49 protein-coding genes (2 of these 49 only partly in view) are annotated in these 55,693 nt (G+C 73.3%); 27 read left to right on the top strand and 22 right to left on the bottom strand.

Annotation, left to right across the window (positions count from 1 at the left end; translation table 11 throughout):
• The 3 genes from Q7L73_RS08510 to sigJ form a co-directional block, all read right to left on the bottom strand.
• Positions 1-118 carry the start of a hypothetical protein gene (locus Q7L73_RS08510; protein ID WP_304694090.1) on the bottom strand. It extends 299 nt beyond the left edge of the window, so only the first 118 of its 417 coding nucleotides appear in the window; its start codon is at positions 116-118; its stop codon lies off the left edge, out of view.
• Positions 118-741: a nucleotidyltransferase domain-containing protein gene (locus Q7L73_RS08505; RefSeq protein WP_304694088.1), complete on the bottom strand. Its 624-nt coding sequence runs from the start codon at positions 739-741 to the stop codon at positions 118-120. Before Q7L73_RS08505 ends, Q7L73_RS08510 begins: the two co-directional genes overlap by 1 nt.
• A 92-nt stretch (positions 742-833) precedes the next feature.
• Complete coding sequence (sigJ, locus tag Q7L73_RS08500) at positions 834-1,757, bottom strand: RNA polymerase sigma factor SigJ (protein WP_304694086.1); 924 nt, start codon at positions 1,755-1,757, stop codon at positions 834-836.
• Positions 1,758-1,851: 94 nt separating this feature from the next.
• Between sigJ and Q7L73_RS08495 the strand changes: the two genes are divergently transcribed.
• Positions 1,852-2,850 (top strand): NAD(P)-dependent oxidoreductase, encoded by a 999-nt coding sequence (locus Q7L73_RS08495; protein ID WP_304694084.1) that lies wholly within the window; start codon positions 1,852-1,854, stop codon positions 2,848-2,850.
• Here the strand turns inward: Q7L73_RS08495 and Q7L73_RS08490 are convergent.
• Genes Q7L73_RS08490 through Q7L73_RS08475 form a run of 4 tightly spaced genes read right to left on the bottom strand, consistent with a single transcriptional unit; the run spans position 2,795 to position 6,359 of the window.
• Entirely contained in the window at positions 2,795-3,568 is a 774-nt protein-coding gene (locus tag Q7L73_RS08490; RefSeq protein ID WP_304694082.1) for a MerR family transcriptional regulator, read from the bottom strand. The two genes, Q7L73_RS08495 and Q7L73_RS08490, sit on opposite strands and share 56 nt — an antisense overlap.
• Positions 3,569-3,614: 46 nt before the next feature.
• Positions 3,615-4,358: a type I methionyl aminopeptidase gene (gene map, locus Q7L73_RS08485; protein ID WP_304694080.1), complete on the bottom strand. Its 744-nt coding sequence runs from the start codon at positions 4,356-4,358 to the stop codon at positions 3,615-3,617.
• A 25-nt stretch (positions 4,359-4,383) separates the two neighbouring features.
• The gene (locus Q7L73_RS08480; protein WP_304715520.1) at positions 4,384-5,799 is read right to left on the bottom strand and encodes a hypothetical protein; all 1,416 of its coding nucleotides are present in this window, start codon (positions 5,797-5,799) and stop codon (positions 4,384-4,386) included.
• Positions 5,796-6,359 carry an RNA polymerase sigma factor gene (locus Q7L73_RS08475; protein WP_304696154.1) on the bottom strand — a complete coding sequence of 188 codons (564 nt, stop codon included), beginning with the start codon at positions 6,357-6,359 and terminating at the stop codon, positions 5,796-5,798. The genes Q7L73_RS08480 and Q7L73_RS08475 overlap by 4 nt, the downstream gene beginning before the upstream one ends.
• A gap of 120 nt (positions 6,360-6,479) precedes the next feature.
• Between Q7L73_RS08475 and Q7L73_RS08470 the strand changes: the two genes are divergently transcribed.
• Together Q7L73_RS08470 and Q7L73_RS08465 are read left to right on the top strand one after the other, a co-directional pair.
• On the top strand, positions 6,480-7,649 hold the full coding sequence (locus Q7L73_RS08470) for a sensor histidine kinase (RefSeq protein WP_304696155.1): 1,170 nt from the start codon (positions 6,480-6,482) through the stop codon (positions 7,647-7,649).
• Positions 7,646-8,251 (top strand): response regulator transcription factor, encoded by a 606-nt coding sequence (locus Q7L73_RS08465; protein WP_304696157.1) that lies wholly within the window; start codon positions 7,646-7,648, stop codon positions 8,249-8,251. Before Q7L73_RS08470 ends, Q7L73_RS08465 begins: the two co-directional genes overlap by 4 nt.
• Here Q7L73_RS08465 and Q7L73_RS08460 read toward each other — a convergent pair.
• Positions 8,248-10,596 carry a carboxypeptidase-like regulatory domain-containing protein gene (locus tag Q7L73_RS08460; RefSeq protein ID WP_304696159.1) on the bottom strand — a complete coding sequence of 783 codons (2,349 nt, stop codon included), beginning with the start codon at positions 10,594-10,596 and terminating at the stop codon, positions 8,248-8,250. The two genes, Q7L73_RS08465 and Q7L73_RS08460, sit on opposite strands and share 4 nt — an antisense overlap.
• 165 nt (positions 10,597-10,761) lie before the next feature.
• Here Q7L73_RS08460 and Q7L73_RS08455 point away from each other — a divergent pair, with 165 nt between their 5' ends.
• Positions 10,762-12,162 carry an FAD-binding oxidoreductase gene (locus tag Q7L73_RS08455; RefSeq protein WP_304696161.1) on the top strand — a complete coding sequence of 467 codons (1,401 nt, stop codon included), beginning with the start codon at positions 10,762-10,764 and terminating at the stop codon, positions 12,160-12,162.
• 46 nt (positions 12,163-12,208) lie between these two features.
• Positions 12,209-13,456 (top strand): acyl-CoA dehydrogenase family protein, encoded by a 1,248-nt coding sequence (locus Q7L73_RS08450; protein WP_304696163.1) that lies wholly within the window; start codon positions 12,209-12,211, stop codon positions 13,454-13,456.
• A gap of 43 nt (positions 13,457-13,499) precedes the next feature.
• On the opposite strand, the gene Q7L73_RS08445 is transcribed toward Q7L73_RS08450, so the two are convergent.
• The 8 genes from Q7L73_RS08445 to Q7L73_RS08410 form a co-directional block, all read right to left on the bottom strand.
• Entirely contained in the window at positions 13,500-14,291 is a 792-nt protein-coding gene (locus Q7L73_RS08445) for a M15 family metallopeptidase (protein ID WP_304715518.1), read from the bottom strand.
• A 68-nt stretch (positions 14,292-14,359) separates the two neighbouring features.
• Positions 14,360-15,127 carry a hypothetical protein gene (locus tag Q7L73_RS08440; RefSeq protein WP_304688450.1) on the bottom strand — a complete coding sequence of 256 codons (768 nt, stop codon included), beginning with the start codon at positions 15,125-15,127 and terminating at the stop codon, positions 14,360-14,362.
• Positions 15,127-19,680, bottom strand: a complete 4,554-nt coding sequence (locus Q7L73_RS08435; protein WP_304688449.1) for a hypothetical protein — start codon at positions 19,678-19,680, stop codon at positions 15,127-15,129. The genes Q7L73_RS08440 and Q7L73_RS08435 overlap by 1 nt, the downstream gene beginning before the upstream one ends.
• On the bottom strand, positions 19,677-21,341 hold the full coding sequence (locus Q7L73_RS08430; protein WP_304688448.1) for a hypothetical protein: 1,665 nt from the start codon (positions 21,339-21,341) through the stop codon (positions 19,677-19,679). The genes Q7L73_RS08435 and Q7L73_RS08430 overlap by 4 nt, the downstream gene beginning before the upstream one ends.
• A 14-nt stretch (positions 21,342-21,355) precedes the next feature.
• A complete protein-coding gene (gene ftsH / locus Q7L73_RS08425; RefSeq protein ID WP_304688447.1) occupies positions 21,356-23,419 on the bottom strand; it encodes an ATP-dependent zinc metalloprotease FtsH in 2,064 nt (687 codons plus the stop codon).
• A 94-nt stretch (positions 23,420-23,513) separates the two neighbouring features.
• On the bottom strand, positions 23,514-25,472 hold the full coding sequence (locus Q7L73_RS08420) for a hypothetical protein (RefSeq protein WP_304688446.1): 1,959 nt from the start codon (positions 25,470-25,472) through the stop codon (positions 23,514-23,516).
• A gap of 139 nt (positions 25,473-25,611) precedes the next feature.
• Complete coding sequence (locus Q7L73_RS08415) at positions 25,612-27,696, bottom strand: hypothetical protein (RefSeq protein ID WP_304688445.1); 2,085 nt, start codon at positions 27,694-27,696, stop codon at positions 25,612-25,614.
• A complete protein-coding gene (locus Q7L73_RS08410) occupies positions 27,693-29,645 on the bottom strand; it encodes a PKD domain-containing protein (RefSeq protein WP_304688444.1) in 1,953 nt (650 codons plus the stop codon). The genes Q7L73_RS08415 and Q7L73_RS08410 overlap by 4 nt, the downstream gene beginning before the upstream one ends.
• A gap of 151 nt (positions 29,646-29,796) precedes the next feature.
• Here Q7L73_RS08410 and Q7L73_RS08405 point away from each other — a divergent pair, with 151 nt between their 5' ends.
• From Q7L73_RS08405 to Q7L73_RS08345, 13 genes are all read left to right on the top strand, one after another.
• Positions 29,797-30,669, top strand: a complete 873-nt coding sequence (locus Q7L73_RS08405) for a phosphate ABC transporter substrate-binding protein (protein ID WP_310720728.1) — start codon at positions 29,797-29,799, stop codon at positions 30,667-30,669.
• On the top strand, positions 30,666-31,661 hold the full coding sequence (gene pstC, locus Q7L73_RS08400) for a phosphate ABC transporter permease subunit PstC (protein ID WP_304688442.1): 996 nt from the start codon (positions 30,666-30,668) through the stop codon (positions 31,659-31,661). Before Q7L73_RS08405 ends, pstC begins: the two co-directional genes overlap by 4 nt.
• On the top strand, positions 31,661-32,656 hold the full coding sequence (locus Q7L73_RS08395) for a PstA family ABC transporter permease (protein ID WP_304688441.1): 996 nt from the start codon (positions 31,661-31,663) through the stop codon (positions 32,654-32,656). Before pstC ends, Q7L73_RS08395 begins: the two co-directional genes overlap by 1 nt.
• Before the next feature lie 161 nt (positions 32,657-32,817).
• Positions 32,818-33,561 (top strand): phosphate ABC transporter ATP-binding protein, encoded by a 744-nt coding sequence (locus Q7L73_RS08390; RefSeq protein WP_370552370.1) that lies wholly within the window; start codon positions 32,818-32,820, stop codon positions 33,559-33,561.
• Between the two features lie 38 nt (positions 33,562-33,599).
• Positions 33,600-34,328: a hypothetical protein gene (locus Q7L73_RS08385; RefSeq protein ID WP_304688439.1), complete on the top strand. Its 729-nt coding sequence runs from the start codon at positions 33,600-33,602 to the stop codon at positions 34,326-34,328.
• A complete protein-coding gene (locus Q7L73_RS08380; RefSeq protein WP_304688438.1) occupies positions 34,328-35,020 on the top strand; it encodes a hypothetical protein in 693 nt (230 codons plus the stop codon). The genes Q7L73_RS08385 and Q7L73_RS08380 overlap by 1 nt, the downstream gene beginning before the upstream one ends.
• Positions 35,017-35,688 carry a hypothetical protein gene (locus Q7L73_RS08375; protein ID WP_304688437.1) on the top strand — a complete coding sequence of 224 codons (672 nt, stop codon included), beginning with the start codon at positions 35,017-35,019 and terminating at the stop codon, positions 35,686-35,688. Before Q7L73_RS08380 ends, Q7L73_RS08375 begins: the two co-directional genes overlap by 4 nt.
• Positions 35,685-37,559 (top strand): hypothetical protein, encoded by a 1,875-nt coding sequence (locus Q7L73_RS08370; protein WP_304688436.1) that lies wholly within the window; start codon positions 35,685-35,687, stop codon positions 37,557-37,559. Before Q7L73_RS08375 ends, Q7L73_RS08370 begins: the two co-directional genes overlap by 4 nt.
• 98 nt (positions 37,560-37,657) lie before the next feature.
• Positions 37,658-38,116: a phage holin family protein gene (locus Q7L73_RS08365; RefSeq protein WP_304688435.1), complete on the top strand. Its 459-nt coding sequence runs from the start codon at positions 37,658-37,660 to the stop codon at positions 38,114-38,116.
• Entirely contained in the window at positions 38,077-38,370 is a 294-nt protein-coding gene (locus Q7L73_RS08360; protein ID WP_304688434.1) for a DUF3618 domain-containing protein, read from the top strand. The genes Q7L73_RS08365 and Q7L73_RS08360 overlap by 40 nt, the downstream gene beginning before the upstream one ends.
• Before the next feature lie 4 nt (positions 38,371-38,374).
• The gene (locus Q7L73_RS08355) at positions 38,375-39,481 is read left to right on the top strand and encodes a YihY/virulence factor BrkB family protein (RefSeq protein WP_304688433.1); all 1,107 of its coding nucleotides are present in this window, start codon (positions 38,375-38,377) and stop codon (positions 39,479-39,481) included.
• Positions 39,482-39,706: 225 nt separating this feature from the next.
• On the top strand, positions 39,707-40,063 hold the full coding sequence (locus tag Q7L73_RS08350; RefSeq protein WP_304688432.1) for a hypothetical protein: 357 nt from the start codon (positions 39,707-39,709) through the stop codon (positions 40,061-40,063).
• Between the two features lie 93 nt (positions 40,064-40,156).
• Positions 40,157-40,900: a hypothetical protein gene (locus Q7L73_RS08345; protein ID WP_304688431.1), complete on the top strand. Its 744-nt coding sequence runs from the start codon at positions 40,157-40,159 to the stop codon at positions 40,898-40,900.
• A 67-nt stretch (positions 40,901-40,967) separates the two neighbouring features.
• Here the strand turns inward: Q7L73_RS08345 and Q7L73_RS08340 are convergent, their stop codons facing one another.
• Both Q7L73_RS08340 and Q7L73_RS08335 read right to left on the bottom strand, forming a co-directional pair.
• Complete coding sequence (locus Q7L73_RS08340; protein WP_304688430.1) at positions 40,968-41,639, bottom strand: DUF1707 domain-containing protein; 672 nt, start codon at positions 41,637-41,639, stop codon at positions 40,968-40,970.
• 406 nt (positions 41,640-42,045) lie between these two features.
• Positions 42,046-43,509 carry an MFS transporter gene (locus Q7L73_RS08335; protein ID WP_304688429.1) on the bottom strand — a complete coding sequence of 488 codons (1,464 nt, stop codon included), beginning with the start codon at positions 43,507-43,509 and terminating at the stop codon, positions 42,046-42,048.
• A gap of 60 nt (positions 43,510-43,569) precedes the next feature.
• On the opposite strand from Q7L73_RS08335, the gene Q7L73_RS08330 reads away from it, so the two are divergent.
• Positions 43,570-44,232: a TetR/AcrR family transcriptional regulator gene (locus Q7L73_RS08330; protein ID WP_370552366.1), complete on the top strand. Its 663-nt coding sequence runs from the start codon at positions 43,570-43,572 to the stop codon at positions 44,230-44,232.
• Here the strand turns inward: Q7L73_RS08330 and Q7L73_RS08325 are convergent.
• Positions 44,229-44,837 (bottom strand): TetR family transcriptional regulator, encoded by a 609-nt coding sequence (locus Q7L73_RS08325; RefSeq protein WP_304688425.1) that lies wholly within the window; start codon positions 44,835-44,837, stop codon positions 44,229-44,231. The genes Q7L73_RS08330 and Q7L73_RS08325 overlap by 4 nt on opposite strands.
• Positions 44,834-46,417 carry an MFS transporter gene (locus Q7L73_RS08320; protein ID WP_304688423.1) on the bottom strand — a complete coding sequence of 528 codons (1,584 nt, stop codon included), beginning with the start codon at positions 46,415-46,417 and terminating at the stop codon, positions 44,834-44,836. Before Q7L73_RS08320 ends, Q7L73_RS08325 begins: the two co-directional genes overlap by 4 nt.
• A gap of 61 nt (positions 46,418-46,478) precedes the next feature.
• On the opposite strand from Q7L73_RS08320, the gene Q7L73_RS08315 reads away from it, so the two are divergent.
• The 3 genes from Q7L73_RS08315 (at position 46,479) to Q7L73_RS08305 (ending at position 49,480) form a co-directional block, all read left to right on the top strand.
• Positions 46,479-48,008, top strand: a complete 1,530-nt coding sequence (locus Q7L73_RS08315; RefSeq protein WP_304688420.1) for an arylsulfotransferase family protein — start codon at positions 46,479-46,481, stop codon at positions 48,006-48,008.
• An 84-nt stretch (positions 48,009-48,092) separates the two neighbouring features.
• Positions 48,093-48,932 carry an LLM class flavin-dependent oxidoreductase gene (locus Q7L73_RS08310; protein ID WP_304688418.1) on the top strand — a complete coding sequence of 280 codons (840 nt, stop codon included), beginning with the start codon at positions 48,093-48,095 and terminating at the stop codon, positions 48,930-48,932.
• Positions 48,929-49,480 (top strand): DUF1697 domain-containing protein, encoded by a 552-nt coding sequence (locus Q7L73_RS08305; RefSeq protein WP_304688416.1) that lies wholly within the window; start codon positions 48,929-48,931, stop codon positions 49,478-49,480. Before Q7L73_RS08310 ends, Q7L73_RS08305 begins: the two co-directional genes overlap by 4 nt.
• On the opposite strand, the gene Q7L73_RS08300 is transcribed toward Q7L73_RS08305, so the two are convergent.
• Complete coding sequence (locus Q7L73_RS08300; RefSeq protein ID WP_304688414.1) at positions 49,477-49,866, bottom strand: Hpt domain-containing protein; 390 nt, start codon at positions 49,864-49,866, stop codon at positions 49,477-49,479. The genes Q7L73_RS08305 and Q7L73_RS08300 overlap by 4 nt on opposite strands.
• Before the next feature lie 95 nt (positions 49,867-49,961).
• Between Q7L73_RS08300 and Q7L73_RS08295 the strand changes: the two genes are divergently transcribed.
• From Q7L73_RS08295 to Q7L73_RS08275, 5 genes are all read left to right on the top strand, one after another.
• On the top strand, positions 49,962-51,017 hold the full coding sequence (locus Q7L73_RS08295; RefSeq protein ID WP_304688412.1) for a PIG-L family deacetylase: 1,056 nt from the start codon (positions 49,962-49,964) through the stop codon (positions 51,015-51,017).
• Positions 51,007-52,020, top strand: a complete 1,014-nt coding sequence (locus Q7L73_RS08290) for an ATP-grasp domain-containing protein (protein ID WP_304688410.1) — start codon at positions 51,007-51,009, stop codon at positions 52,018-52,020. The genes Q7L73_RS08295 and Q7L73_RS08290 overlap by 11 nt, the downstream gene beginning before the upstream one ends.
• Complete coding sequence (locus Q7L73_RS08285) at positions 52,017-52,742, top strand: PHP domain-containing protein (RefSeq protein WP_304688408.1); 726 nt, start codon at positions 52,017-52,019, stop codon at positions 52,740-52,742. Before Q7L73_RS08290 ends, Q7L73_RS08285 begins: the two co-directional genes overlap by 4 nt.
• Before the next feature lie 67 nt (positions 52,743-52,809).
• Positions 52,810-54,264: a glycosyltransferase family 2 protein gene (locus Q7L73_RS08280; RefSeq protein ID WP_304688406.1), complete on the top strand. Its 1,455-nt coding sequence runs from the start codon at positions 52,810-52,812 to the stop codon at positions 54,262-54,264.
• Entirely contained in the window at positions 54,261-54,401 is a 141-nt protein-coding gene (locus tag Q7L73_RS08275; protein WP_304688404.1) for a hypothetical protein, read from the top strand. The genes Q7L73_RS08280 and Q7L73_RS08275 overlap by 4 nt, the downstream gene beginning before the upstream one ends.
• Positions 54,402-54,405: 4 nt before the next feature.
• On the opposite strand, the gene Q7L73_RS08270 is transcribed toward Q7L73_RS08275, so the two are convergent.
• Positions 54,406-55,693, bottom strand: the 3' portion of a protein-coding gene (locus tag Q7L73_RS08270; RefSeq protein ID WP_304688402.1) for an aldehyde dehydrogenase family protein. 266 nt of this gene lie beyond the right edge of the window; the window shows 1,288 of its 1,554 coding nt (coding positions 267-1,554); its start codon lies off the right edge, out of view; it ends in the stop codon at positions 54,406-54,408.

The following is a 55,693-nucleotide window of genomic DNA, read 5'->3' as shown; positions in this document are numbered from 1 at the left end:
TGTCAGGCTCCTCGAGCGCCACCAGCTCCGCAACCTCCAGGAACTTCCGCGCGTGTTCCCGGCGGGCGCGTGCGTCGGCGGCTGTGCACAACTGGGTGCGGCCCGGCTTGCGCGCCATCATGCCTCCTCGCCGAGGATCGCGGTCACAGGCGGGCCATGGACGACGACCGCGTCGCGCAGCAACTCCGCGACGACCGGCGGGCGCTGCTTCCTGAGGCGCGGAAGCTCCTGTTCGGAAAGCTCTACGAGGCCCGCGTGGTTGCCCGACCAGCGGGCGATCGACTCGCTGAGCCCGTCGAGCTGAGCCTGCCAGCCCGGCTCGCCGGCCCTCGTGGCCCGTGAGCGGACAACGAGCAGGTCGATGTCGCTCTCGGTTCCGCCGTCGGCACGGGCAAACGAGCCGAACACCGCCGCGAAGCGCGGTGCGATCGCCCATCCACCGATCTCGTCGCGGATGCGCCGCAGCAGCTCCACGCGCAGCTCGGCAAGAGCCGCCACCGCGCCGGCGGCGACGTGATCTCGATTGAGCGTGAACAGCAATGCTCCGCCGGCCTCCTGCCGCCTCACCAGACCTTGCTCGACGAGGCGGTCGAGGACGGTCAGCACACCGCGTTGAGATCCGCGCCGGGCCCGTCTTGCGACCTCACGCCCCGAGAGCGGCTGCGACGTCCCAGCCAACGCCGCGAGCACGTCGCCGTCGAGGCTCGGGACGACGGCACTGTACGGGCGAGAGAGGTCCATCGGCTCCGCACCATAGCGCGCCAGCGAGCGTAATAATGCTCAGTTGAGCGGAATACTGCTCATATGTGGAGATCCGCTCTCTCCGTATTGGCTCACCCGCCGCGTCTCGCCGAGGGGCGCAGCGCGAGCGTGGAGCGGGTGCCGAGGCGGGCGAGCTTGTCGGGGTTGACGACGGAGTTGACGCGGGCGATGCGGCCGTCGGCGACGTCGAGGCCCATGACGGCGGCGAGCGCGCCGTCGGCGTCGTGGATCAGCAGGCCCGGCTGGCCGTTGACGGTCGCCGCGGTGAACGTGACGCGCTGCTCGACGCCGATGCGGACGAACGCGGCGAGCGCCTTGCCGACCGCCGCGACGCCGACGAACGGGCGCGGCAGGGCGCGCGCCTTGCCGCCGCCGTCGCCGACCAGCACGACGTCGTCGGCGAGCAGCGCGACGAGGCCGTCGAGGTCGCCGCCGCGGGCGGCGTCGAGGAAGCGGGCGGCGAGCGCGTCACGGCGCTCGGCGTCGGCGTCGAAGCGCGGCCGCTCGGCGTCGACGCGTCTGCGCGCGCGGCTCAGCAGCTGACGGCAGGCCGGCTCGCCCTTGTCGAGCACGGCGCCGATCTCGTCGTAGCCGTAGCCGAACGCCTCGCGCAGCACGAGCACCGCGCGCTCCTCCGGCGACAGCCGCTCCAGCAGCGCGAGGAAGGCGAGCGAGATCGTCTCGTCGGCCTCGACGCGCGCGGCGGGGTCGGGCGGCGAGGCGGCGGCGACGGCGGGCGCGGCGGCCAGCTCGACCAGCGGCTCCGGCAGCCACTCGCCGACGTACTGCTCGCGCCGCACGCGCGCGGAGCGCAGCACGTCGATCGACAGGCGCGTCGCGACCGTCGTCGCGAACGCCTCGTCGTTGTCGGCGGCCGCGGCCGAGTGAAGCCGCAGCAGCGTCTCCTGCGCGACGTCGTCGGCCTCGGCGGCGCTGCCGAGCATGCGGTAGCCGACCTCGAACGCGAGCCGGCGCAGTCGCTCGTTCGTCTCCATCGGGAGCAGCATCGCACGGGCGCTGGGGCAGCGGCGCGGGCGGGCGGATCGCGGGGAGCGGTCACAGACGCGCGCGCTCTCTCGTCGGAGGGGCATGAAGATCTTTCTCGCAGGAGCGACCGGGGCGATCGGCTCCGCGCTCATCCCACAGCTGACCGCCGCCGGCCACAGCGTCGTCGGCACCACCCGCAGCGGCGCGAAGGCGCAGCGGCTGCGCGAGCTCGGCGCCGAGCCGGCGATCGTCGACGCGCTCGACCGTGACGCCGTGCTCTCCGCCGTCGCGCAGGCGCGACCCGACGCGATCGTCCACGAGCTGACGGCGCTCTCGGCCGTCAACCCGCGCAAGGCCGCGCAGTCGTTCGAAACCACCAACCGGCTCCGCACCGAGGCGCTCGACCACCTGCTGGCAGCCGCCCGCGCGGGCGGCGTCGAGCGCGTCGTCGCGCAGTCGTTCACGAGCTGGCCGTACGCGCGCGTCGGCGGACCGGTGAAAAGCGAGTCCGACCCGCTCGACCCGAGCCCGCCGAAGCAGCTGCGCGCCGCGCTGGCGGCGATCGCGTACGCCGAGCGGCGCGTCACCAAGGCCGGCGGCGTCGCGCTGCGCTACGGCGGCTTCTACGGGCCCGGCACCGGGATCGCGCCCGGCGGCGAGCAGTGGGAGCAGGTCCACCGGCGCAAGTTCCCGATCGTCGGCGACGGCGGCGGGATCTGGTCGCTGGTCCAGATCGAGGACGCGGCGGCGGCGACCGTCGCCGCGCTCGAGCGCTGGACGCCGGGCGAGCTCTACAACGTCGTCGACGACGATCCCGCGCCGGTGCGCGAGTGGCTGCCGCTGCTGGCGCAGGCGATCGGGGCGCCGCCGCCGCGGACCGTCCCGCGCTGGGTCGGGCGGCTGCTCGGCGGCCACGTGATCGCGATGATGTGCGAGGCGCGCGGCGCCTCCAACGCGAAGGCGAAGGCGAAGCTCGACTGGCAGCCGCGCTGGCCGAGCTGGCGCGAGGGGTTCGTCGCGCTGGCGAGCGGCGGCGCGGGCGCCGTCAGCCCGCCAGCCGCTTCAGCACCTCGGGGCGCTTCATCACCTCAGGATGCTTGAGCACGCGCTGCAGCTGCTTCTCGACGACGCGCGACATCTCCTGCTGGAAGCCCGCCGCGACCGCCTCGGTCGCGAGCGGGCGCAGGCGCGCGAGCGCCTCGTTCAGCTCGGCCCACTCGCCGGCGTTGCGTCTCTCGGGGTCGATGTTGCCGCCGGCGAGGTCGACGATGAACAGCCTCGCGAACGCCTCCGCGATCGAGCGCGTGCTGCGCTGGATCTGCTCGGCGACGGCGAGCGCGTGCAGCGGCGGGACGCCCATCCGCACCAGCTCGGTGCCGGCCTTCAGCAGCGTCGGGCTCGGGACCTCGAACATGTCGTCGGAGATCGGCCTGACGACGCCCAGTCTCTGCGCCTTCTTCAGCGCCTTCGGGTCCGGGCCGCCCATGCGCGCCTCCAGCTCCAGCCGCGTCAGCAGCTCCGGCTCCTCGTCGCCGAACGCGGACAGGACCGCGCGGCCGAAGTCGAGCAGCTGCTCGCCCCCGCCCGGCGAGGCGGTCACGAGCCGCTCGATCGCCTTCAGGTTGAAGCCCTCGGCCTGCATGTCCTGTATGAGCCGCAGGCGCGCGACGTGCTCCGGCCCGTAGTAGCCGGTGCGGGCGCGCACGACCGGCGGCGGCAGCAGCCCGCGCGACTGGTGCGCGCGGATGTTGCGGACCGTCATCCCGGTCTCGCGCGCCAGCTCGTCGATCGTCAGCTCGTCAGCGGTCTGCTCGCTCATCGATCCCAATGCTACGGGGCGAGCGGCCGATCGACCGGCGTTTCGCTCATGCCGTCAGCACGAGCGGCGGCTGGTCGCGGCGGATCACCATCGTGTGCTCGAAGTGCGCCGAGCGCGAGCCGTCGGCGGTGACGAGCGTCCAGCCGTCCTCCAGCTCCTCCAGCTCGGTCGAGCCGGCGGAGATCATCGGCTCGATCGTGATCACGAGGCCGTCGGTCAGCGGCTCGTCGTCGAGCGGGTCGCACCAGTTGAGCACGTCGGGCTTCTCGTGCAGTCTTCTGCCGATCCCGTGGCCGGTCAGCTCGCGGATCACGTGGAAGCCGCGCTTCTGCACCTCGGTCTCGACCGCTCTGCCGATCGCGTTGCGCGGCGCGCCCGCGACGGCCGCCTCGATCCCCTTGCGCAGCGCGGCCTGCGAGGCGGCGGCGAGGCGGGCGCTGGCCGGCTTCGGTCTGCCGACGGGGACCGTGATGCAGGCGTCGGCGTAGTAGCCGTCCAGCTCCGCGGTGACGTCGATCTTGACGATGTCGCCGTCGCGCAGCCGGCGCGCTCTCGGCACGCCGTGGACGACCTCGTCGTTGACGGAGATGCAGATCGCGCCCGGGAAGCGGTAGGTCAGCCACGGCCCCGACTGCGCGCCGTGGCGCGCGAACGTGCGCGCCGCGACGGCGTCCAGCTCGGCGGTGGTGAGGCCGGGGCGGACGGCGCGCCGGCACTCTCTCAAGGTGGCTGCGACGACGGCGCCGGCCGCTCTGAGGCCAGCGAGGTCGGCGGGGGAGTCGATCGACATCGTTCGAGTATCGCAGGGGTCATCGTCAGCCGATCGGCGCGAGCGAGCCCGCGACGCGCTCCAGCTCGCCCTGGGTGAGGTCGCCGGCGACGGTCACGACGAGGCCGCCGGCGATCGCCCAGACGTGCGGGGTCGCGCGCGGGTCGACCATCAGCTCGCCGCAGCTGCCGGCCAGCGCGCCCGTTCTGAAGCACGCTCTCTGCGGTCTGACGAGGAAGCCCTCCGGCAGCGCGACCGGATCGCTCCACTTCATCCCGTCGACCTTGCGGGTCGACACGACCAGCGTGTCGAGGCCGCGGCGGTAGGCGGTCGAGACCGCGTCCCTGGTCGGCGGGTTGAGACCCTCGGCGCCGGTCGGCGACGGGGTCGTCGCGGCGATCGCCGTCTCGGCCCGTCTGAAGCCCTGCGGCAGCCAGCCCGGCGCCAGCGGCGCGTAGCCGAAGCGCGCGCTCGCCTGCTGCAGCGTCGCCTGCGCGAAGCCGCCGTCGAGCTCTGTCGCGGGACCGCTGAGCGACGGGTCGAACTGGCGCTCCGGGAGCGGCGCGTCGATCCGCAGCCGCTGCAGCCGCCGCTCGGCCACCAGTCTGCCTCGGTAGGTCTCGCGGATCCGCAGCGGCAGGCCGGTTCCCTGGTCGATCGTCAGCTCCAGCCGGTCGCCGGTGTCGCCCGCGAGCGCGTGGACGTCCTGCTCGGCTCTGACCGCGATCCGCCACGCCGGGCGGCCGCCGTCGGTCACCTCGCGCACGGGTGCGGCGCCGGCCGCGCGCAGCGCGCGTGCGACGCCGCCGAGCTGCTGCTGGGCGCGCAGGTCGCCGAGCGGGCGGTCGGGCGGACCGGGCGCGAGCCCGCTCGTGACGGTCGCCTGGTCGCCGTTGGAGGCGTCGGCGGCCTCGCGCTCGACGCCGCGGAAGGCGTCGTAGGCGCGGTCGAAGCCGCCGCCGATCTGCATCAGCCGCTCATCGCCCGCGTCGGTGCGCAGGAGGCGGTAGCGGGTCGTTCTCAGCGGCAGGTCGGGCGACGGCCGCTCGGTCACCACCAGCACCGCCTGCAGCGTCTCGATCCGCGCGAGCGCGTCGCCGACGCGGGCGCCCAGCTCGGCCGCCGTCACCGGCGCGGCGCCGAGGCCGCCGGGTGCTCTGCCGCCGTCGTTGGGCGTCAGCAGCAGGAAGGCGGCGACGAGCACGGCGAGCGCGGTCGCGAGGCCGCCGCCGAGCGCGAGCCGCGGGATGCGGACGCGGCGGCGGGGGGCGTCCGCGACGGCGGCGCGGCGGCGGCGCGGGCGGGCGGCGCCGGGCGCGGAGTCGGCGTCGGCGTCGGCGGCGGGTTCCTCCTGTTCCAGCCGCGCGCGCAGGTTCGCGGCGAAGTCGGGGCCGTGCTCGGGCACGTCGAGCCCGCGCAGCGCGGCGCCGAGCCGCTCGTCGCGCTCCTCCTCGCGCGTCATGAGGGCACCTCGCCGTAGCCGGCCAGCGCCGGCCGCAGCGCGGCGCGGGCGCGGTTGAGGCGGGAGGCGACGGTGCCGGCGGGGACGCCGAGCACCTCACCGGCCTCGTCGTAGGACATCCCCTCGGCGTCGACCAGCAGCACGACGGAGCGGAGGTCGGGCGGGATCGCGTCGAGCGCGGCGGCGAGGTCGAGGTGGGCGGCGGCGGCGCGGTCGGGGCCGGGCGCGCCGGCGGCGACGTCGCGCGCCTCGTCGAGCACGGTGTCGCCGCGGCGGCGCGCGCCGCGGCGCAGCTCGTCGTTGCAGGCGTTGGCGACGATCCGGTAGAGCCACGTGCCGAAGGCCGCGTCGCCGGCGAATCTGGGGAGTGAGCGGTACGCCTTCACATACGCCTCCTGGAGCGCGTCGTCCATCGCACCGCGGTCGCCGAGCATCCGGAAGGCCAGTCGCCGCAGCTGCCTGTCATGCGGTTCGATCAGCGTCTCGAACGCCGCTGGGTCGCCGGCCTGGGCGCGCTGGAGCAGGCGCCGGTCGGCGGGCGTCGTCGGTGTTCGGGTCATCTGCGGGAGTTGGACGGCGGCGGCGTGCGGATCCTTCGCCGATCCGTGACAGATGTCATGGACAGGTCCGGACGGCCGCCACTTCCGCGCGCGGAAGCTGCTGCGTACTGTGGTTCGATCATGGCAGTGAGACCAATGCCCCTGTCGGCCAGAGGCGGACCGTTCCACGACGCGCAGGACACGCCGCGCAGACATCTGATCGGCGTGCTGCTGGGGATGGCGTGGCTCGCGATCCCGCTGATCGACACCGCCACCAGCAGCCAGTCGGCGTGGAGAGTCGCGCTGACGGTCGTCCTCTTCCCGACCGCGATGGTCGCCTACGTCGGCAACATCGGCGGCGTCGCCGGCTGCCGGCAGCGCAACCGCCTCTACGCCGGGATCGCCGTGATGGTCGCCTGCGGGGTCGTGCTGACGATCGTCGTCTCGCCGGCGTGGGCGATCCTCTTCACCTACTGCTCGGTGCTGACGGGCATCCACCTGCCGCCGCAGCAGGCCGGTCCGCTGCTGTTCGTCTTCGTCGCGCTGGCGATCGGGCTCAACCTCCACGAGGGCGCCTCCGACGCCTTCTCGTGGGGCGTCAGCGCGCTCGGCGTCGGCGCGCTGATGCTCGCGCTCGGGCGGCTGATCGCCGCCAACATAGAGCTGGCGAGCGCGCACGAGCGGATCGAGCAGCTCGCGATCGAGGCCGAGCGCGAGCGGTTCGCGCGCGACCTCCACGACCTGCTCGGCCACAGCCTCTCGGTGATCACGCTGAAGGCGGAGCTGGCCGGCCGCCTGCTGCCCGACCGGCCCGGCGAGGCCAAGCGCCACGTCGGCGAGCTGGAGCGGGTCGCGCGCGACGCGCTCGGCGAGGTGCGCGAGACCGTCAGCGGCTACCGCAGACCGACGCTCGCCGGCGAGCTGGCGGGCGCGCGGATGGCGCTCGACGCAGCCGGGATCGAGCTGCGGCTGGAGCGCGGCGAGGCGGAGCTGCCGGCCGCGGTCGAGACGCTGCTGGCGTGGACGGTGCGCGAGGCGACGACGAACGTGATCCGCCACAGCGGCGCGCGCCATTGCGAGATCGAGATCGCGCCCGCGGGCGCGAACGGCAGCCGCGTCGCGCGAGCTCAGATATCGGACGACGGGCGCGGCGTCGCCGGCAACGGCGGAGGGCCGGGAGGCCCGGGGAACGGGCTCGACGGGCTGCGCGAGCGGGCCGCGCAGCTCGACGGCGAGATCGACGCCGCGGCGCTGCCGGAGGGCGGCTTCCGCCTGGCCGTGTCGGTGCCGCTGAAGGGCGCGGCGCGATGATCCGCGTGCTGCTGGCGGAGGACCAGGCGATGGTCCGCGGCGCGCTTGCGAGCCTGCTCGGGCTCGAGCACGACATCGTCGTCGTGAGCGAGGTCGGGCGCGGCGACGAGGTCGTCGCGGCCGCCGCGACGACCGGCCCCGACGTCGCGCTGCTCGACATCGAGATGCCGGGGATGACCGGCCTCGACGCCGCCGCGGCGCTCCACTCGGCGCTGCCGGACTGCCGCGTCGTGATCCTGACGACCTTCGGCCGCCCCGGCTACCTGCGCCGCGCGATGGAGGAGGGCGCCGCCGGTTTCATGCTCAAGGACGCGCCCGCGAGCGAGCTGGCGGCGGCGATCCGCCGCGTCGTCTCCGGCGAGCGGATCGTCGACCCCGGCCTCGCCGCCGCCGCGCTGAGCGCTGGCGAGAACCCGCTCACCGCGCGCGAGCGGGAGGTGCTCGCGGCGGCCCGCACGGAGGGCACGATCGCCGAGCTGGCAGGCGCGCTCCACCTCTCCCCCGGCACCGTCCGCAACCACCTCTCGGCGATCATCGGCAAGCTCGGCGCCGGCAGCCGGATCGAGGCGATCCGCAGAGCCGAGGAGCGCGGCTGGCTCTAGCGGCGCGTGCCGCGCCCTCTCGTTCTGCGCGCGGCTCTTCTCGGCGCGGGCGCCGATCGCCGCGGGCGCTGTCTCGCCCGTGTGTGGCCGCGCCGGTGCGGCGCTCTCGATCTTCTTCTCGCTCTCGCTTTCGCCTTCGCGCGTCTGGCCTGCTGCTGCTGCCGCGCCGGGGCCGGCGGTACGGCGGCCGGCGGGGTGCCGACGGGCGGGACGGCGGCCGGCGGCGGGATCACCGGCGCGGCGGCGGGCGGCTCAGCGGCGGGCGGCTCCTCCACCCGCGGCTCCTCGGCGGGCGGCTCCTCGGCAGGCGGCGCGGCCGACGGGTCCGGTCTCAGCAGCTGAACGGCGACCGTCTCGTCAGCGGCGAACGCCGGCAGCGCCGGTCTCTGCGCGAGGTAGGTCGTTCCGGCCGGGCCGGTGACGGTGATCCCTCTCGAGCCGAGGTAGCGGACGCTCCCTGCGAAGACCGGGAAGACGGCCGTGCCGGAGGCGTCGGTCGTCAGATTGCGTTCGGACGTCCAGCCGGTTGCCAGGAGGCCGCCGCCGAGATCGAGTCCGGCCGCCCGCAGCAGCACGAGGTTGACGTTCGCGCCCGCGAGCGGTCTGCCGCCGTCGCCGGTCACCTCGACGCTCAGCCGGACCGGTCTCGGCAGTCTCAACGTCAGCGTCGTGTCGTCGTCGAAGACGGCCGCGGTCGCGTCGAAGCGGCCGCCGGCGACGAACAGCTGGAAGCCCGCCGTCCCGGCCGGCACGTCGAGCGCGAAGCTGCCGTCGGCGAGCGTCGTCGTCTCGAAGCCGCCGGGGACGAGGAATCTCGCGTCGGCGACGGGATCGCCGTCGGGGTCGAAGACCGTGCCGTCGACGTGGACGAGGTCGCGCGGCACGACGACCGTCGTCGTACCGCCGACGGCGGTGACCGTGAACTCCTGCTCCGAGCCGTAGCCAAGGCCGGCCGGCGGCACGACGAGCCCGGGCGTCCCCGGATCCGCGGTCATGCCGGCGTAGGTGTCGACCGTGATCTCGCCGTTCGCGTTCGTCGTCCGCAGTCTGTTGAGCGGGACCGTCAGCGTGCCGGGCATCGTGCTCGGCCCCCAAACGACCTCGAAGACGGGCGGTGTCACGCTCGCGCCGACGACCGGGTCGCCGTTGTCGTCGACGACGCGGATCGTGCTCGGCGTCACCGCCGGCAGTCTCAGCGTCTCCTCGTGGGCGCCGGCGAACGGATATGCATCCGAGGTGAAGATCCACGGCGCGGGGTTCCCGAGCGTCTTCGGTCTGATCGTGAGGTCGTGAGCGCCCTCCGACCGTCTCACCCCGACGTCGCTGCCGTAGACCCAGCCGCCCTCGTCGCTCCAGGCGCCGCCGTCGATCGGCTGGCCGTCCGCGTCGCGTATGTGCAGGCTCAGCGAGCCGAATCTCGTCAGCCGCAGCGTCGCCACCGTCGGGCCGTCGATCGAGCCCGGCTGGACGCCGCCTTGCCAGTAGAAGGTGTCGCTGTCCGGGACGGCGAGGACCACGTCGCTCAGGAAGCCGGTCCCATGCAACAGCACCTGGCCGCTGAACTCGCCGTTCGCGTCGGTCACGCCCTCGCGCAGCTCGTTGGAGAAGGTGCCGGTGAAGCCGCTGCCGACGGGCGCGTCGACGCGCAGCTCCGGCAGCTGCGCCGGGACGCCCGCCAGCGGGCTGTCGCCGTTGCCGAGCACGCGCGCGGTCAGCGTCGTCATCGGCGGCACGCTGATCGTCAGCTCGCGCTGCTCTCCGGCCGTGGCACCGCCGTCGACGTCGACCTTCCAGCTAGTGGCGGCCGGACCACCGGACAGCTCCAGCCAGCGGTCGCCGCTGCCCGCCACCGCGAGCGAGAAGCGGCCGCTGGCGTCGCTGACGGTCGAGGGCGCGCCGGAGCGGTAGAGGAAGCCGACGGTGACGCCCGCGACGGGGAGCCCGCCGGCGTCGGCGACGGTCCCGAAGACGCGGCCCCAGCCGGTCGGGACGAGCGTCGTGTCGAGCTGCGCCGCGCCGCTGACCGCGACGCCTCTGCGCGCGACCGGCTCACGGCCGGCAGCGGTGACGGCGACGTCGTAGTCGCCGGCGGGCAGCGTCAGCAGGTAGCCGCCGAGCGGGTCGCTCGTCGTCGTCGCGACCGCGGTGCCGCTGCTCGCGTCAGCGGCGGTGATGGTCGCGCCCGCGAGCGCGACCGGTCTCTCGCCACCGTTCTGCTTCGTGACGATGCCGCCGAGCGTCGCCGCCCGTGCCCCGGCGCTCGCGAGCGCCGGCAGCAGCAGCGCGAGCAGCAGCGGCAGCAGCAGGCGCAGCGGCCCGCGCGACCGCTCCTGGAGTGGTCCCATCGCTCCCCATTTCCTCGTGGTCACGGGCGAGCCTAGGGACCGGCGCGCCGAGCAGCGAGCATGCCACATGTATAGGTGGACTAACGCAGTCGATCGCTGTGCCCGGGGCGGGCTCTGGGGTGTTCCCCGATGCCGGCGGCCATCGGCAACCGTACGGTGACCGCCATGACAACCGCCTCACCCACTCCCGACGCGACAGCGGTGCACGAGCTGCGGGGTCAGCTCGAGGGCACGCTCGCGACGCCGGCCGACGCCGGCTACGACGCGCTCCGCGCGAGCTGGAACCTGACCTTCGAGCAGCGGCCGGCGCTGGTCGTCGAGGCGGCCGACGGCGACGACGTCGTCGCGGCGCTCGGCTTCGCGCACGAGCAGCAGCTGCCGGTCGCGGTCCAGTCGACCGGCCACGGCACCGGCGTCGCCTGCGACGGCGGGCTGCTGCTGCGGACCGGGCGGCTGACGCAGGTCGAGGTCGACCCGGTGCTGCGGATCGCGCGGATCGGCGCCGGCGCCAGATGGACCGACGTGCTGCCGCTGACGGCCGCGCACGGGCTGGCGCCGCTGCTCGGCTTCAACCCGCACGTCGGCGTCGTCGGCTACACGCTCGGCGGCGGGCTCGGCTGGCTCGCGCGCAGACACGGCCTCGCCGTCGACAGCGTGCGCGCGCTCGACGTCGTGCTGCCCGACGCGACCCACCTGCGCGTCACGGCGGCGGCCGAGCCGGACCTCTTCTGGGCGCTGCGCGGCGGCGCCTCCGCCTTCGGCGTCGTCGTCGCGCTGGAGCTGGAGCTGATCGAGACGCCGGAGCTGTTCGGCGGGATGGTGCTGTACCCGGGCGCGCGCGCCGCCGAGGCGATCGCCGCCTACGCCGACTGGGCCGCGACCGCGCCGGAGGAGGTCACCAGCTCGGTCGCCGTCGTCCGCTTCCCGCCGCTGCCGGAGGTGCCGGAGCCGCTGCGCGGCCTCACCGCCGTCTCGATCGCCGCCTGCGTGCAGCGCGACGCGGCCGCGGCGGAGGCGCTGCTGGCGCCGCTGCGGACGCTCGGCGCGCCACTCGCCGGCAGCTTCCGCCCGCTGCTGCCCGAGGACCTCGGCACGATCGCGATGGATCCGGTCGACCCGATGCCGGCCGCCGGCCACGCCGAGGTCGTCGCGACGCTGACGCCGGAGCTGCAGGCGCTGCTGGCGGAGACCGCGGAGGGCGAGCGGCCGCTCGTGATCGCCGAGCTGCGCCACCTCGGCGGCGCGCTCGCGCGGGCGGGCGCCGACGCCGGGCCGATCCCGCGCCCCGCCGGCGAGTTCCTCTTCCACGCCGAGACGGTCGTCCCGCCCGGCCCGGCCGGCGCCGCCGCGCATGCGGAGCTGGCGCGACTTGCGCAGGCGCTCGCGCCGCACGTCGCCGGCCCGCCGCTGCCGAGCTTCCTCGGCGAGCTGGAGACCGGGCCGGAGCGGCTGGAGCAGGCATTCCCGGCCGCGACGCGCGCGCGGCTGGGGCGGCTGAAGGCGAGATACGACCCTGACGAGCGCTTCCGCTTCGGCCGCCCGGTCCCGCGCGGCTGGGCCGGCTGACCGCAACCGGCGAGCGGGCGCGGGCTCAACGGTACGCTGGCGTCTCATGGAAGCCATCACGGAACCCGAGGAGACGGCCGAGGCCGCCTTCTCGCTCGAGCTGACGCAGGATCAGAAGGACGTGCGCGACTGGGTGCACGGCTTCGCCGAGAACGTCGTGCGCCCCGCCGCCTCCGAGTGGGACGAGCGCGAGGAGACGCCCTGGCCGATCATCCAGGAGGCCGCGAAGATCGGCCTCTACGGCTTCGAGGGCCTGGCGCAGTTCTTCGCCGACCCGACCGGCCTGTCGCTGCCGATCGTCAACGAGGAGCTGTTCTGGGGCGACGCCGGCATCGGCATGGCGATCATGGGCTCCGGCCTCGCCGCCGCCGGCATCTTCGCCAACGGCACCGGCGAGCAGATCGGCGAGTGGATCCCCCAGTGCTTCGGCACCGCCGACGATCCCAAGATCGCCTGCTTCTGCGTCTCGGAGCCCGACGCCGGCTCCGACGTCTCGGCCCTGCGCACGCGCGCCAAGTACGACGAGGCGACCGACACCTGGGTGCTCAACGGCCAGAAGGCGTGGGCGACCAACGGCGGCATCGCCAACGTCCACGTGATCGTCGCCTCGGTCGACCCGGAGCTGGGCTCGCGCGGCCAGGCGTCGTTCATCATCCCGCCGAACACGCCCGGCCTCGTGATGGGCACGAAGCTGAAGAAGCACGGCCTGCGCGCCTCGCACACAGCCGACGTCTTCCTCGACGACTGCCGCGTCCCGGGCTCCTGCCTGCTCGGCGGCAAGGAGAAGCTCGACCAGAAGCTCGCGCGCGCCCGCGAGGGCAGAAAGTCGCGCGGGCAGGCGGCGATGGCGACCTTCGAGGCGTCGCGGCCGACCGTCGGCGCGCAGGCGCTCGGGATCGCGCGCGCCGCCTACGAGTACGCGCTCGACTACGCCAGAGAGCGCAGACAGTTTGGCCGCGCGATCATCGAGAACCAGGCGATCGCGTTCGCGCTCGCCGACATGAAGCTCGAGATCGACGCTGCGCGCCTGCTCGTCTGGCGCGCCTCGTGGATGGGCCGCAACCAGATCCCGTTCAGAAACGCCGAGGGGTCGATGTCGAAGCTGAAGGCCGGCGAGGTGGCGGTCTGGGTCACCGAGCGGGCGATCCAGATCCTCGGCGGCAACGGCTACACGCGCGAGTTCCCGGTCGAGCGGATGCACCGCGACTCGAAGATCTACACGATCTTCGAGGGCACCTCTGAGATCCAGCGGCTGGTGATCGCACGCGCGATCTCCGGCGTCCAGATCAGATAACCCTCAGCCTCAGGTCGAGCCTGAGAGATGATGGTGGGATCGCCTATTGCACCGGCGATCTCACCGTCAGCAGCTGGTCGAGCGTACGACCGCTGCTGGCGACCTCGCGCGCCAGCGTCACGCCGACCCAGCGCAGGTGCCACGGCTCCCATTCGTAGCCGGTGAGGCGCTCGCGACCGCGCGGGTAGCGCACGACGAAGCCGTGCTCGGGCGCGTGCGCGGCGAGCCAGCGGGCGGCGTGCGTGGCGCCGAAGCAGCGGCTCGCGGCGCAGCGGCCGTCGGCGCCCGAGACGTCTATCGCGAGCCCCGTCTGGTGCTCGCTGTGGCCGGCGCGGGCGCTGACGCGGTCGGCGTTCTCCGCCCCGCGCTCGCTCGCGTAGCCGGCGAACAGGTCGCGCTGCGAGACGTAGGAGCGGTAGGCCGAGACGCCCGCGAGCGGCACGCCGTCGCGGCGGGCGGCGGCGAACAGCCGCTCCAGCGCGCGCGCCGCGGGGCGCCGCAGGCTGCGGCGCTCCTCCGGCACGCCGCCGAGGAAGGCGACGCGCGGCACGACGAGGTCGCGCGGGCGATAGCCGGCCGGCAGGCCGTGGCGCTTGTCGACGAGCAGGTCGGCGCCGGCGCGGGCCGCGCCGGCGAGCGCCGTGTCGCGCTGCCGCGCGCGGGCGGCGGCCGGCGTCGCCGCCGGCTGCGGGAAGGGCGCCGGCGTCAGCGCCGCGGGCAGCTGCGCGGCGCTCGCCAGCCTGGCGCCGGCGGCATGCTGCTCGTGCCCACGGGTCGTCGCCGCGACGAGCACGGACGCGAGCAGCAGTGGGACGAGCAGACGGACGAGACGCATGACGGGAGCCCGTGCGCGGCGGCAACAGAGCGCGGGCGTCTCATCAGACTAGCGAGGCGTGCGGCGCGTCAGCCGATCTCTCTCGACTCGGCGCCCTCGACCTTCGCGTAGGCGCAGCGGAAGCTCTCCGGGGCGCTGACCGGCTTGCTGCCGGCGAAGCCGCCCTTGTCCTTGTTGTCGTAGACGGTCACGTACTGGAGCGTCTCCGGCAGCGGGTTGGCGGGCAGCGTGACCGGGTCGGGCTCGCCCGTCTTCGGGTCGCCCTTGGAGCCGTCGGTGACGCCCTGCGAGCCGGCCGAGGAGGCGCCGGCGGCGGTCGTGATCAGCGTCGAGGACATCTCGCGGCGGTCCTTCATGCCGTCGGACGCGTCGAGGTCGATCGTCGCCGTCAGACGGCTGTCGTCGATCGTCGAGGCGAGCTTGACGCGCGGCGCGGCGCCGACCAGCTGCGCCGCCGTCGGCAGCCAGCCGCCGAGGTCGACGCACTTCTGCGTCGCGAACAGGTAGTCGTTTTTGCCGACCTCGTCGTCCTGCAGCGGGTAGAGCGCCGACGACAGGCACCAGGTGCCGAGGTCGACGGTGTCGGGCGCGCAGCTGCCCTTCAGCGACTCGGCCGTGGCGCCGTCGGCGCCGAGCCGGTCGGCGCGCTTGGCGCGCGGCGCGGTCGGCAGGTATCTGGCGGGGATCTTGCCCTTCACCAGCGTGACCGTGGTGGCCTTTCTGGCCTTCTTCGGCTTGCTCTTCTGCGCGAGCGCCGGCACCGTCACCGCCAGCACGAGCGCCAGCAGCGCCACGAAGAGGGCGGCGAAGCCGGCACTTCTGTTCAGTCGTTCCATCATCGGCGCCTCCTCATGGGGCTCTGTCGTTGGTCGGCGCGGGCACGTGCGCGCGCGGTCGCCGTCAGCGGCGCGACGCGGCGCGGCCCGTTGCGGTCACGCCGCCGGACGCCGAGCGTCAGCGCCGTGCCGGCAAAGGCCGCCAGCATCGCGACGCCCAGCAGCGCGGGCGCGAGCGGGACGTGCTCGTCCGGGTCGTAGCGCGCGAACGCCTGCGACGACTCGGGCGCGACCTCTTCCTCTCTCTTCTCCTCGTACACGCGGATCGTCGCGCCGCCGGGCGGCGTCGGCGAGGTGAACGAGGTCGTCGGCGGCGGCGGCGAGACGCCGACGATCGGCCGCTGCGTCGGCGGCTGCAACGGCACCTCGCCGGGGATCAGCGGCGGCGGCACGAACGGGATCGCGGCCGGTCTCGGTCTCGGCGCTCTCGGCGTCGCTCTGACGACCGGCGGCGGGATCTGCGCGGGGACGATCGGCGGCGGGGGCGGCGGCGCCGGCGACGGGCTCGCGTTCACGACCGGCGTCGGCGCCAGCGACGGCGGCGGCGTCGTGTTCTCGCTCGGCGCCGTCTCTCTTCTGAAGCGGGCCGGGTCGAGCGGACGCGTGCCGCAGGGCTGCTGGACCGAGCCGGTCTGCACTGTCACGACCTGCGAGTACGACATCCCGCCCGCGCTGACCGTCAGCGTCGCTCTGCCCGGGTTGAAGGCGCACAGCAGGCCGGAGCGGGAGTCCGTCACGGTCTTGCCGTCTCTCGTCTGCAGCGGCTTGCGCAGGTTCGACGTGTTCGGGTCGACCGCGACGAAGTCGGCGATGTCCGGGTCCGAGCTGGTGAATCTGTAGTCGGGCGTGACGCGCGTGCCGCAGTTGGCCTGCTGGCAGAGCGCCGCCGGGAAGGCGATGTACGGGTCCGAGCCAGTCGGGTTCGGGGAGCCGTCGGAGGCCGAGATCGGCCCCCAGCGGTCGCCGCCGAGCGGGCGCCGGCCGAGCCCCTGGAACAGCGCCGGTCTCGAGCGCCGCAGCAGCGTGCCGTCGACCGCGGCCAGCGACAGCCGCTTGATCAGCGGCTCCATCCGCACCGTGACCGGCGCGCGGTTGGTCGTCTGGTCGCGTCTGGCGACGTCGACCGTCATCAGCAGGTAGCCGCTGTCGCCGAAGAGCGCGTCGGCCTGGTCCTGCCCGACGGCGTTGGCGATCGGCGAGCGGTAGCCGAGCGTGCCCGTGCCGTAGGCCGGGATCGTCGTCGTCCCGCCGGCCGGGATCTGCGAGACGCGCTGCTCCTCCGGCCGCTCGTAGAGGTAGGCGCTGGCGCCCTCGTCGACGAGCAGCTTCGCGATCGCGTCGCCGTCGGCGGCGACGTTGCTGGACGGCACGAAGCGGGTGTTGAGGTCGCGGCTGCCGACGACGATCGCGGGGATCCCCTGCGATCTGGCGTCGCGCAGCGTCGTCCACAGCCACTGCTCCTGCGCTTCGAGCGGCACCTGGTACGGATCGGAGGCGGCGAGCGAGCCGCGCGAGTTGTCGATCACGATCACGCGCACGAGGCCGTTGCCGCCGCTGGAGTCGAAGGCGTAGTGGGTGCGGGTCCCGAGCGAGCTGTCGCTGCTGCCGACCGGCAGCACGCCGGCCGGCTTGGCGGCCGTGCCGAACGGCGCCGGCAGCGCCGCGTAGGCCGCGCGGAAGCCGCCGACCGTGTCGCCGAGCGAGTCGGCCGCCGAGACGGTGCCGAAGACCGGCAGCGACGCCTGCGACAGCATCCCCGCCAGCCGCGTCGAGTCGGCGGCCGGCGTCTGCGTCGTCGAGGTCGTCGGCAGGCGGCCGCCGGTGTACAGCAGCGCGCGCGGGCTGCCGGCCTGGCCGGCCATCGGCCGCAGCGCGTCGAGCAGCGCGCTGACGGCGCGGTCGGGGCCGAGGCCGCCGCCCGCGAGCAGCGCGCACGGCCCGTCGCAGGTCGCGTGGCCGGCGACCGCGAAGGTGACGCCGGTCGGGTCGAGCGCGACCGCGGCGTCGCCGCTCGACGGCGCCGCCGCCGGGGTGCCGTCGCGCGAGTAGCGCTCGATCGCGACCGTCTGCGTGCGGTCGCGGACGGTCGCGCCGATGCCGCTGGCGGAGGTGCCGCGGCCGGCGTTGTCGGAGTAGCCCGACCAGCCGCCGACGGCCCAGCCGTCGCCGCTGGCGGGATCGAGCGCGAAGGCGGCGATCGGATCGGCCTTCTCCGGCTTGTCGTTGCTGACGCCGGCGTAGGCGGCGCGCTGCTCGTCGCGCCAGCCGCTGTCGGTCTCGCGCAGCACGTAGCCGTCACCGGCGAGCTGGAACGGCGGCAGCAGCGGATCGGGCACGTCCGGGTCGGGCGGCGGCAGGATCGTCGGCGGCGGCCACTCGTTGTCGGGCACGACCGAGACGATCGCTCTGACGCTGTTGCCGACGCGCAGCGGCGCGACGGCGACGACCGAGGAGCTCGGCAGCGGCGCCGCGGCGGGGCGCCAGCCGCCGCCGGCCGTGTCGCGCGCGAAGACGACGCCCGCGCCGGCGACGACGGCGCCGCCGTCGGGCAGCGCGCCGACGGTGACCAGCCGCGCTCTCGCCGCGGCCTGCGCCAGCAGCGCGTGGAGGCTCGTGTCGACGCGCCAGCCGCGGCCGTCGCCGTCGTTGAGCAGCAGGTCGCCGTCGGCGACGACGAGCGCCTGCCGGCCGGCGAACGCGACGGCCGTCAGGTCGGCTCTCTCGAAGCCGGCCGGCAGCGTCTCCTGCGTCCACGTCTTGCCGTAGGCGAGCAGCACGCCGTCACGGCCGACGGCGTAGCCGCGCTGCGGATCGGCCGGGTCGAAGGCGACGCCCATCAGGTTGCCGTCGAAGGCGATCGGGGCGGCTGCGTCTCTCTCCCACAGGCCGGTCTCGCTGCGCCACAGCCACATCGCGCCGAGGTCGCCGACGGCGTACGCGCGCCCGGCCTCGGGCCAGGCGATGCCGCGCAGCGTCGCGGCGTTGACGGCGCCGGTCGAGGTCAGCAGGTACTCGCGCTGCCAGCCGGTCGCCTGCGCGTAGCGGGCGACGGCGCCGCCTGCGCCGACGGCGAGCGCGCCGCTGGCGAGCGAGCCGCGCGCTCCGCCCGGCTGTGTCGCGATCGCCAGCAGCGGCGAGCGCAGCGACACCGGCCAGTCGGCCAAGCGCGCCGGTCGCGGGGCGTCGGTCACCTGCACCGGGCCTTCGATCCAGCCTCTGTCGGGCGTCGCGAAGCCGCCGCTGGCGGCGTAGTTGCCGCCGGCGCCGGCGTTGCGCGCAAACGCTCTGCCGTCGAAGCTCTCCCAGCTGCCCGCGTTGGTCGTGTCGTCGCCGTCGGGCGTGAGCGGGTTGGTGATCACGCGGCGGCCATAGCCGTCGCCCGCGAACGCGAACGAGCGGTAGCCGGCGCGGCGGCCGAATCTGAACTCCAGCGGCGTGTCGCAGAGCGCGGCGCCGTCGGTGCCGGTCGCGTCGCACCAGCTGCCGATCACTCTTCTGGCGCTCTTGCCGTAGCGCAGCGTGAAGTCACGCTGGAGGCCGCCGGACAGTCTCATCGAGCCGTCGATCCAGACGCCGTCGACGGCCGCGGTCAGCGGCTGCTGCGCCTCGCCGTCGAGCGGCGCGACCTGCTCGATCCCTTCGGCTGTCGTCGTCGCGACGGAGAAGCGGGCAGCGGCGGTGCCGAGGTCCTGCGGGACCCAGCGGACGCCTCTGGCGTCGTCGACGCGTGCGAACAGGAGGATCCCGTCGCCGCGGTCGGCCTCGGTGCGGGCGAGCATCCAGGCGTCGTCGGCGCCGCTGGCGGCGAGCGCGACGACTCTGAAGCTGACCGGCGCCGGCGTCGTCGGCAGCTCGATCGGCTCGCGCGTCCAGGCGCTGCCGTCCCAGTGTGCGATGCCGCTCTCGACGGCCGCGCCGACGAGCGGCAGGAAGACGCCGGTGCGCGGCGCGGCGCCGCCGAGCTCGTCGTAGGCGGCGATCGGGACGGTGCCGGAGCCCTCGTCGCGCGCGATCGTCTCGTCGGGCTGGGCGAGGCCGTCGGGCAGTGCGGGCAGCGGTCTGAAGCGGCCGCCGGCGGCGCTGTCGGCGACGCCGTCGCGCACGAGCACGACCGCCTGTCTGCCGCTGTCGCGGCTGCTGTCGCGACCGACCAGCACGCCGCCGCCGCGGGCGGTCACGCGCGCGGTCGCGACGTTCGGCTGCGGGCCGCGGTAGGGCGCGCCGTTCTCGTCGACCGGGGTCTGCACCGGCGACCAGACGCCGCTGTCGTCGGTCGCGCGGCCGAAGACGAGCTGCGGCGCCGGCGCGGCGGCGTTGGTGACCTGGCCGAAGCCGAGCAGGCCGCTGCCGTCGAGCAGCGGCGGCGTGCCGAGCGGCAGCAGGCGGAAGGCCCACGTCTCGCCGGGCGCTCCCTCGCTGGCGGCGCCCATGATCGTCGTCTGACGGTCGGCGAAGCCGAGCACCGGCTGCGCCTCGTTGGCGAGCGCGCGGGCGGGGGTCGCCACGGCCGCGAGCGCAAGCGCGGCCATGGCGAGGCGGCTGATGCGGCTCATCTCGCTCTGCTCTCTATCGTGCGGAATCTCAGTCTGTCAGGCCACTTCTTGCGCGACAGCTGCAAGACGAGCGTGTGGCGGCCGGGTCTCAGGACGCGCAGCTTCGTGCGCGCCGCGAGCTTGCGCTTGTGGTAGGCCTGCAGCTGGACTCTGGCCTTGCGGCGGAGCGTGAACGAGAGGTGCAGACGCAGTCTCTTGTCGACTCTCGGTCTGCTGATCTTCGTCATCAGCGCCGGGATTCTCTGCGTTCTCGTGACCGGCGGACCGGGCTCGGGCTCCGGCTCGACGGCCGGCGGCGCGAACAGCTGCGAGTCGTCGACCGGCGGCAGGTCCGGGATCGACTGCGCGATCGCCTCGTTGGGCCGGTAGCCGATCACGGTCGAGAAGGCCGGCGAGGTGTCGCGCGCGTGCGCGTGCCCGTCGGTGAAGTGGAACAGCCAGCCGGCGTTCGTGATCATCCAGCCCTCGTCGGCGCTGGTGAACTCGATTCTGGCGGCCGAGCCGCGGCCGGCGCCGCCGGCGGGAAGCCGCTGAACGCTCGTCGTGCCGTCGGCCTGCAGCAGCGCGACGCGCGCACGGGCGGTCGTCGAGACGCGGTCGCGGAAGGCCTGGACGGCGACCCACGCGGAGCCGCCGCCGGGCAGCGCGGCGACGTCGGTGAAGCGGTCCTGGTCGCCGAACTGGCTCTCGTCGATCTGCACGGAGCTGTACCAGTTGCCGTCCTTGCGCGCGGCCAGCGGCGGCCGCGGGACGATCCCCTCCTCCGGCGCGGACGGGCCGGAGGAGGCGCCGCCGCCGACGAACCAGGGCGCGCCACCGGCCGCGTCGGCGGCGAGCAGCTCGGTGCCGTCGAGCGGCACGCCGACGCGCGCGCCGCCGCCGAACAGCTCGTTGTGGAAGCCGGCGCCGTCGATCGTGTGGATCAGATACGGGAAGGCCTCTTCCTCGGCGAGCGTGACTCTGCTCGTGCGGTCCTCGCGCTGGATGCCGACGTAGGTCGTCTCCCAGTAGCGGCCGTCGGCGAAGATCAGGTCGCTGACGCCACGCCCCTGCGGCGCGTAGGTCGAGGTCAGCGTCTCGCCGTTCCAGCGCAGGTGGTAGGCGCCGACCCGCTGGCCGGAGGGGTCCTGTGCTCCGACGCCGGCGAACCAGCAGTCGTTCGGCCCGTTGCAGGCGGCCGCCGTCATCGCCCGGAACGGATCGGGGCTCTCGGGAGCGGTCGAGTAGGAGGCGATCACCTGGCCGTCGCGGAAGCGGCAGAGGCCGAGGCCGCCGCCGCTGCGCGGGAGGCTCGGGGTCGTCACGACCCAGAACTCGGTCGCGCTCGCCCACGCGATGCGGGTCGTGTCGGCGGGGCCGCCGCAGACGGTCGACAGCTGTCTCCACTCGACGCCGTCGTAGCTGTAGAGGCCGCGCGCGACGACCGCGTTGCCCTCGATCGCCAGCAGGCAGCGCGTCGCCGACCAGCAGGAGAGGTCGCCGGGGCGGCCGAGCGGAACCTTGTATGGCGAGCCGGCCGGCGGCGCCGGCTGCTCCAGCCGCCAGCTCGACTCAGCCGCCGCGGGCGCTGCCGCGACAGCGCCGAGCGAGACCGCCGCCAGCAGCCCGAGCGCGAGTTCCCGCAGCGGCGCGGCCGACGTCCGCCGACGGGGAACTCGCATGGCGCAGCCCTTCATCAGCGGGAGGAACGCTCGCGCTCGAGCAGCTGCGGGAACTCCTCGGGATCGACGTTCGTGACAGTCGAGAGGACGGCCTCGAGCGCGACGCCCGAGAGCGTCTCGTGCTCGAGCAGCGCCTGCGCGGTCTCGTGGACGGCGGAGACGTTCTCGCGCAGGATCGCGCGCGCGACCAGCTCCGCGTCCTTGACGAGCCGCTCGACGGCGAGGTCGATCATGTCGAGCGTTCTGGGGCCGACCGAGCCCAGCTCCTGCAGCGAGGCGCCGAGGAAGACCTCGCCGGCCTTCTCGCCGATCGTCACCGGGCCGAGCTCCTCGGACATGCCGAAGCTCGTCACCATCGAGCGCGCCAGCGAGGTCGCCTCGTGGAGGTCGTCGTGGACGCCCGTCGAGAGGTGGCCGAACTCCAGCCGCTCGCCGGCCGCGCCCGCGAGGATCGCGACCAGCTGCATGACGAGGTCGGGCTCCTCCATGATCGTCTGATCACGGTCGGTGAGCATGTGCGCGGCGGTGCCGAGCGTGCGGCCGCGGGCGACGATCGAGACCTTGCGCGCAGTCGCGCCGGTGCCCATCGACTCGGTCACGACCGCGTGCGAGGACTCGTGGATCGAGATGATCCAGCGCTCGCGCTCGGTCAGCAGATGCTTCTTGGCGGGGCCGGCGACGACGCGGTCGATCGACTCCTCCAGCAGCTTCTGCGTGATCTCGCGCTGTCCGGCGCGGACCGTCAGCAGGGCGGCCTCGTTGACGACGTTGGCCAGCTCGGCGCCGGAGAAGCCGGGCGTCAGGCGGGCGATCTCGTCGAGGTCGGTGTCGGGGCCCATCGGGCGCTTGCCGCCATGCAGCTTGAGGATCTCCGCGCGGCCGTGGATGTCGGGCGTGTCGACGGTGATCTGGCGGTCGAAGCGGCCGGGGCGCAGCAGCGCCGGGTCGAGGATGTCGGGGCGGTTGGTGGCGCCCATCACGACCAAGCCGCCGTCACCGCTGAAGCCGTCCATCTCGACCAGCAGCTGGTTGAGCGTCTGCTCGCGCTCGTCGTTGCCCTGGCCGATGCCAGCGCCGCGCTTGCGGCCGGCGGCGTCGAACTCGTCGATGAAGATGATCGCCGGCGACATTCTGCGCGCCTTCGCGAACAGGTCGCGCACACGGGCGGCGCCGACGCCGACGAGCGACTCGACGAAGTCCGAGCCCGACAGCGAGAAGAAGGCGGCGTTCGCCTCACCCGCGACGGCCTTCGCAAGCAGCGTCTTGCCGGTGCCGGGAGGACCGACCAGCAGCACGCCCTTCGGCGCCGCGGCGCCCAGCTCCAGGTATCTGGAGGGGTCGTCGAGGTAGTCGCGGATCTCGGCCAGCTCGGCGACCGCCTCGGGCACGCCGGCGAGGTCGGCGAACGTGACCTTGTGGGCGGTGCCCTTGCCCTTCTTCTTGCCTCTGCCGGTGAAGTTGGAGAAGGAGGCGATGCCGCCGGCGCCGCCGTCCTGGCCGATCCGCATGAACAGCGCGAAGAGGCAGACGAGCAGCAGGATCGGCAGCAGGAACTGGACGACGATCGCCAGCTGCGCCTTGCCCGGCTGCTGCTTGACGGCGACGACCGCGCCGCCTCTCTCGAGCGTCGTCGAGATCAGCTGCGTCTGGGCGCCGGAGCTGGGGTACGCGGACCAGAACTCGGAGCCGTCTCTGGTCAGGACCTGGACGCGGTTGTCCTGGTCCAGCAGCGTCGCCTCCGTGATCGTTCTCGCTCTCGCGAGCGTGAAGATCTGGCTCAGCGGGACGCCGGTGCCGCTGCTGGAGGGCTTGGTCGCTCCGAGCAGCGTGAAGAAGAGGATGACGATCGCGACGGCCGCGATCATCAGACCGAGCGCGAACAGGTCTCTCAGCAGGAATCTCAGCACGCGCGCGGAGCCATCGCGCAGCGCTACCGCGACGGGATTTCTGCGCTCGGCGAGACCGGAGCGCACTCTCGCTCTCGGAAGTCCGTCGGCGCGGGTTGCGCGTCTGGTGCCCAGCGGACGCTCGCCGTCGGGCTGGGGGTCCTGCTTGGGGGCCTGTTGATCGTCGGTCACGCGGTCCTGCACTTGTGGGTGTGGGAATGGAAGAAGGCCGGCCCCGCCGCGACTGCGGCGAGGCCGGCCTGCCTTTACAGCTCCGCCGGGCGTCTTAGCGCTTGGCGGCCTTTCTCTTGGCGGGCTTCTTGGCCGCTCTGACCGTGACGTTCTTCGTCACCGTCTTGGCCGTGCCACCCGTCGGGGTGTAGGTGAAGGCGACCTTCACCGTGATCTTCTTGCTCTTGGCTCTCGCGAGCGCCTTCTTGGCGGCCGACGACAGCTTGATTCTCAGCGTGACTCTGCCGGCGCCTCTGACGGAGCCGGTGGCCGAGCCAGCGTTGACGTTCTTCTTGCCGACCTTCGTCGTCGCGGTCGCCTTCAGCGCGCCCGCGCCCGGCAGCTGCACCGTGAAGGTGAGCAGCGTCGGAGCGGTCTTGCTCGACGGGATCGAGAACGAGTTGCTGACCGGGGCCGGAGCCGGCGGGTTGACGACCGGCGGGTTGACGACCGGCGGGTTGACAACCGGCGGGTTCTCTCTCGGCGGGTCGACGACGGTCGTCGACTTGTTCCAGTTGATCGCGTCGACGCCGGTGCGCGCCCACGTCTGCGTCTGCGTCGGCAGCGCCGAGTAGTCCGAGGTCAGCAGGAACGTCTGGCCGGCGTCGGAGACGATCAGCGAGAGGTAGTCCTTGACGGTGCGGGCCTTGGCCTCTTCGTCAGCGGTGTTGCCGTAGACCGGGGCGTTGTCGTCCCACGCCAGCGCGTAGGTCACGACGCAGGCCGGGTAGGCGTCGCCGCCGGCGGCGTAGGCGTTGGACCAGTCGCCGAGGGTCGGGTCGGCGCTGGCGGCCGGGCCGGCGCTGATCGGCGCGGTGGCGCAGGCGGCGCCCTTGTCGCCACCGGCGACGTGCGACGTCGCGAAGACCGTCGGCTCGGCGTAGCTGCCGGCTCTCGAGCCGCTCATGACCTCGAGCGGCGACCAGTAGGTGTAGTCCTTCGCGGCCTCAGAGGCAGCCGGCGTGACCTCGAAGCCGTTGCTGCGGGCGGTCGCGAGGTCGACGTAGCCGATCGAGCCGTCGGTCGAGGCGACCAGTCTCGCCAGCGCACCGCCGCCTCTGGCGGTCGGCGAGCAGAGACGGTCGGTGCCGGTGCAGTCGGTGCCGGTCGCGGCAGCGACGACGGTGCCGACGCCCGAGCCGCCAGCGGCGGGCCATCTCGTGTTGGTGGCGCCGTAGACGTCGCCCGTCCATCTGCGCGACGGGGCGATCAGGTTCAGGTACGCCTTCCAGCCGTACGTCGTGCCGGACGAGTCCTGACGCACGATGCGGCGGACCGGGACGTTGGCGCAGCTGGCGACGCCGACGTTCGTCTGGTCGCCGGACGGGATGCCCGTCGGGGTGCCGCTGATGCTCGGGACGATCTGGCCCCACGTCGCGGCGCTCGAGTCACCGCCGAAGGCGGCCTCGATCAGTCTGTTGGTGACGCGCACGCGCTGCGTGAAGTTGTCGGCTCTGTCGCCGGTCGTCGCGCCGTTGTAGGCACCGTCGGCGGCGTTGGTCTTGTTCGTGACGGCCGAGATGCTGCAGCCCTCGGGGACGTGCAGGATGAACGCCGAGGCGCCCGTCGCGATCGGGATCGTGTGGACGACGCCGTCGTCCGCCGTGTTCGCGGTCGGACCGTCGTTCATCAGCTTGACCTGCGCCGGCGTCGGCGCCTCGTCAGCAGCCGCGAACGAGACCGTGGCGAGACGCTCGCCCGCTCTGAGGCTGAGGTCGCCGCCGCCCGCGCCCATCGCCGCGCGGCCGTCGCCGGAGCCCGTCGAGGTGTACGTCGGCCCCGTCGGGCTGCCGTTGCAGCCGTTCGAGGTCTCGAAGAAGGTCTTGAATCTCGAGTGCAGGGTGTTCTGGAACGAAGCACCTCGGCCGACGACGCCGCTGGCGCCCTGGCATCTGTTGAGGGAGAACGCCGCCTGCGCGTCCTGGGCGGCCAGTGCACCAGCGCCGAGGGCGGCGACTGCGGTGCCCGCGAGGAGCGTCCGGCGCAGCACGTGTGCCGCTTCAGGTGTTGCCATGAGAAGGGTGGTCCTTTCGCGTCGAAACGATGCCGTAGAGGCGAAGTGACTCTCACCTGCACGAACCGCGCTCGCCAGGGTCCTTCACAGGATTCCTAACGTCGGTTCACAGGTTGATGTCACTCTGTTCACGCCTCGTTCACCGGGAACGAGTCGACCCTCTCTTCTGAGCTCTCTTCGAGCCCTTGCTCTTGGACGCGGCCGTTCTTCTGGGCACACGGAACGTCCCCGACACCGTCACTCTGCGGGCTCTCTCACCCTTCGTCGCCGGCGTCAGCGTCACCGTGACACGGACCGGCAGCGGTCTCCCTGAACGCACCCGCGAGCGGTCCCTGCCTCTCAACGACAGCACGAATCTGACCGTCGCCGGTCTGCTCGCGCTGCCGCGCACGGAGGAGACCTGGCGCGCCTTGACCGCTCTTCTGGCCGCTCTTCTGCCGCGTCTCGGCGTCGCCTTGACGGCGATCGTTCTGGCGATCGCTCTGACCGCGCCGGCGACCGGAGCGGTCACGCGCAGCACCAGCGCGCCGTCTCTGCGCGAGGTCGCGCGCGCGCCGAACTGCGCATCGCCGTCGAGGTCGACGTCGACCGGGTCGTCGCCGAGGCCGACCGGCGGCGGCGCCGTCAGCTGGTCGTCGGTCTCGGTGACGGCGAAGGCGTCCGGCTGCTGGTTGGCGTCGCCGTAGATGAGGTTGCCGGCGCGCGTGAGGAAGATGACGGTGCGGCCGTCGGCCGACAGCGCGAAGCTGGGGTCGACGCTGCCGTCGATCTCACCGCCGCCGGGCATCAGCGGACGGCGGATGCGGCCGCCCGCGCCGAGGTCGAAGACGTACAGCTCGTTGGCGGTCGGCGGCGAGGTGCGCGCCGGGCTGACGAGCGTCGGCGCCGGCGGCAGGAACTCGCGCCGCGCCGTCACGAGCGCGAGGCGTCTCGCGTCGGCCGACAGCGAGAGCGACTGCACGTCGCCGTTGGCGCGCGCGTTGTTGGCGGTCGTGCCCTTCGTGACGACGGTCGTCGCCGCCTTGCGCGAGAGGCCGGGGCGCATCGACGTGATGAAGACGTCGAGGTAGCCGTCGTCGGCGGCCGCGGGGCGGGCGCCGGCTGCGGTCAGGTAGGCGACCGTCCAGCCGTCGGCGCTGAGCGCCGGGGCGCGGCCGGAGATGTCGCCGAAGCTGCCCTCGGCGTCGGTCAGCGGCCCATAGCAGGGGCCGGTCGCGACCGGGTTGAAGCTGATGCCGCCGCCGGGCGGGCAGGCGCTGTCGTCGGGATCGGCAAGGCCGGTGATGCGGCGCGTGCTCGCGCCGGCGTCGTCCCAGCGGCGCCACAGGTAGTAGCGCTGCGTCATGTCGAGCGACTCGCCCGTCAGCATCGGCGTCTGCTGCGGACCGTCCTCGCCGACCCATGCGACCGTGCTGCCGTCGCGGCTCATCACGACCGGCGGCAGCGCGCCGCCGGCGCTGCCGCTGCCGTCGAGTCTGACGCTGACGGCGACGGTGCGCTGCTGCTGTATGTCGCGCACGAAGACGCTGCCGCCGGGGGCATCGGTCGTCTGCAGCGCGGGCAGGTCGGAGGCGAGCTCGGTCGTGCGGAAGGCGACGAAGCGGCCGTCGGCGCTGAGCGACTGGCCGGCGAAGACGCTCGCGCCGGGGTCGCCGCTGGCGACCGGCTCAGGGCCGGCGGCGTAATGGGCCGGCTCGTCGCCGCCGTCGCGTGCCGACACGAGCGTGTAGGCGCCGCCGCCGGCGCGGTCGGCGCTCAGCGGCACCGACATGTCGCGCCGGTAGACGTCGATGTTGGTGTTGTCGTCCTGCGGCACGAGCTGCTGCGCCGTCGCGAAGACGACGAAGCGGCCGTCGTCGCTGACCGACGGATCGGTCGCACCGCGCAGCAGCGTGTCGCCGCTGTCGTCGTCGAGCAGGTCGCCGTCGGCGACGAGCGCGATCGCGCCGGTCGTGCGGTCGAAGCGGAAGATCCCGCCGCGGCGCATCGTGCCCGGGGCGTCGGCGTCGTCGTCGGCGAAGAAGTTCGTCGCGCGCGTCTGGAAGACGACCCAGCGGCCGTCGGCGGAGACGTCGACCGCGGTCGTCGGGCCGTCGGCCTGCTCGAGCCGGCCGTTGTCGACCGAGACGAGCTGCGGGTCGCTCCAGGCGGCGTTCGCGGCGGCCGGCAGCGCGCCGGCGACGACGCCGGCCCCGGCGAGCGCGATCAGCACGGCGCGTCTCATCTCACGACCACCTTCTTGACGACGGTTCTGCGGTTGCCGACCTTGTCTCTGGTCGTGACCCTGATCGCATAGCGACCGGCTCTTCTGTAGCGGTGGGTCGCTCTGCGGCCCTTGCCGCGTCTGCCGTCGCCCCAGGCGATCGCGACGCTCGCGACGCCGGAGCTCTCCGACTTGACGCCGTCGCTGACCGTCACCCGGACCGCGCGCCGTCCGCGTCTGCCGATCTGCGCGGCGGGCGCGGTGCGATCGATTCTGAGGCGGCGCACGAGGCTGGTCGTGGTCTGCTGAGCGGCGTCGGTCGCGATCACCGAGATCTCGTGGTTGCCGTCGCCGATCACGGCCGTTCTGACCGTGCGGCTGAGCGTCGTCATCCCGGTCGCGACGTCCTCGCCGTCGATCTGCAGCGCGTAGGTGACGCCGCCCGAGGAGCTGCGCGCGCGATCCCACGAGACGTTGACGGTCTTCGCCCGCGTCCAGCCGGAGCCCGGGTAGACGAGGAAGTCGACCGGCGGCGCGTCGATCGACGCGGCGACGACCTGCTTGCCGTCCTCTCTGCCCTGCAGGAAGCCGGCGAGCGCGCCGCCGTAGGAGGAGCCCTCGAAGCGCAGCGTGCTGACGGCGCCGCCTCTGGCGCCCGAGACGATGCGGGTGAAGGGCGTGCCGTCGGCGCGGCGCTCGAACAGGCCGACGCCGGCGGTGCCGCCCTGGTCGACCGTCCAGGCGGCTGCGAGCGACCCCTCGGTGCCGCGCTCGACGAGCGGGTTCGGCGCGCTCCGCGGCGAGCCGTCGTCGAGTCGCGACGGGGTGCCGACGGTCGTCTCGTCGCCGGGCACGTCGAGCGCCTGCGCGTCGAGCGAGATGCCGGCGTCGAAGCCGCCCGCGTCGTCGACGGCGACGTCGATCGTGCCGAGCCCGGCAGCCGGGCCGTCGGCGCCGCCGCCGTCGACCGGTCTGAAGCCGAGGAAGCTGCCGGCGCCTTCGACCAGCGTCGACGGAAGCATGTTCACGAGCGCGCGCGAGCGGGTCCAGGCGCTCTGCGCCTCACCCAGCTGCCGCATCCCGACGATCGTCTCCCCGAACGGCGCGACCGCGAGCGAGATCTGGTCGACGCCGTTGCGCAGCGGCTTGCCGTCGACCGTCGTCGGGCTCGCCGGCAGCACGTTGCCGAGGACCGCGCCGAAGACGCGGCGCGCGTAGGCGCGCGGCACCAGCTCGTCGTCGGGCTCGATCCAGGCGACGACCGCGTTGCCGTTGCCGTCGCTGCGGATCTGCGGGCCGTTGTTCGCGGTCGGCGCGACCTGCGGCTGGCTCTGGATGCGGTCGACCGGCTGGCCGAGCTGCGACCAGAAGGAGCCGGAGTAGCGCTGCACGCGGATGTCGGCGTCGACGGTGCCGGGCGGCAGCGTCGGGCTCTGGCGCAGATAGACGACGCGGTAGGTGAGGTAGGCGACGCCGCCCGGCCCCATCGACAGCGACGGGTAGGCGTCAAGGCCCTCGCGCACGTCGAGGTCGATCGCGATCGGCGCCTGGAAGCTGGAGGCGCCCGGGTCGAGCGAGGCCGAGTACATGCGGTTCTGGACGCCGCCGCCGTACTGCTGGATCCAGGTGACGACGAGGCGGCCGCCGTTGCCGGCGCCGATCGCCGGCCACGAGGAGTCGAACTTCTGCCCGACGTCGACGCGCTGCGGCGCCTGCCATCTCAAGTTGACGTAGCGGCTGACGAAGATGTGGGTGCGCCCGTCGACGCGCTTGCGGTAGACGATGCCGCCGGTGCCGTCCTGGGCGATCGCGACGCCGTCGACGCCCATCACGTCGGCGGACGGGCCGTCGATCGTGGTGGCGGCGGAGATCGTCGCGTGGGCGGGCTGCGCGGCGACGCCGACGAGTCCGCAGGCGAGCAGCGAGGAGAGGACGGGCGCCGGCAGGCGGCGAAGAGCGAACGGGCGCACGAAAGCGCAGGATGAGGCGTCCCCTCCCCGATTCGGTGAAGAAGTTGATAACACGATCGTGAAGAAGTTGAGAACGTCAAACGTGCGTTCACGAGTCGGTAACGGGACCTCGTAATCGATGCGCCACCATCGCCTGGCGTGCCCGACTGCGGTGCGTCGCAGCCCGCGCGCATCCGTCACCACGAAACCGTCTCATGGAGGTCCTGTGCGTCAACGCGCAACCACAATCGCCCTTGCCGCCATCGCGGCCACTGCGGTCGCCGCGCCTGTCGCGCAGGCGAAGACGACGATCACCATGAGTGGTTCGACGTCGGTCTATCCGCTGATCACCTCGCTCGCGAGAAGCTACGTCACGAGCGGCCCCGGAAAGGGCAAGGTCGGCTTCGTCGTCCAGCAGGGCGGCTCCGACACCGGCATCACCGACGTCTCGCGCGGCCGCGTCACGATCGGCAACGCCTCGCGCGCCCAGCAGCCGTCGGATCCGGGCGGCATCGTCTTCAACAAGATCGCGTACGACGCCGTCTGCATCATCACGAACGCGTCGAACCCGATCGGCACGCTCTCGCAAGCGCAGGTCGAGTCGATCTTCACCGGCCGCACGCGCTCCTGGAGCCAGGTCCCGGGCGCGAGAGCGACCGGCTCGATCGAGCTCGTCTCGCGTACCGCCACGTCGGGTACCGCGGACGCCTTCAGAGAGATCTTCCTCGGCGGCCAGCTGTCGATCGCCGCCTCGGCCCAGGTCAAGTCGTCCAACGGCCTCGTCAAGCAGACCGTCGAGGCGTCGAAGGGCGCGATCGGCTTCGTCTCGCTCGACTTCGTCGACTCCGACCTGCGCACGGTCAACTACCAGGGCGTCGGCTGCACCCTGCGCAACGCCAAGTCGGGCCAGTACAAGGGCGTCCGTCCCTTCTCGCTCGTCACCCGCGGCAAGCCCACCGGCGCCTCGAAGGCGTTCATCAAGTGGGTCCAGACAAGCTCCGCCGCCAAGGCGGTCATCAACCAGCACTGGATCCCCGTTCGGTGAGCGCCTTGTCGTCACGGAGGCGCGGCGCGCCGCGCCGCCCTCCGGAGCGCGCCGAGCTGTGGCTCGGCGCGCTCGCGGCGACACTCCTGCTGCTGATCGCCGGGATGCTCGCCTTCGTCTTCAAGGAGGCGTGGCCCTCGTTCAGCCACAACGGCCTCGCCTGGTTCGGCAGCGGCGGCAACACCGGCCAGCAGCTGGCCGCGATCTACGAGTCGCCCGCGAACCCGGACGAGTACGTCTACCACCTGCGCGCCTGGCCGCTGCTGTACGGAACGCTGCTGAGCACCGGGCTCGCCGTCCTCATAGGCCTCCCCTTCGCGCTGCTCTGCTCGCTCTTCATGGTCGAGTTCGCGCCTCCCGGGCTCAAGCGCATCATGACCCCGGTCGTCCGCTTTCTCGCTGCCGTGCCGTCGGTCGTCTACGGCCTGATCGGCATCCTCGTGCTGGCGCCGTGGATCGACCGCCACCTCGTCTCCGCCAGCTTCAAGCTCGACGTCAACGCGATCGTCCCGGTCTCCGGCGGCGGCCTGCTGCTGGCCTCGATCATCCTGATGGTGATGATCGTGCCGATCATGATCGCGATCATCAGCGACGCGCTGCGCGCCGTCCCGCGCTCGTGGGTCGAGGGCTCGGCCGCGCTCGGCGTCAACCGCTGGCGCACGATGTGGAAGGTCTCCGTCCGCACCGCCCGCCCCGCGATCGCCGCCGCCGTCGTGCTCGCGACCGCCCGCGCGCTCGGCGAGGCGATCATGCTCGCGATGGTCTCGGGCTCCTTCATCTGGGCGCCGAACCCGCTCGACGGGCTCAACTTCTTCCTCGAGCCGATCATGCCGCTGGCGGCGACGATCGTCGGCCAGCAGGAGGGCTTCTCCGCCGTCCCGCTCGGGCAGACGCTGTACGCGATCGCCGCGGTCCTGCTCGTCTCCTCCGCGATCCTCTCGTTCGCCGGCTGGGCCGTCCGCCAGCCGCTGCGCAAGTACGCCGCCCGCTGATGTCCGCACTTGCGACACCCCCGCGCGACCCGCGCGCGCCGCTGCCCGGCCCGAGACGGACGAAGGCGCGCGACAGCGCCAGCTCGTGGCCGCTGCGCGACCGCATCGGCCTCGCGCTCTGCTGGGGCGCCGGCATCACGCTGACGCTCGTCGCCGGCAGCGTGCTGCTGTACATGTGCTTCAAGGGGATCACGCAGCTGAGACCCGCGATGCTGTGGACCCACCCCAGCTCCGACGTCGACCAGAGCCAGACCGGCGGCTTCCTCGACCCGATCCAGGGCACGCTGATGCTGACCACGATCGGGATCGCGATCGCCGTCCCGATCGGCGTCAGCGTCGCGCTCTGGCTGGTCGAGTACGGCCGCCCCGCGCCGCTGGCGCGCGCGGTCGAGTCGGCCGTCGACATCATCGCCGGCTCGCCCAGCGTCGTGCTGGCGCTGTTCGGCCTCTCGTTCTTCTCCGAGAGCTTCCTCTCGTGGATGTCGTTCCACGCCGAGGACGCCGCCTTCGGCCGCTCGTTCATGATCGCCGGCACGGTGATGTCGCTGATCGCGCTGCCGCTGGTCGTCGGCGCGACGCGCGAGGCGCTGCTGCAGGTCCCCAACCACGTGCGCGAGGCGTCGCTGGCGCTCGGCAAGACGAAGGCGTCGACGATCCGCGCGGTGCTGCTGCCGGCGGTCCGCCCCGGCATCGCGACCGGGACCGCGCTCGGCATGGGCCGCATCATCGGCGACACCGCGATCGTCATCCTGCTGCTCGGCAATACGCTGACGATCCAGCCGCGCGACGGCGCCGCCCCGGTCGTCGGCCTGCTGCAGGGCACCGGCTCGACGCTGACGAGCTACATCTACGGCAACTCGCCGACCGGCGAGGGCAACGCGCCGGAGAAGGCGTACGCGGCCGCCTTCGTGCTGCTGCTGATCGTCGTCGCACTCAACGCCCTGGCAACCCGCATCGCACGCGGGCGTGGAAAGGACACCGCGTGGATCCGCTGATGCCACCTCCCCCGATTCGCAAGATCTCGCTCGACGCACCGCCGACGGTCGTGCACGTCCCGCCGGTGCCGCTCGACGGCAACGGCAACGGACACGCCGGTCCCGCCGGCGGCGTCCACACGCCCGGCCCGCCGCCGTCAGAGGCGCCGGTGCTGGAGCGGATGCGCTGCGACGCCGTCACGATCGCCTACGGCCCGAAGGTCGCCGTCAACAGAGTCGACCTGCCGATCGCGCAGGGCGAGGTGCTGGCGATGATCGGCCCCTCCGGCTGCGGCAAGACGACGCTGCTGCGCTCGCTCAACCGCCTCACCGAGCTGACCGCGACCGCCTCCCGCGGCGGGCGCATCCTGCTCGACGGGCAGGACATCGACGCGCTCGAGGTGACAACGCTGCGCAAGCGCGTCTCGATGGTCTTCCAGCAGCCGAACCCGTTCCCGATGTCGGTCTTCGACAACGTCGCGTACGGCCTGCGCGAGGGCGGCAGCAAGCGCCCGCGCAAGAAGGAGCTGATGGAGCCGGTCGAGAGAGCGCTGACGCGCGCCGGTCTCTGGCACGAGGTGAAGGAGAACCTCGACCACCCGGCCCTGCGCCTCTCCGGCGGCCAGCAGCAGCGCCTCTGCATCGCGCGCTCGCTCGCGGCCCAGCCCGAGGTGCTGCTGATGGACGAGCCCTGCTCGGCGCTCGACCCGATCTCGACGGCGAAGATCGAGGAGCTGATCCTCGAGCTGCGCGAGCAGATCGCGGTCGTGATCGTCACCCACAACCTGCAGCAGGCGCAGCGCGTCGCCGACAAGGTCGCCTTCATGTACCTCGGCGAGCTGGTCGAGTACGCGCCCGGCGAGCAGCTCTTCAACGCGCCGCAGGCGCAGCGCACGCGCGACTACGTCGGCGGGGCCTTCGGGTGAGGCGAAATCCTCGCCTGGCGGCTCGGATTCCGTCGCGGATGGCGCTCGTGCTCGCATCGACCGCCGTGCTCGGACTGGGCGCGAGCGGCTGCGAGACGACGCGCGAGCAGGCGGCGCGGGTGGCCAAGTCGGGCGACTCCGCCTTCAGACAGGAAGGGCTCGCGGTCGCGAGAGCCAACAGAGCGGTGAGCGTCGTCTCGACGGCGGTCATATCGGACGTCAACGGCTCGGCCGTCGCCGCGGTGCTGAAGAACAACGGCCCGAGAGCGCTCGTCGACGTGCCGCTGCAGATGGTCGCCAGAGACAGAAGCGGAAGAGCGACCGCTCGCAACGACCTGCCGGGCCTTGAGCACGGCCTCACCCACGTCGCGCTGCTGCCGCCCGGCAGAGAGGTCGTGTGGGTCAACGACCAGCTGACGCTGGACGGCGACAGACCGGTCAGAGTCGCGGTGACCCCCGGTCAGTCGAGAGGCGAAGGGCCGTCGCAGCCGATCGAGATCAGCGTCGAGAACCCGGTCCTCGAGGGCGACCCGGCGAGCGGCGTGACGGCCGTCGGCAGAGTCGTCAACCACTCCGGCGTCGCGCAGAGAGACCTGATCGTCGCGTGCATCGCGCGCAAGGGCGGAAGAGTCGTCGCGGCCGGTCGCGCGATCGTGCCGAATTTGAGAGCAAACGGTAAGGCGACCATTCACATCTACTTTATCGGCAATCCCAGAGGCGCCGAGCTACTCTTCGAGGCGCAACCTTCGACTCTCGAGAAAAAGTGATGAGCCAGTCCACGACGTGCCGGACCTGCGGCGCCTCCCTCCAGACAGACCAGCGCTACTGCCTCAGCTGCGGCACGCGCATCACGGCGCCGCGCCTCGACTTCATCGCCGAGATGGAGCGGGTCGAGGCCGCCGGCGGCACCCCGCCGCAGGGCGTCCCCGCCGGCGCGACGAACGGCGCGGGCGCGCCGACGCAGCCGCTCGCGACCGCCTCCGCCGCGCCCGCGGCGGCCCCGGCGCAGTCGCGGCTGGACAAGATCGGCGGCCCGATGGGCGCCGCCGCCGTCGTGCTCGTCGCGCTCGGCGTCGGCTTCCTGATCGGCCAGGGCGGCGACGAGCAGCCGGCCGCGCAGAAGGCGCCGGTCGTCAACATCCAGGGCGGCGGCCTGCCCGCCGCGGGCGCTGCGACGACCCCGTCGACGAGCGACGACGCCGCCGCGACCGGCGGCGACAGCGGCGCGACGAACGGCGGCGGCACGACCGACGCCGGCGCGAGAAGAAGAGACGCCGCGGCCGACGCGGCGAGAGTCGAGCAGTCGACGAGAGACATCCCCAAGTCGACCGGCTCCAACGCCGGCGGGGACATCAACAGACTCAGAAGAGAGCCGATCGAGACGGCCACCCCCGGCGCCCCACCGCCGAGAGACAACGAGCCCTCCGGCGGGGGCAGCGAAGGGACCTCCATAGGATGAGCGAGCAGAGCAGAAGGCTGAACCTGCGCCGGTTGATCGCCGGCGATCCCCCGCCCCCGCCCCCCAGCCCGCTGCCGCCCGGCGGCGGCCAGGCGGTCGCGCCGTCGGCGCTGCAGGAGCAGCGCGACGCGCTCGCGCGCGAGCTGGCGGAGCTGCAGTGGGACCTCGGCGGGCTCGCCTACGAGATGGCGATCCGCGACCACTTCCGGCTCGACGTGCTGATGCGCCAGGCCGGCAAGCTGCAGGAGATCGACGCGAGACTGGGTGAGATCGAGCACCTGCTGCGACTCGACACGACCGGCGCGGCCGGCGCCTGCCCGCAGTGCGGCACGCTCTACGCGCGCGGCGCCCTGTTCTGCTCGCAGTGCGCCTTCCAGCTCGTCGGCGTGCAGCCGGTCGGCGGCCCGATGACGCCGCCGCCCGCCTCCCCCGCCGCCGCTCCGCACCCGTCCAACCACGTGCACCTGCCGCTCGCCGACGAGGTCGCGCCGAACGGCTCGCTGATCCACGCCGGCGACGAGGACGAGATGCCGAGCGGCCTGCGCGAGCCGCGCGCCGAGGACACGCAGCCGCCCGGCGCCGGCAGCGTCGGCCGCGGCGACCTCGAGGCGCCGCACGCGGAAGACCACACGATCCCGTTCGAGCGCCAGGACCCGACCGCGCGATGACGCTCCCGCCGCGACCGGCAGCAGGCGGCGAGGCCTGCCACGAGTGCGCTGCGCCGCTCGCGGCCGGCCAGCACTGGTGCGTCGTCTGCGGCGCTCGCCAGGCGAGCGCGCGCACCGACGCGCTCGCGCTGCTGTTCGCGGAGCGACGTGTCGCCGAGGCTGCCGCGCTGCTGGCGGCCTCCGGCGCGCAGGCCGCTCCGGGCGGCTCCGCAAGCGCCGCGGCGGCCGCGCCCGCGGCCGTCACCCCGCTCGTCGCCGCCCGCCGCCGCCGCGCCGCGGTGCCGGCCGCGCTGGCCGCGCTCGTCGGCCTGTTCGTCGTCTCCGGCACGTCGGTCTCGGCGCTCGCCGGCAGCTCGCAGCCGCCGTTCACCGTCGTGCTGCCGGCCCAGGTCGCGCAGCAGATCGCGCAGGCGCCGCCGGCCGCCGCGCCGCCCGTCGCCGACGCGCCGATCGACGACACGCCGGTCGACGACAGCGTCTACGACGACACGCCCGTCGAGGAGACGCCGGCCGCCGACACGCCCGCCGACAACGGCGACGAGGCCCCCACGACCAACCCCGGCGACATGCCGGCCGACGACGGCTCGCCGGTCAAGCACGTCTTCATGATCGTGCTCGGCTCGACCGACGTCGCGGCGCTCGCGCAGGACGAGACGGCCGCCCCCTACGTCGCCGGCACGCTCGCGAAGAGCGGCACGCTGCTGAGCGACTACACGACGGTCGCCGGCGGCTCGCTCGCGAACCGGATCGCGCTCGTCAGCGGCCAGGGCCCGACGAGACAGACGCTCGCCGACTGCACGACCTACGGCGACGTCGCCCCCGCCGACGCGCTCGACGGCGGCCAGACCGGCGGCGACGGCTGCGTCTACGGCTTCGAGACCGGCCACGTCGGCGACCAGCTGCGCGCGCTGGAGAGAACCTGGAAGGCGTACACCGAGCCGGCCGCCGGCAGCGCCCGCGCGCGCACCGCCGCCTCCGCCGCCGGAGACCGCGCCGCCGCCGGCCCGCGCGCCCGCGCCGCGGCCGCCTGCAGACCGGACGCGGGCACGACCCGCCGCAACCCCTTCCTGTGGTTCCACGGCACCTTCGAGTCCGACGACTGCGACGAGCGCAACGTGCCGCTGACGCAGCTGCAGAGAGACCTCAGAAGCGAGGACACGACGGCCGCGCTGTCGTGGATCGCGAGCGACGCGCAGCAGGGCTCGGCCGAGGCCGACGCCTTCCTCGAAAGAGTCGTCCCGCTGATCCAGAACGCGCCGGCCTTCAACACCGGCCTGATCGTGATCACGAGCGACCAGCCGCCGGCCGACGCCGCTCCGGCGCCGGCCCCCGCTCCGACGCAGACGACGCCGGCCCCGGCCCCCGCGCCGACGACCCCGGTCGATCCGCCCGTGACGCCGCCGACGGAGACGACGCCGACGACGCCGGCCGATCCGGGCACGACGACCCCGACGGAGACCACGCCGACGGACCCGACGACCACGACGCCGACGCAGACCACGCCGACGCAGACGACGCCGACCACGACGACGCCCGGCTTCGCACCCGGCGCCGCGACGACGCCGACCGCCCCGCCGGTCGCCCGCGCCGCCGCCGGCGAGGCCCCGGCCGCCGCGCCCGCGCCGAAGCTCGGCCCCGGCCCGGCGACCTACCCCAACGTCGGCGACGCGCTCGCAGCCGGCGGCGGCAAGCGCGTCGGCGCGCTGCTGATCTCGCCCTTCACGCCGTCGGGCAGAGTCGACACGACCCCGTCCAACGCCTTCACGCTGCTGCGCACGATCGAGCAGATCTTCGGCACCGACCCGCTCGGCTACGCCGCCGACAAGCGCGTCAGACCGCTGCCGGACAAGCTCTTCTCCGTCACTCCCTGAACGGACCAGCGGGCGCACGCGCGCTCACCCGCGCGTGTGCCCTGCGCCCGAGCGGGTATCGCTTCCACTGTCGACAAACGGCAGGAGGTTGCGCCCAGATGAGCAGCATCCGCAGCAACGGAGCAGCAGGGCCGCACGACCCGACGCACGACGAGCAGCTCGCGGAGCTGCCGGTGGCGCAGCTGCTGCGGCGGCTGTCGGACCAGGCGTCGCTGCTCGTGCGGGAAGAGGTCGCGCTCGCGAAGGCCGAGCTGGCCGAGAAGGGCAAGCACGCCGGCAGAAGCGCCGGCATGTTCGGCGGCGCCGCGGTCTTCGGGCTGTACGGCGTCGGCGCGCTCGTGACGGCCGCGATCGTCGCGCTCAGCCTCGCCGTCGCGACCTGGCTGGCGGCGCTGATCGTCGCGATCGTGCTGTTCGCGCTCGCCGGCATCGCCGCGCTCGCCGGCAAGAAGCAGGTCCAGCAGGCGACCCCGCCAGTGCCGGAACAGACCGTCGAGACCGTGAAGGAGGACGTGCAATGGGCGAAGACCCGCGCGCGAACGGCACGTCAGCACTGAGCAACGGCCACGCCGCCGCCGACGTCGTCGTGCTGGCGGAGGGCGACCCGGTCGCGCTGCGGCGCCAGATCGAGGCGACCCGCAGCGACCTCGGCGACACCGTCGCCGCGCTCGCGATCAAGGCCGACGTGAAGGCGCAGGCGCACGACCGCGTCGAGCAGCTGAAGACGAAGGCGAAGAGCAACCCGCTGCCGCTGGTGGCGGCCGGCGTCGTCGCGGCCGGCCTCGTCGCGCTGCGGATCGCACGGCGTTGAACCGATGGCCGCCCGCTCCCGACGCCGCCAAGGCGGCCTGATCGGCCGCCTGCGCAACCCCGGCGGCGGCGCGCCCGCCGACGACGCCGCGCCGCCGCCCGCGCCGCCCGCCGCCGATGCCCCGCCGCCTTCCCCGCACAACGCAGCAGGCGCAGCGCCGGCCGAGACCCCGCCGGCCGCGTCCGCCGAGCCGCCCCCGCCCGCCCGAACCTCGCGCGCGGAATCGTCAGAGCCCGACTCCCCCACGGATATCGAGCCGCGCGGCTGGGTCGCGACCTTCAAGCGCGCCGGCAGAGGCTTCAAGCAGGACGGCCTGCAGGACTGGGCGGCAGCGCTGACCTACTACTCGGTCCTGTCGCTGTTCCCGCTGCTGATCGTGATGGTCGCGCTGATCGGCCTCTTCGGCGAGTATCCGCGCACCGTCAACTCGATGCTCAGCATCGTGCGCGAGATCGCGCCGGGCTCGACCGCCGACACCGTCGAGACCTCGCTGACCGGCGTCGTCAGAGACAAGGGCGGCGCGGGCGCGCTGCTCGGCGTCGGCCTCGTCACCGCGCTGTGGTCGGCCTCCGGCTACATCGGCGCGTTCATGCGCGCCGCCAACGGCGTCTACGACGTCGAGGAGACGCGCCCGTTCTGGAAGCTGCGCCCGCTGCAGCTCGCGATCACCGCGGTGATGGTGGTGCTGATAGCGGTGCTGGCGATCGGCTTCGTCGCGAGCGGCTCGGTCGCGCGCTCGCTCGGCGACGTGATCGGCCTCGGCGACAGCGCGGTGACCGTCTGGAACATCGCCAAATGGCCGGTGATGCTGCTGATCGCGGTCGTGATGATCGCGCTGCTGACATGGGTCGGGCCGAACGTCAAGCAGCCGAAGCTGCGCTGGATCACGCCCGGCGCGGCCGTCGGGCTGCTGATCCTGATCGTCGCCTCGGTCGGCTTCGCCTTCTACACCGCCAACTTCGGCTCCTACAACGCGACCTACGGGGCGCTCGGCGGCGTGATCATCTTCCTCATCTGGCTGTGGATCGCGAACCTCGCGCTGCTGTTCGGCGTCGAGCTCGACGCCGAGCTGGATCGCCAACGCCGGATCGAGGCGCAGAAGAGCCAGTAGACTGGAATGCGATCAACGCACGCTTGGCCTCCTCGTCCTCCCGCGCGACAGCTAACAGAGGTGGGAGAGGCCCATGGCCAGAGCCACAGACCTGATCCGGCGGATGATCGCCGCAAGGCGCGCGCGCGACCGCGGAATGCAACGCGATCGCAGTGCGCAGGAGCGCGCCGAGCTGTCCCGTCCGCAGCAGCAGCCCGCGCCCCAGCCGCGCCGCCGGGGCGCGGCATGACCGCCACCGAGCAGGCGGTCGACTTCTTCGTCCCGGGCGCTGACGCCAGCGACGCAGACGCCGAGGCCGCCTACGCCGAGATCCGCCGCCGCGCCGCGGCCGACTCAGGGATCGAGCCGCGCCAGCGCAGGATCTTCCGCCTGTGGGCGCGGCGCAGCGGGCGCGACTGCATCACCGAGGTCGGCAGAGCCGACCCGATCCACGGGCTGACGGTGCTCGCGATCCTCGACCTCGGGCGGCGCGAGCCGTACGTGATCCACTGCGGCAACCCCGGCGATGCGGACGCCGCCGTGCGCGATCACGTCGGCTGCCACGTCTACGCCGTCACCGACTTCGCCTCCGCGCGCGACTGACGCGCCAGCTTCGCGCGCACCCCGCCCGCCAGCCGCGTGCTGGGCGGGCGATCGCACGGCGCGCGCGCCCGAGGCCCTACCCTTCCGCGCAGGATGGACCCGATCTACGGCTCGCTCTACTTCGACCTCGACATCTCGCCCGACTCGCCGCGCGGGCCGGCGCTGCTGGTGCTGGTCTCGTTCCTGCTCTCGTTCGGCTTCATCCGCACGAGCGCGCGCCTGACGCGCAGCGCGCGCGTGACGTGGTGGCCGGGGAGCGTCAGAACCGGCAGCGGCGTCCACATCCACCACCTCGTGTGGGGGATCTCGCTGCTGCTGATCTCGGGCTTCGTCGGCTACGCGACCGAGTTCAAGCACCCGTGGATGCAGATCACCGCGATCGGCTTCGGGATCGGCGCGGGGCTGACGCTCGACGAGTTCGCGCTCTGGCTCCACCTCGAGGACGTCTACTGGGCGAAGGAGGGCCGCAGCTCGCTCGACGCGGTCGTGCTCGCGGCCGTCTTCGCGACGATCGTGGCGATGGGCGTGCGCCCGGTCGGCCTCGGCGGGACCGGCGGCACGTTCGCCTCGATCGGCGCGGTGATGCTGCTGGTGCTGCTGTCGGGCCTGTGCTTCATGAAGGGGCGGTTCCTGCTCGGGATCGTCTCGCTGCACATCCCGTTCGTCGCGCTCTACTGCGCCTGCCGGCTGGGCACGCCCGACTCGCCGTGGGCGCGCTGGCGCTACCGCGGCGAAAAGCTGGCCCGCTCGCGCCGCCGCTTCGCCCCCGACCGCCCCTTCGCCGTCCGCCGCAACCAGTTCCTCGACCTGATCGGCGGCGCGCCGACGCGGGAGTAGCCGGCGCGGGCGCTGCCGCCACGCGCGACGCGGCCCAGCGCGGCGGGCGTGCCTCAGGCGACGCGGCTCAGCCCGGCGGGCGCGGCGGCTTCGGCGGACGCGGCGCCGCCGGCGAGCTGATCCAGCGCTCGGCGAGCTTCTTCGCCTCGGCCTTGATGCGGTCGGTCAGGCGCGGCTCGCTGCGGACCTCGACCGAGCCGAGCGCGCCCTGGACGATCACGCGCACGATCGGCGCGCCCGGCGGCGGCGCCTCGGCGCCGAGGTGCAGCTCGCAGGAGCCGAGCACGTTGCCGCCGCTGACGCGCACGTCGGTCCCCTCGGGCACGAGCAGCTCGGCCGAGCCGAGCACCGCCTTCAGCACGATCTCGACCTCCGGGCCGGGCAGCACCGCCTGCCGCAGGTCGAGCGAGACGGAGCCGAGCGTCGCGACGAAGCGGCTGCGCGGCGCCAGCACCCAGCGCCCGCGCCGGTCGAGGCTGGAGAGCACCGCCCGGTGCCGCTCGACCGCCTCCGCCGCGACGCCCGCGGCCGGCGCCGCCGCCGTCGGCAGCCGCCCGCCCGGCACCAGGTCGGCGACGATCGCTCTCAGCTCGTCGTACGTTCTCGCCTCCTGCGCCTCCTCCGCGCGGTCGGCCAGCTCCTCGACCGTCAGCCGCCCGTCGACCGACGCCTGTCGCAGCAGCGCGATCACCTGCTCGCGATCTGCGTCCCCGGCACGAAGAGGCGGCTGCTTGGCCATCCGCCGAGCCTATCGCGCGAGAAGATTCACACACCCGCGCGACAATTGTTACAGCCCGCGACAGACACGTAGCACCTTTTTCGAAAGGATCGTCGGCGTGGGAAACGACCTCCTCTCCTGAGCCGCCGGTACGGAGCCGAACGGCGGTTCCACGACAAGAGAGGAGTGAACATGGAAGCAATTGCTGCCGTGTTGGCGGTGGCGCTACTGCTGGCAATCCTGGTCATAGACCGGATGCACAGCAAGTAGCGCCAACGCCGGACATGGAGCGCATTCGCTGCCGTGTTTTTGGCGGTTCCCACCACGCTCCTCGGGCCGGAGTCGGCTCCGGGCCGGCCCGGGGAGCACCCTGACGAGGCTAGAGCCTCGCTCCGCCCGTCTCAACACCAGCTGTGTTGGATCGCCCTCACGCGCCGACCGCGACCTCCTGCGGCATGTCCTCGCTGCGCACGCGGGGGACGACGAGGAGGGCGAGCAGGACGCCGACGAGGGCGAAGCCGGCGCCGACGGCGAAGGCGAGCTGGAAGCCCTCTGTCAGCGCGTTTCTGACTGCGCCCGCGGTCGGGGGACCGGCGCCGAGGACATCGCTGAAGCGCGAGTTGGAGATCGAGGAGAGGATCGCCAGGCCGAGCGCGCCGCCGACCTGCTGGGAGGTGTTGATCAGGCCGGAGGCGAGGCCGGCCTCCTGGTGGCTGACGCCGGCGACGGCGGTGATCGTCAGTGGCACAAAGGAGAAGCCGAGCCCGGCCGCGACGACCAGCGACGGTATGAGCACGTCGCCGAGGAACGAGCCGCCGGCCGACACCTGCGTGAACAGCAGCAGGCCGATCGCCGTCAGCGACAGGCCGAGCACGAGGATCGGCTTCGGCCCCACTCTCGTCACCAGCTGCGAGGCGGCGCCGGCCGAGACGATGATCGTCAGCGCCAGCGGCAGGTACGACAGGCCCGCCTTCAGCGCCGAGTAGCCGAGCACCTGCTGCAGGTAGAGCGAGATGAAGAAGAACATCGAGAAGAGCGACGCGCCGACCAGCAGCGCGACCGCGTCGGCGCTGGCGACGTTGCGGTTGCGGAAGATTCTCAGCGGCATCACCGGGTGCTTGACGAGCCGCTGCTCGACGATCACGAACGCGATCAGCAGCACGATCGACAGCCCGATCAGGCCGAGCGTCTGGAACGAGGTCCAGCCGGCCTTCTCGGCGTCGACGAGCGCGTAGACGAGCACGACGAGGCCGCTCGTCACGAGCGCCGCGCCCGCTATGTCCATGCTCGTCTCCTCGTGGCCGCGGCTCTCGCGCACGAAGCGCGGCGCCAGCACGGCGGCGAGCAGGCCGATCGGGACGTTGACGAACAGCACCCACTCCCAGCCGGCCCACTCGGTCAGCATGCCGCCGAGCAGCACGCCGACGGCGCCGCCGGCACCGGCGAGCGCGCCCCAGATGCCGAGCGCCTTGTTGCGCTCGGCGCCCTCGGTGAAGGTCGTCGTGACGATCGACAGCGCGGCCGGCGAGACGATCGCGGCGCCGAGGCCCTGCACGCCGCGGGCGATGATCAGCCACTCCGACGAGGTCGCGAAGCCGCCCACCAGCGAGGCGACCGAGAACAGCCCGAGGCCGGCGATGAAGACGCGCCGGCGGCCGAACAGATCCGCGGCGCGGCCGCCGAGCAGCAGGAAGCCGCCGAACATCAGCGTGTAGGCGTTGACGACCCACTGCAGGCTCGCGTCGGAGAAGTCGAGATCTCTCTGGATCGACGGCAGCGCGACGTTCACGATCGAGGCGTCGAGCACGACCATGAACTGGGCGATCGCGAGCACGACGAGCGCTTTCCAGCGAAGCGGATCGGGCCCAGACTGCGGTGCGGCGGAGCTCATGCGCGTCCTTCTCTCCAAGGGGTAAGATAGGCCTGACCGGAAACGGAGTTCCGGTTCCGCTTGAACGATACGGAGGCGCGGTTCCGCTTGTCAACCTCGACGTCCAGACCCGAGCCGGATTCCGGCGCGCAGCCACAGAAGCCGTTGCGCGCGGACGCCGCGCGGAACCGCGCGAAGATCCTCGACGCCGCGCGCGAGGTCTTCTCCGAATACGGGCGTGATGCCCAGATGGACGAGATCGCACGCCGCGCCGGTGTCGGCGTGGGGACCGTCTACCGCAACTTCCCGACGAAGCAGTCGCTCGCGGTCGCGATCGTCGAGCAGCGCTTCGACGCGATCAGCGACTGGGTCGCGCGCGAGATGCTCACCGACCCGGACCCGTGGCGGGCGCTCGAGCGCTCCTTCCAGTGGTGCGCCGAGATGCAGCTGCGCGACCGCGGCTACGCCGAGATCGTCGGCACGCTCGCGGGCGCCGCGCCGGCGCAGCACCTGTCCGGCGGCCCGCTCGGCCCGTCGGTCGAGCAGGTCGAGGGCCTGCTCGGGCTGACGGCCGCGTGGGTCGAGAGAGCGAAGGCGGCCGGCGTCGTGCGCGCCGACCTGAAGGCGAGCGACATGCCGCCGCTCTACGCCGCGCTCGCGAGCATCGTGCAGGCGGGCGTGCTCGACTGGAGACGGTCGGTCGAGATCGTGCTCGACGGACTGCGACCGCGGCCCGCGCGCTAGGAGGCGTCCGCCGCCACGTCCGCGCCGCCCCCGCGCGCGAGCGCGTCGAGCAGCGGGCCCAGCTCCTCCAGCAGCCGCTCGCGCGGTGCTGTGGCGATCGCCGGCAGCGCGCCGTTGGAGCGCGTCACCGAGACGCCGATCAGCAACGCCAGCATCAGCTCGGCGCGCAGCTCCCCCAGCTCGCCGCCGCCGGCCGCCGCGGCGCCCGGGTCGAGCACGACCGCGCGCATGATGCTGCGCAGCAGCGCGACCCGCTCCTGCTCCGGCGGCGCCGGGTCGGCGAGCGCGCGCCGCACCGGCGAGGCGTCGCCCCTGTCCCAGCGCGACAGCATCCGCTCGGCGATCACGCGCATGTCGGCGACCGCCGGCTGGCGCCGCGCGATCCGCTCCTCGTCGGTCAGGACGGCGAGGTAGAGCGCCTCCTTGGAGCCGAAGTAGCGCGCGATCAGGGCGGCGTCGACGCCGGCTCGCTCACCGATCTCGCGGATCGTCGCGCGCTCGTAGCCGCGTTCGTCGAAGAGCGCCCCGGCGGCGTCCAGCAGCGCGCGGCGGGTCGCCTCCGCGTCGCGCTTGCGCGCCGGTCTGCGCTCGGCCGCGGCGCTCATCGCGCAGCCTCGGCCGCTTCCCTGCGGGACGCCGAGAGCGAGCCGCCAGGCGAGTTCTCGAAAGGAATCCGAGGCCCCTGGCCGCGGGATTCCTCGCCATCGAAGACGCTCGGCCCGATGCCGGCGCCGACCGCGACCTCCTCCATCAGCAGCTGCTCACTCGCATCGCCGACCTCCGCCTCGACCTCGTCCGCCACCTTCCGCGGCGGCGCGAGCAGGATCGCAAGCGCGGCGGTCGCGACGCAGACGACGGCGCCGGCGAGGAACGCGACGGTGTAGCCCGACTCCTCGGGGAACGCCAGCCCGGCGGGATGGTGGGCCGACAGGACGGCGACGCCGACGGCGCTGCCGAGCGCTCCGCCGACGCTGCGCAGGACCTGGTTGAGGCTGGTCGCGCTTCCGGTCCGCTCGGCCGGGACGGAGGCGACGATCAGCGCCGGCATCGCGGCGAACGAGCAGCCGATGCCGATCCCCAGCAGCGCGGTCGCGATCGCGACGTCGAACAGGTGGCCGTGCATCAGCGCCAGCCACACGAGCGTGGCGGCGACGATCAGCGCGCCGGCCGGCAGCACGACGCGGATCCCGTAGCGGGCGATCACGCGGCGGGTGATCTGCTGCGAGACGAGCGAGCCGAGCGACAGCGGCAGCAGCATCAGGCCGGTCGTGACGAGCGAGGCGGAGAAGCCGTAGCCGGTCGACTCCGGCGTCTGCATCAGGCGGTTGACGAGCGACATCGCGATGTACATGCCCATCGCCAGCAGCAGCGCGGCGATGTTGGCGCCGACGATCGCGCGCTGAGAGACGAGCCGCAGGTCGACGAGCGGGTCGGCGCGGCGCAGCTCGACGCGCGTCCAGGTCGCCAGCAGCGCGAACGCGAGCGCGAAGCAGACGACGACGGTGACCGAGCCCCAGCCGAGCGTCTCGCCCTGCGAGATCGCCAGCAGCAGCGCGGCGAGGCCGCCGGCCAGCAGCAGCGCGCCGGGGACGTCGAGCGCTATCGCTCTCGCTCTGCCGCCGGCCTTCGGCACCAGCAGGATCACCGCGAGCGTCGCGCCCGCCGCGAACAGCGCGCCGAACCAGAAGGCGGCGTGGAAGTCGAGCACCTGCGCGATCAGCCCGGTGACGGGGAAGCCGAGGCCGGCGCCGACGGCGACGGTGATCGACAGCGTCGCGATCCCGGAGCGCTGGCGCTCGCCGTGCGCGTGCTCGCGCACGAGCGCGATCGCCAGCGGCACGGTGCCGTAGCCGATGCCCTGCAGCGCGCGGCCGATCAGCAGCTGCACGAAGTGCGTCGAGGTGGCGGCGACGACCGAGCCCAGCAGCGTCATCGCGAGCGTGAAGATCAGCACCGTGCGCCGTTGCGGACCGTCGCCGAGCCGGCCGAGCACCGGCGTCGCGATCGCGCCGACGAGCAGCGTCACCGTGAGCATCCACTGCGCCGTCTCCAGCGAGACGTGCTGCGCCTGCGCGATCGTCGGGATCAGCGGCGTGCCGAGCGTCGACATCACCGAGACGGTCAGCCCGGCGAAGACGAGCGCCCCGATCATCCGCCGCTGCTGTAAGTCATCAGTCGAAGACATCGTTTGATGACTTTAGCACTCTCACTGTGGCCTTATGCAGAGCAGGCAGACTGCTCGTCGCATGACCGTGACCGGGACGCCGACGCTGCCGCCCGCGCCGCCGCCTCCGCGCACGCCGCGGCGCACGCGCACCGGCCTCGGCGTGCTGGCGCTCGCGCTGGTCGCCGGCGGCGCGGTCGCGTGGCAGCTGTCGGAGGAGCCGCCCGCGCCGGAGCCGGAGCCGATCCCGGTCGCGCCGAAGCAGTTCCACTCGCGCCCCCGGCTCGACCCCGACACGCTGACGGTCGCGACGCCGGCCGCCGCCGCGGTCGCGCGCGGGTCGATCTTCCTCGCCGTCAAGCGCGGCCCCGGGCAGGACGGGCCGATGATCGCCGACGACCGCGGGCGGCCGGTCTGGTTCCACCCGGTCGGCGGCGACAAGACCGCGACCGCCTTCCAGGTCCAGCGCTACAGAGGCAGACCGGTGCTGACGTGGTGGGAGGGCAACACCCATCTCGGCCACGGCCACGGCACCTACGTGGTGATGGACAACCACTACCGCGTGATCAGACGCGTCACGACGGTCGCGAGCGAGCTGGGCGACCACCACGACTTCCAGCTGACCCCGCGCGGCACCGCGCTGATGACGCTCTACGTCGAGCGCCCGGCCGACCTCACCAGCGTCGGCGGCCCGGCCGACGGCACGATCGTCGACTCGCGCATCCAGGAGGTCGACGTCGCCAGCGGCAGACTGCTGTGGGAGTGGCGCGCCGCCGACCACTTCGCCGTCAGCGAGGGCGTGACGGCGCCGAAGGCGGGCAAGCCGCACGACTTCTTCCACGTCAACTCGGTCGAGGAGACGCCCGACGGCAGGCAGGTGATCGTCAGCGCCCGCAACATGCACGCGGTCTACAAGCTCGACAAGGCGAGCGGCAGGGTCGTCTGGAGGCTCGGCGGCGAGGTCAGCGACTTCAAGCAGACGCGCCGCACCAGATTCGCCTTCCAGCACGACGCGCGCCTCCAGCCCGACGGGACGCTGACGCTGTTCGACAACGAGGCGACGCCGCCGAAGGCGCCGCAGTCACGGCTGCTGCGGCTGCGGCTGCACCCGCGCCGCGGAAGCGTGAGACTGGTGCGCGTCTGGAAGCACCCCGACAGGCTGCTGGCCGGCGCCGAGGGCAACGTGCAGACGCTGCCCAACGGCGACGTGTTCGCGTCGTACGGCCCGGAGGAGCGCGTCTCGGAGTTCAGCCGCGACGGCAGGCTGCTGCTCGACCTCGCGCTGCCGGCCGGCGCCGACAGCTACCAGGCCTTCCGCTTCCCCTGGCGCGGCCGCCCGCTCACCAGACCGGCCGTCGCGGCGCACCGCAGCGGCGAGCGCAGAACGACCGTCTGGGCGAGCTGGAACGGCGCGACGCTGGTGCGCCGCTGGCGCGTGCTCGCCGGGCCCAAGCGCGGCGAGCTGAGACCGATCGGCAGACCGCTGCGGCGGACCGGCTTCGAGACGGCGCTGAGAGTCCGCACGCAGGCGCGCTTCGTCGCCGTCCGCGCGATCGGCCCCAACGGCAGACCGCTGCGCAGCTCACGCGCGATCGAGCCGCGGCGGCAGTGATCCCCGTGAAGTTGCTGGTCCCCCAGACCAGTAACTTCACGCGGATCAGATGGGTGCCGGCTCACGGGCGATAGGGTCGGAGGCATGCCCGTCTCCTGCGCTGTCGGCCTTCCCAACATCGGCGAGTACGGCGATCCGCTGCTGCTCGTCGAGCTCGCCCGCGACGCGGAGGCGGCCGGCTGGGCCGGCGCCTTCGTGTGGGACCACGTCGCCTACCGCGAACCGGGCTGGCCGGTCGCGGATCCGTACATGACCGTCGCCGCGATCGCCGCCCAGACGGAGCGGATCCGTCTCGGCGTGCTCGTCTCCGCGGTCGCGCGGCGGCGGCCGACGAAGCTCGCGCGCGAGCTGGCGACGCTCGACGTGCTCTCCAGCGGCCGCCTCGTCGTCGGCGCCGGCCTCGGCTCGCAGGCCGACGAGGAGTTCACCTGGTTCGGCGAGGACGGCGACGCGAAGACGCGCGCGCAGAAGCTCGACGAGGGCCTGGAGATCGTCGACGGCCTCTGGAGCGGCGAGCCGTTCGAGTTCAAGGGCGCCCACCTGCAGGCGAGAACGCCCGGCTTCCTGCCGCGCCCGGTGCAGCGGCCGCGCCCGCCGATCTGGATCGCCGGCCGCTGGCCGGGGACGCGCCCGTTCAGACGCGCGGCCCGCTGGGACGGCGTCTTCCCGACCTTCGCCGACGCGCTGCGCGACGAGACGGTGCCGGCGAGCGCGCTGGCCGAGGTCGTCGCCTACGTGCGCGAGCAGCGCGGTGACGACTCGCACTTCGACGTCGTGCTCGAAGGCGTCTCCGACGGTCCCGACCCCGATCTGATCGCGCCCTACGAGCAGGCCGGCCTGACCTGGTGGGTCGAGAAGATCGGCTGGTACCGCGCGCCGCTGGAGCAGATGCGCGCGCGGATCGCGAGCGGGCCGCCGGTATGAGGGCGATCGCGCTGCTGAGAGGAATCAACGTCGGCGGCGCCAAGAAGGTGCCGATGGCGCAGCTGCGCGCGCTCTGCGAGCAGCAGCTCGGCTGGAGCGACGTGAAGACCTACGTGCAGAGCGGCAACGTCGTCTTCAGCGCGCCCGGCGGCAGCGCGCCGCGCGCGCTCGCCGACGCGCTGGAGCAGGCGATCGTCGCCGAGTTCGGCTTCGACAGCCTCGTCACCGTCCGCACGCGCGACGAGCTGGCGGCGATCGTGGCGGCCAACCCGCTCGGCGCCTCCGTCGCCGAGGGCAGGTTCTTCCACGTCAACTTCCTCTCCGACGCCGTCGACCCCGAGGCCGTCGCGAGACTCGTCCCCGACGACCCCGCGCCGGAGGCCTACGCGCTGGTCGGCCGCGAGCTGTACCTGAAGACGCCGGAGGGGCTGTCGCAGTCGAAGCTGGCGAGAGTGCTGACCGAGCGCCCGCTGAGAGCCAGAGTGACGTCGCGCAACTGGAGAACGGTCGCGACGCTGCTCGACCTCGCCGACGCCGACGCGGCCTAGCCGGCGTCGTCGGGCGCGTTGTCGGCCTCGACGTCGGCCTCCGCCTCGGCGTCGGCGACGAGCTGGGTGAGCGCTCTGCGGGCGTCCTCGGCAGCGTCGAGCATGCCGTCGATCAGTGGCGCCGGCGCCTCCTCCCCGCGCTCGCCGATCGCCTCCAGCTGGCCGGCGATGTCAGCGACGATCGCGGCCCCGAAGGTGCCGCTGGCGGACTTCAGCGAGTGGGCGGCGGCGGCCATCGCGGCCGCGTCCTCGGCGTTGACGACGTTCTCGAGCCGGTCGCTGAGCCGATCGAGGTAGAGCCGGACGAGGCGGGCGAAGGTCGCCGGGTCGCCCAGCTCGGCTGAGAGCGAGCCGATGACCTGCTGATCGAGCGGTTCCGTGTGCATTTGCGCCGATGATGCCACGCGAAGCGGCATCCCACTCCCCGAATCGGCGATCGGAGCGCTAGGTTCCGGTCAAGCAGGGAATGGTGACCGGAGGCATGGCGGGAACGCAGGGACAAGACGGGCTGATCCTCTTCGTCGAGGACGACGACGTGCTGGCGGCCGTCGTGATCGAGCTGCTGACGCCGCTCGGCGAGATCGTCTGGGCGCCGAGCGCCGAGCAGGCGGTCGCGCAGCTCTCGCTGCGGCCGTGGGACCTGCTGCTGTCCGACATCGACCTGCCGGGCATGAACGGCCACGAGATGGTCCGCCACGCGAAGTCGGCGCAGCCCGACCTGGCGGTGCTGATGCTGTCCGGCCACGCCAGCTTCGACCACGCCGTCGAGGCGATCCGCGCCGGGGCCGACGACTACCTGACCAAGCCGGTGCAGCCGCCGAAGCTGGTCGCGAAGGCGCGTGAGCTGATGGCATTGACACGCGACCGGCGCGCGAAGGGGCGCGAGCGGGTGCTCGCGGTCGGCGCCCACCCCGACGACGTCGAGATCGGCGTCGGCGGGATCCTGCTGCGCCACAGCGCCGCCGGCCACGAGGTCGCGGTGCTGACGCTGACCGGCGGCGAGCAGGGCGGCGAGGCGGCCGAGCGCGCCGCCGAGTCGCAGCTCGCGGCCGAGTTGATGGGCGCGCGCCTGTTCCACACCGACCTGTCCGACACGAGCGTCAGCGACGGCGGCACGACGATCAGCGTGATCAAGCGCGTGATCGACCAGGTGCTGCCGACGACGGTCTACACGCACACGTCGAAGGACGTCCACCAGGACCACCGCAACGTCCACCACGCGACGCTCGTGGCCGCACGCGGGATCCCGCGCGTCTACTGCTACCAGGCGCCTTCGACGACGGTCGAGTTCAAGCCGACGAAGTTCGTCGCGATCGACCCCTACGTCGACAGAAAGCTGGAGGTGATCCGCGCCTTCGCCTCGCAGACCGCCGTCCGCGCCTACCTCGACGAGGAGCTGATGCGCTCGACCGCCCGCTACTGGTCGCGCTTCACCCAAGCCCGTTACGTCGAGCCGCTGGAGGTCGTGCGCGAGGCCGACACGAGCGCCGACGACTCCCTCTCCACGCTCCCTCAGGAGGTAGCCGATGCCCGTTGACCTGCCCGGCCGCGTGCTCGTCACCGGCGCCGGCGGCCCCTCCGGAATCGCCGTCATGCAGTCGATCGCCAGCGACAGGCTGACGCTGCTGGCCGGCGACATCGACCCGTACGCCGCCGGCCTCTACCACGTCCCGCCGGGGCAGCGCTTCATCCTTCCGCGCGGCGACGACCCCGCCTTCGCCGAGCGGATCTTCGAGCTGTGCGAGCGCGAGGCCGTCGACGTGCTCGTGCCGACGGTCGACAGCGAGCTGCTGCCGCTGGCGCGCGAGCGCGAGCGGTTCGCCGCCGCCGGCGTCACGCTCGTGCTCGCCGACGAGCAGACGCTCGCCGTCTGCCTCGACAAGTGGGCGCTCGACGCGCGCTGCCGCAGACACGTGCGAACGCCGCGCTGCTGGCTCGTCGACGGCTCCTTCGACCCGTCCGAGCCGGACCTGCCGGTGATCGTCAAGCCGCGCAGCGGCAGCGGCTCGCGCGGGATCGCGCTGCTGGCCACGGAGGCGGAGCTGGCGGCGCTGGAGCGCGACGCGACGCTGCTGATCCAGGAGCTGCTGCCCGGCCCCGAGTACTCGCTCGACGTGCTCTGCGGCCAGGACGGCGAGGTGCTGGCGGTCGTCCCGCGCGAGCGGCTGAAGGTCGACTCCGGGATCGCGATCACCGGCCGCACCGTCCACGACCCGGCGCTGGAGGCGTTCGGCGCCGCCGTCGCGAGGCTGATCGGCCTGACGACCGTCGCCAACGTGCAGGTGAAGGAGGCCAGCAGCGGCGAGCCTGCGCTGCTGGAGGTCAACCCGCGCTTCCCCGGCACGATGCCGCTGACGATCGCGGCCGGGATCGACATGCCGTCGCTGGCGGTCGCGGAGGCGCTCGGCGCGCCGCCGCCGCAGGGGCCGCTGCCGTTCGAGGAGATCGCGATGGTGCGGACGTTCACCGAGCACTTCTTCGACTTCGGCGAGATCGTCGCGCTGCGCGAGGCCGCCGCGCGCGTCGGGAGCGGAGCATGATCGCCGCCGCGACGCAGGACATGCAGGTCCACTCGACCTTCTCCGACGGCGCCGACACGATCGAGGCCAACGTCGCCGAGGCGGAGGCGTTCGGCCTCGTCGAGCTGTGCTGCGTCGACCACGTGCGGCGCGACACCGCCTGGCTGCCGGAGTACACGGCGGCGGTCGCGGCGCTGGAGACCGAGACGCCGCTGACGCTCCACTGCGGGATCGAGGCGAAGCTGCTCGACACCGCCGGCACGCTCGACATGCCCGACGGCCCGCTCGACGGCGTCAGCTGGATCTACGCCGCCGACCACCAGGTGCCGATGGCCGACGGGGTCCACCACCCCGACGAGGTGCGCGAGGGGATCGAGTCGGGCCGCTACCGCGCCGAGGAGGTCGTCGCCGGCCTGCTGCAGGCGACCGAGAGCTGCCTGCCGCAGCATCCAGGCAGAATCGTGATCGCGCACATCTTCAGCATCCTGCCGAAGATCGGCGTGCGCGAGGAGGACGTGCCGCTGCAGCTGATCGAGTCGCTCGCGCAGACGACCTACGACACCGGCAACCGGATCGAGGTCAACGAGCGCTACCGCACGCCGTCGGCGGCGACGCTGGCGCCGTTCGTCGCGCGCGGCGTGCCGCTGCTGATGAGCACCGACAGCCACAGACGCGACACGATCGGCCGCTACGACCACTGCCTGCGGGTCGTGCGCGAGCTGTCGGAGGCCGCGGCGCGCTGACGCGCGCCGCGATCCGGGAGTTCTCCTGCAGGTCGACGACGTCCTCCGGCCGATCCTCGTCGCGCTCGTGCTGGTCGGCGCGATCCCGCTGATCGCCGGCTGCTATCAGTTCCTCCTCGCCAGCTTCCACGGCCTGCGGCGCACGACGCCGCGCGAGCCGTTCTATCCGCGCGTCGCGATCGTGATCCCGGCCTGGAACGAGGCGGCGGTGATCGAGCGCACGATCGAGCAGCTGCTGGCGCTGGAGTACCCGGGCGACCGCCTGCGCGTCTACGTCGTCGACGACGCCTCGACCGACGAGACGCCGCAGAAGGTGCTGGCGAAGGCCGAGCTGCACCCGGGCACGGTCTTCCACCTGCGGCGTGAGAAGGGCGGCGAGGGCAAGGCCCACACGATCAACCACGGGCTGCGGATCATCCGCGCCGAGGGCTGGTACGAGGCGGTGCTGGTGATCGACGCCGACGTGATCTTCACGCCGCCGTCGCTGCGGCGGATGACGCGCCACCTCGCCGACGAGCAGGTCGGCGCCGTCACCGGCTACATCAAGGAGGGCAGCCGCCCCGGCAACTGGATGAACCGCTTCGTCTCGTTCGAGTACGTGACCGCGCAGGCGGCGGCGCGGCGAGCGCAGAACGTGCTCGGCGCGCAGGCCTGCCTGGCCGGCGGCGCGCAGCTGCTGCGGCGCCAGAGCCTCGACGCCGTCGGCGGCCAGATCGACACCGCGACGCTCGCCGAGGACACCGTCACGACGCTCGGCGTGCAGCTGGCCGGCAAGCGGGTCGTGTTCGAGCCCAACGCGATCGTCTGGGCCGAAGAGCCGCGCGAGATCACCGGGCTGTGGAAGCAGCGGCTGCGCTGGGGGCGCGGCAACGTGCAGGTGACGCGCCGCTTCCGCCGCATCTGGCTGCGGCGCGGCAGCGCCGGCTCGCTCGGCGGGATCGGCTTCGCGCTGATCTGGTTCTCGGTCTTCCTGATGCCGGTCTTCATGCTCACCTCCTCGGGCGCGCTGCTGGGGCTGTGGTTCCTCGACAGAGGGACCTCGCTGGAGGTCTTCCGCACGCTCTGGTTCCTGAACGTCGTCACGTACCTGTTCGTGACGCTGTCGAGCTTCTCGATCGACCCCGCGACCGCCCGCCGGACCTGGCGCGAGGGGATCTTCTTCCCCGGCCTGGTGGCGTTGCTGATCATCCTCTACGCGCTCTATCCGCCGCTGTTCGAGGACACCTTCGCCGGCTGGCTGCGCGACGCCGGGATCGACCCCGCCGACGGCCTCGCGACCGGCATCCTGCTGTTCGCCTACGTTTGGCTGTCGGCCTCGATGCTGGCAGCGTGGCTGCTGAAGCTGCTCGACAGCGTGCTGCCGAGACGGCTGCGCGGCCTGCTCGCACCCGGCATCTACATCGTCGGCTACGGCCCGCTGCTGTGCGCGATCACCGCCGCCGCCTACGTCAAGGAGGCGCGCGGTGCGGAGATGAGATGGGACAAGACGGAGAAGGTCGGTGCGGTCGGGGAGCTGACATGACGCTCCCCGACCTGATCGACAGCGGCGACCTCGAGGCGCGCGAGCAGGACCGCGCCGAGCGGCGCCTGTTCGTCCGCCAGCTGCTGCTGATCCTGCTGATCGCGCTCGTCGTCGCGTTGCGCGTCTGGCTCGTGTGAGCGCTCAGCGCCGTTCGACGGCGGCGTCGGTCAGACGGCCGTCGAGCCGCCGCACCAGCCCGAGCGGGTTGGCGTCGCGCAGGGCAGGCGGCAGCAGCTCGTCCGCCAGCCCCTGGTAGCCGACCGGGCGCATGAACCGCAGCGCCGCCGTCATCCCGACCGACGTCGTCGCCGCCGCGCTCGTCGCCGGCCAGGGGCCGCCGTGGACGGTCGCCCAGCCGACGGCGACGCCGGTCGGGTAGCCGTCGACGACGACGCGGCCGACGCGCGCCGCCAGCCTCCGCACGAGCGTCGCCAGCAGCGGCTCGCCGCGCTCGCCGTGGACGCTGCCGGTCAGCGCCGCCGGCAGCCGCGCCGGCAGCGCCGCCAGCTCGGCGGCGTCCTCGCACCAGGCGATCAGCGCGGCCGGCCCGAACAGCTCCTCCAGCAGCGCGTCGCCGGCCTCCAGCGCGCGTGCGCGAACGGCGCCGAGCAGCGGCGCCTGCCAGGCGCCGGGGCGCCGGTCGGCGGCGGCCGCGACGACGGTCTCGACGCGCTCGTCGCCGAGCGCCAGCGCCGCCGCGGTGGCGAAGCCGTCGCGCAGCCGCGCCGTCAGCATCGCCGCCGGCTCGACCTCTCCCAGCCGCTGCGCCAACCGCGCCGCGAGCGCGCGGCCGGCGGCGTCGTCGACGAGCGCGATCAGGCCCGGCTTCGTGCACAGCTGCCCGGCCGAGCCGGTGACCGCGGCCGCGAGGCCGTCGGCGATCTGCTCGCCGCGCGCGGCCGCGGCGGCGGGCGTCACCAGCAGCGGGTTGAGCGAGCCCATCTCGGCGAAGACCGGGATCGGGCGCGCCCGCTCGGCGGCGGCGCGCGCGAGCGCGCTGCCGCCGGCGAACGAGCCGGTGAAGGCGACCGCCTCGATCGCGTCGGCGCGCGCGAGCGCCTGCCCGACCGCCGGCCCGCTGCCGTGCAGCAGCTGGAACCACGCCGCCGGCGCGCCCGCGAACGCGACCGCCTCGGCGACGACCGCGGCGGTCAGCTCGGAGGTGCGCGGATGCGCCGGATGCGCCTTCAGCACGACCGGGCAGCCGGCCGCCAGCGCCGCGGCGGTGTCGCCGCCGGCGACGCTGAAGGCGAACGGGAAGTTGCTGGCGGCGAAGACCGCGACCGGTCCGATCGGCACGTTCGCGCGCCGCTGGTCGGGCTTCGGCGGCGTCGCGCCGGGATCGGCGCGGTCGACGATCGGGTCGAGCAGGTCGCCGCGCTCGGCGACGGCGGCGAAGGCGCGCAGCTGACCGACCGTGCGCGCCAGC

The organism is Conexibacter sp. CPCC 205762, from assembly GCF_030646155.1.
Classification (GTDB): Bacteria; Actinomycetota; Thermoleophilia; order Solirubrobacterales; family Solirubrobacteraceae; genus Conexibacter.
Note: the sequence above shows the minus strand (reverse complement) of the source record. Positions and strands in the feature narration are given on the sequence as shown.

Coding starts and splice junctions, on each gene's coding strand:
- Q7L73_RS08345 (WP_304688431.1), top strand. CDS start 40,157: ATGGACCCGATCTACGGCTCGCTCTACTTCGACCTCGACATCTCGCCC.
- Q7L73_RS08420 (WP_304688446.1), bottom strand. CDS start 25,472: ATGGCAACACCTGAAGCGGCACACGTGCTGCGCCGGACGCTCCTCGCG.
- Q7L73_RS08275 (WP_304688404.1), top strand. CDS start 54,261: ATGACGCTCCCCGACCTGATCGACAGCGGCGACCTCGAGGCGCGCGAG.
- Q7L73_RS08470 (WP_304696155.1), top strand. CDS start 6,480: ATGGCAGTGAGACCAATGCCCCTGTCGGCCAGAGGCGGACCGTTCCAC.
- Q7L73_RS08370 (WP_304688436.1), top strand. CDS start 35,685: ATGACGCTCCCGCCGCGACCGGCAGCAGGCGGCGAGGCCTGCCACGAG.
- Q7L73_RS08415 (WP_304688445.1), bottom strand. CDS start 27,696: ATGAGACGCGCCGTGCTGATCGCGCTCGCCGGGGCCGGCGTCGTCGCC.
- Q7L73_RS08355 (WP_304688433.1), top strand. CDS start 38,375: ATGGCCGCCCGCTCCCGACGCCGCCAAGGCGGCCTGATCGGCCGCCTG.
- Q7L73_RS08455 (WP_304696161.1), top strand. CDS start 10,762: ATGACAACCGCCTCACCCACTCCCGACGCGACAGCGGTGCACGAGCTG.
- sigJ (WP_304694086.1), bottom strand. CDS start 1,757: ATGGAGACGAACGAGCGACTGCGCCGGCTCGCGTTCGAGGTCGGCTAC.
- Q7L73_RS08495 (WP_304694084.1), top strand. CDS start 1,852: ATGAAGATCTTTCTCGCAGGAGCGACCGGGGCGATCGGCTCCGCGCTC.
- Q7L73_RS08385 (WP_304688439.1), top strand. CDS start 33,600: ATGGCGCTCGTGCTCGCATCGACCGCCGTGCTCGGACTGGGCGCGAGC.
- Q7L73_RS08475 (WP_304696154.1), bottom strand. CDS start 6,359: ATGACCCGAACACCGACGACGCCCGCCGACCGGCGCCTGCTCCAGCGC.
- Q7L73_RS08375 (WP_304688437.1), top strand. CDS start 35,017: ATGAGCGAGCAGAGCAGAAGGCTGAACCTGCGCCGGTTGATCGCCGGC.
- Q7L73_RS08440 (WP_304688450.1), bottom strand. CDS start 15,127: ATGGAACGACTGAACAGAAGTGCCGGCTTCGCCGCCCTCTTCGTGGCG.
- Q7L73_RS08390 (WP_370552370.1), top strand. CDS start 32,818: ATGCGCTGCGACGCCGTCACGATCGCCTACGGCCCGAAGGTCGCCGTC.
- Q7L73_RS08320 (WP_304688423.1), bottom strand. CDS start 46,417: ATGTCTTCGACTGATGACTTACAGCAGCGGCGGATGATCGGGGCGCTC.
- Q7L73_RS08340 (WP_304688430.1), bottom strand. CDS start 41,639: ATGGCCAAGCAGCCGCCTCTTCGTGCCGGGGACGCAGATCGCGAGCAG.
- Q7L73_RS08360 (WP_304688434.1), top strand. CDS start 38,077: ATGGGCGAAGACCCGCGCGCGAACGGCACGTCAGCACTGAGCAACGGC.
- Q7L73_RS08305 (WP_304688416.1), top strand. CDS start 48,929: ATGAGGGCGATCGCGCTGCTGAGAGGAATCAACGTCGGCGGCGCCAAG.
- Q7L73_RS08310 (WP_304688418.1), top strand. CDS start 48,093: ATGCCCGTCTCCTGCGCTGTCGGCCTTCCCAACATCGGCGAGTACGGC.
- Q7L73_RS08430 (WP_304688448.1), bottom strand. CDS start 21,341: ATGCGAGTTCCCCGTCGGCGGACGTCGGCCGCGCCGCTGCGGGAACTC.
- Q7L73_RS08350 (WP_304688432.1), top strand. CDS start 39,707: ATGACCGCCACCGAGCAGGCGGTCGACTTCTTCGTCCCGGGCGCTGAC.
- Q7L73_RS08395 (WP_304688441.1), top strand. CDS start 31,661: ATGTCCGCACTTGCGACACCCCCGCGCGACCCGCGCGCGCCGCTGCCC.
- Q7L73_RS08480 (WP_304715520.1), bottom strand. CDS start 5,799: ATGACGCGCGAGGAGGAGCGCGACGAGCGGCTCGGCGCCGCGCTGCGC.
- Q7L73_RS08460 (WP_304696159.1), bottom strand. CDS start 10,596: ATGGGACCACTCCAGGAGCGGTCGCGCGGGCCGCTGCGCCTGCTGCTG.
- Q7L73_RS08505 (WP_304694088.1), bottom strand. CDS start 741: ATGGACCTCTCTCGCCCGTACAGTGCCGTCGTCCCGAGCCTCGACGGC.
- Q7L73_RS08450 (WP_304696163.1), top strand. CDS start 12,209: ATGGAAGCCATCACGGAACCCGAGGAGACGGCCGAGGCCGCCTTCTCG.
- map (WP_304694080.1), bottom strand. CDS start 4,358: ATGTCGATCGACTCCCCCGCCGACCTCGCTGGCCTCAGAGCGGCCGGC.
- Q7L73_RS08380 (WP_304688438.1), top strand. CDS start 34,328: ATGAGCCAGTCCACGACGTGCCGGACCTGCGGCGCCTCCCTCCAGACA.
- Q7L73_RS08290 (WP_304688410.1), top strand. CDS start 51,007: ATGCCCGTTGACCTGCCCGGCCGCGTGCTCGTCACCGGCGCCGGCGGC.
- Q7L73_RS08435 (WP_304688449.1), bottom strand. CDS start 19,680: ATGAGCCGCATCAGCCGCCTCGCCATGGCCGCGCTTGCGCTCGCGGCC.
- Q7L73_RS08285 (WP_304688408.1), top strand. CDS start 52,017: ATGATCGCCGCCGCGACGCAGGACATGCAGGTCCACTCGACCTTCTCC.
- Q7L73_RS08295 (WP_304688412.1), top strand. CDS start 49,962: ATGGCGGGAACGCAGGGACAAGACGGGCTGATCCTCTTCGTCGAGGAC.
- Q7L73_RS08490 (WP_304694082.1), bottom strand. CDS start 3,568: ATGAGCGAGCAGACCGCTGACGAGCTGACGATCGACGAGCTGGCGCGC.
- Q7L73_RS08465 (WP_304696157.1), top strand. CDS start 7,646: ATGATCCGCGTGCTGCTGGCGGAGGACCAGGCGATGGTCCGCGGCGCG.
- Q7L73_RS08315 (WP_304688420.1), top strand. CDS start 46,479: ATGACCGTGACCGGGACGCCGACGCTGCCGCCCGCGCCGCCGCCTCCG.
- Q7L73_RS08365 (WP_304688435.1), top strand. CDS start 37,658: ATGAGCAGCATCCGCAGCAACGGAGCAGCAGGGCCGCACGACCCGACG.
- Q7L73_RS08335 (WP_304688429.1), bottom strand. CDS start 43,509: ATGAGCTCCGCCGCACCGCAGTCTGGGCCCGATCCGCTTCGCTGGAAA.
- Q7L73_RS08445 (WP_304715518.1), bottom strand. CDS start 14,291: ATGCGTCTCGTCCGTCTGCTCGTCCCACTGCTGCTCGCGTCCGTGCTC.
- Q7L73_RS08300 (WP_304688414.1), bottom strand. CDS start 49,866: ATGCACACGGAACCGCTCGATCAGCAGGTCATCGGCTCGCTCTCAGCC.
- Q7L73_RS08325 (WP_304688425.1), bottom strand. CDS start 44,837: ATGAGCGCCGCGGCCGAGCGCAGACCGGCGCGCAAGCGCGACGCGGAG.